This window comes from Tellurirhabdus rosea, assembly GCF_026278345.1.
GTDB lineage: Bacteria > Bacteroidota > Bacteroidia > Cytophagales > Spirosomataceae > Tellurirhabdus > Tellurirhabdus rosea.
In genome coordinates this window covers 3,783,994-3,841,664 of the sequence record NZ_CP111085.1, presented here as the reverse complement: position 1 = coordinate 3,841,664, position 57,671 = coordinate 3,783,994, and the positions used below count along the sequence as shown (strand labels likewise).

Genomic DNA, 57,671 nt, shown 5'->3' with positions numbered 1-57,671 from the left:
AGGTGCTAAGAGCTGGTGGTAAACCGAGCTTTTTTATGAAAAAATCTTTTTCCAAAGCAGTTTTCAATGTTCCGTCTTCCACTGCTGCTATAGGACTTCCACTGAAATTGAACTCACTAACGGTAAAAACATCAGCTTCCACAACTAAATCTGCATCCAGATACAAAACTCTACCCGTTTTTATAATATCTGGCAAAAGTAATCTTCCATACGGAGTCCAGTCACCATGCAGAGATCGATAACGACCGAACGTTTTAAACGAATCAAAATCAACAAAGGTATATTTTCCTTTAAAGCTTTTTGCATTCAGAAGCCATTGAATATGCGCCTTATCCTTTGCTTTTAAATCAGAGCACAAAAACCACAAATGCAGCTTATTTGAATCAGAGCAATTATCAAGCAGCGAAGATACTGTAACGCCTAACCCAAGGAGAGCAAGACGATTGATACATAAGGCTATATTCATGTCGAGAGTATTGATCTTAAATGCGTTTGATTATTACTTTTTTAAAGCAGCCAACACCAGACCACCAGCGAGCACACTAAAGCCTAATGAAGTCGGTTGAGCCCATTGACCCTGTGGTATATTTAATACACAAAAGCTGACGAGCATCCACGGAAGTAACCGGCCCGATTTCATCCGTCGAAAACTGTCCGTCAAAAGATTAAGGGTAAATAGCAATCGGGTTAGAATAACGAGAATACCTATCAGGAATCCCATTTCGCCGGTAATGCGTGTCCACTCGTCTTCGCCAAACTGAAGTCCGGCTGTGCCCAAAACCAGCATGGCCCCTACGCTGGTCCCTGCCCCTAATCCAAACCCGAAAAAAGGAATATTATAACTGCCTGAAATGGCATAAATCATGGCACCAAAATAACGGTCGCCCACCACCCCTTCTAAACCGCCTTCCGCTTTATTAGCCCCTTCGAATCGATGCGTAAATACGTTTAGGGCCGTATCAATCGCGCTGATCTGGGAAAGCATAAAAAAGACCGCCAGTACCAGTACAAAGGCCAGCATTAGTTTCCCGGCATTTTGGGGCCGGGTAACGGCCGTAAACACGGAAAAAAGCGCGGTAATAGTAACACTGAAAAACAAGGTGCGGCTGATCGACAGCGGGATGGCGGCGAGAAGGGCAATCGTGGCAAGAATTAAAATCAGTCTGTTTATTTCTTTTGCATTCAGCCAGAAATAAAAAACGAACGGCGCCACCAGACTGAAAAACAACGTATTTCCATTCGTGAACGAGAACGTTCCGGGCGGGCGAAAATACCCCAGTGCGCCAGAAAAACCGCCCCCTTCCATATTTCCGCCGATGCCCCGGTTCACCCACGCCGACTGCGGACTATAAAATTGCAGGGCGATCAGAATAGCCATAGGAATAGCGATTTTAAGAATCGTGCGGCCGATTTGCACGACATCCTCATAGTTCAAAATCGTACCGATGACAAACATCACCGGAAAATGAAGGATGTAGAGCCGGGCTCCGTAGAGGGCGACGTAAAGGTTGCCGTGGCCGATCAGAACCGCCGTTACAATTCCAATCAGGCTAAGGACAATCATGGCGGCCGAGTAGCCGTTCCACCTGAAAAAGCCGAACTTCCAGGCGGCCAGCAGGAGCCACAGCGCCACCGGGTCCCGCACAATCAGGAGCGGAGTAGCCAGAAAAGGCAATACCCACTTCCGCAGCGCCCCTTCAAAAATGAGCAACAGAAGATACACCCAGATGCCTCGCTTAAGAAGCAGTTGATTTCTGAGCAGTGAATAGTCTCCGTTTATGGGTAAACTCCCGACCATAACTAAACTCGTTAAAATCAAACGGCGGCCAGCTGAATGTTGGCGGCAACCGATTGATAGCTATATTTTTCAATAAGTTCGCGACTGATTTCCCGGTGAAAAGAGCGTTGATTAAGCAGCACCTGTTCCAGCTTATCTTTTAGATCATTTACATCACCGGTCCGGAAGATATATCCATTTTGTCCGTTCTGAACGAGATCAGACGAACACCCTGTCAGGTCCGAAACGATAACGGGAAGGCCAAAACTCATGGCTTCGTTTACGGACAAACCCCAGGTTTCGCCGGCTTCCGAAGACATGACGAAGACATCACTGATCGAATAATATTCCGAAATAGCAGACTGGTTGATAAAGCCAGTCAGAACGACGTTTTTAAGCCCATTCTCTTTAATCATTCGCTCCATTTCCGGTCGTAATTCGCCCTCTCCTACCATAATCAGCCAGGTACTCGGCAGCGACAAACGGCTGAAGGCTTCGATGACATCCAGCGGACGTTTTTTGCTTACATATTTCCCCGAATACAGGATAATTTTTCCGTCGGCCGGAACACCTATTTTCGATTTAATTAAAGTTTTGTCTCCCTTTAATTTTTCAAATTCATTCCGGAATCGCCGGTTATCGACTGAATAAGGGCAGAAAATTAACTGGCCCGGAGCAATGCCATAACTTTCGTAAAACATACGGTTCTGGGTGCCGATGTAAAGGAAAAAATCGACTCTCGGAAAGAGAATATATTTGAGACCAGCCTGCTTTATTCGCTGTTTGAGCCCCTTTTTCAGCAATTCCTGACTGAATGGCATTTCACAGCGGAGACAGACGGTATGGCCTCTCAGTTTGCCGAGCAGCAGGACGAAAAAATGCGTGAAGTAATTCCAGCCATGAACGACAATAACCGAACGGGGTGCCGTAAACAGATTCCAGAGTATTCCCAGATTGATCAGCCCCCAGAAGCTGCCCAGTTCTGACTTTTTCGGGGAGTAATTCCTGAAAAAACGGTACTCATATCCTTCCAGAAGCGGGATGTCCCACTTAACCTTCACGCCAAACTCCCGGTCCTGAACGCCCCGGATCGAGAAATCGGAGCAGTACCAGACTTTGGTACGGATTCCTTCTTCGTTCAGATACTTGTACATCGGAGCGAAGTACTGAATCGGGTGCGAGTTGATGAAAATGATGTCTTTGGAAGTCTGCATGGTTTGGTCTTCAACAACGTTTCGTTTCCGCGGCCCACATAGTCTGGATGGCCGCCGCCAGTTCCTGCCCGTATCTTTCCCACGGCCGGGCCGCCGCCGTCAGGATGGCCTCCCGTCCGGCCTCCGCCATGCTTTCCGGTTTGATCAGAAGCTCTTCAATGGCTTCAATCAGGGCTTCGGTGGCTCCGGCCTGGATCAGCCAGCCGTTTTCTCCGTGCCGGATCACATCCGGACCAATGGTGCGGTCGGTGGTGATGACCGGTGTTCCCTGCGACATTGCTTCGGTTATCACAAGCCCAAATCCTTCGAAAAGGGAGGGGAACACCAGCACGTCGCTTTGTCGCATCAGGGTCAGAATGTCGGCATGGGGCATGGAGGGAAACCAGCGGTGCCGCTCCAGGGCCGCTTCCAGCGCGGGACAGTCCGACGTGGTTTTCTGGCCCACCAGCGTCAGTTCGACATGCCGCGGCCCGATCTTTTCCACGGCCTCAAAAAGATTGGCGATTCCTTTGCGCTGCGACAAACTACCCACAAAGAGGAGTTGTAACGGACGTCCGGTGCCTGGCCGGTGCCCTTCCGGTTTGGCCGTATTTACCGGCGGAAAACCGTAGGGAATCACCTCCACCGGCGCGAGTGTACCGGGAAAAGCTTCCAGCGTTCGGGCCGTGAAACTGCTGGCCACAAAAATCTGATCGGCCATCCTGAGCTCTTCGTCCTTGCGGGCGAGTTTTTCGGCGGGGTCAGCAAGGCCAGTCAAGGTTGGAGCCCATGCCGGCCACCGTTCTTTTTCAGCTTCGAAAACCTGATGGGCCGCCCGCCAGTAACCGATAGGCAGGTCATACAGACAGGTCATCCCCAGCCGTTTGGCTTCCCGAAACGAGAAGCCGATGGTATCCTCGTAACCGTAGACGGCGTTGATTCCTTTGCTGGCTTCGGCGCTCAGGCGGGCAGCCACGTGGCGGTCGAAATTCTGAACGACCCGGTCGATGTCGAACGGGTTCTGGGTTCGCTGGTAAAGTCCGGATTTGAGCGCCAGAATACGGCCGAGTTCGAACCACGGCCAGGTGCGCACGAACGGTTTGAAGGCCGGGTGAAAACTGCGGCGCCGCAATTCGGCCAGCGGTTTAAGCTCCGCCAGCCGACCGGAAAGACTATCCGGAAACGTAGCCATCGACACGTAAAACCCACCCAGCATATCGGCCCGAAGCAGGCCGGAAGCGGCGGCTTTCACATTGGCGTTTCCGGTAAGATGGGATATCAGTATCTTCATCAGTCAGGGCTTATCCGAGCAGCCAGGCCCGGTTTGCGGCTAAAAATTCACAGGGATTATAGCTAAATTCCTCACAACGCGACTTCGGAACGGGCCGGGCCGGATTGCCGACCACGATCGCGCCCGGCGGCACCGATTTGCTCACCACGGCCCGCGCGCCCACCACGGCCCCCCGGCCGATGCGCACCCCCGGCAGCAGCATGGCCCCGGTGCCAATCCAGGCGTAATCCTCAATCGTAATCTCTGCCACCACGTGCTTCCATTCCGGGTCCGTTACGTCGTGCGAAGCCGTCAGAATTTCGACACCGTCGTTGACACAAACGTGTTCCCCAATCTGTACTTTCCCGTGCAGGGCGATTGTGACCCGACCCAGAAACGAATTGGCACCGATGCTCAGCAGATCGAACCGGCCCTGAATGTCCGCCTGGCCGATCTCGGCCGTCTCGGCAATGGATGCCCCTTTTCGGGCCAGAGCCGACCGCTGTCGATTCCGGCTCACCAGTTCCGGCAGCGAAAACACCCGTTTCCCCCAGGCCCGGTAAAAGCGAGCCGAACTGATCGGAAAGCGGGCCCGGTGCGCCCACAAATAACGAAGGCTCGCCATAGTTACACCACCCTTAAAAGTCTGTTACTCAATTGAGCAGAAACAACATCACTCTGATTATCAGCGCCCTGCTGCACCAGCCCCGAATCGAGGCAGGCCGTCAGACTGCCTTTGCGGTACTCAATGACGCCGGACGGAGCCTGCACCTGCAAGCCCCCCCGGGGGTGCCAGCGACGGGCGACACAGAGCACCGTCAGGCCGTGCGCGCGCATGGCGGACACCGCCCCGCTTTTTTCGATCAGCGCCATCGGCGTGGTGGCAATCCCCAGCGAAGCCCGCCTCAGGATGGCCGAGATCTGTTCCGCGGATTGCTCACCGGCAATTTCGACGGGCAGTTTGTGCGCTCTCCAGACAGCGGCCCAGCGTTCCTGTTCCGTCCCACAGCGTCCGACGATCATCAGCTTTACCCGGATCGCCTGGCTGCGGGAGTAGTGGGCCGCCTCTGCCGCCAGGTCCTCCACCGGCGCACCAGGATGGATTCCGCCAAACAGCACGAGTGTGTCCGTCGGTGTACCGTCTGCCCGCTCGCCGGTTTCCGGCAGGGGCGTCGAAAGCAGCGGGATATTCGAGAACAGCGGGAGGTGTTCGGCCTGCACGCCCAGTTCTGCCAGGTACGCCAGATACAGGTGGCTCTGCGTGTGCACGACCGAGGGTTTTAGCCGGCTCAGCAACGATTTGATGATAAACCGCTGGGCGCCACCCCACCAGATATGTTTCAGGGGCGCATCCGTATCCATGCCGACCCACAGTTCATGCAGCATCACGTGCCACTTGCACCCCTTGCCGAGGCTTGCCAGCCGGTACGGAAGGCCCAGGGGCAAGCCTTTGGGGTGAAACGAAAAAGGCACAAACTGCAGGCTGATCCAATCCGGAGTAAAGCGGGCGATCCAATGGCGGGCGTGCTCAAACCGCGCCGACTCCGACAGGCCGGTAGGCAGTCGCAGCGTAGGAACCAGTACGCCTTCACTGTATTGCCTGCCGTCAAACTCGGACGTCACAAACAGGTCGTTCAGCGCCACGCAGGCCACGGCATGACCTTGCCGGGCCAGTTCTCCGGCCAGCCTGCGTGTATAATCGCCGACGCCATCGCGCCCGGGCTCCATTGATCCACAGAGAAAAACAATCCTCATCGCCTACGCTTTTTACTTTAAATCGAATTCTGAATCTAACTCTTCACATAAAAACGGTTCAGGAAAAGAGAAGCAATCAAGCTCATATTTTTCACCTTAATTGTAACCGGACTATGTGTGCTGATTGGCCGCCCGGTATATTGCCAGAAGTTGCGGTCCGCTACCGAAAGTTTAAAACCTTTCAATGCATTCAGTATAAAGTTTTTTTCCCAGGGCTTCGGCGACCCGATCGCGTGGGCCATCATGATCGCGCCATGGCAAAATCCCATGCCTTCTTTGCCGACAAAACTTACTTGTCCTTCCCAGGCTTCGATCGCCGCATTAAGCGCATCCTGATCGGTTTTTGGAAAAGGAGCAAAATAGCTGGTTGCTTCTTCCGGCAACGCGGGTCCGGTGAGGGAAGAGCGGCTTAATCCACCGATGGCGGGACCCATCTTTTCCTGAATTTGTTTCCATAATTCTAAAAAGGCTTTGTTGTCCCTGCTAACTCCTACAAAACCGCCGTTGGCATAGGTAGCTTCCTTAAATGTTAACCGAATATTCTCTCTAGAAAAGTAACTTCTCCAGGCCACTCGCCGGGGATGATAAGCCGCCATCGGCGAATTGATGTCCTCGCACAAAGCGATGCCGCATTCGGTCCAGTGTTCAAACAGATTCCACTTCTCGCAAACGGTTATATCGGGGTCAAAATAATACATAGAGGCGGCTTCCCGGGCCGGGCCGTCCCAGACTTCCAGCAGAAAATCCGGCTTGTAATTGGTCAGGTGATAATCCGTCGTTAAGGGTATAAAATGAATCTCAATATCCTGCGTCACGGACAGCGTTACAGCTCCTTTCCAGCCAAGAGACAGGTTGCTTTTTGCCGAAGAAGCCCAGAATGGAAGGTTGCCCCGATACCCTGCATAGACAGGTCCTGAATAGCCCTGCTGGCAAAGGGAATTGACCAAAACCGCCAGTCCATAATGGTAATGACTCTCAAAAAGAGTACAGATCGCCGAACGCATATAGGTGGTTTATCCTTTGTTTTATGTCGTTTAATTTAACTTTTAAGAACTTTAATCATTCCATAAGACCCGTTGATTATGGCCTGCACTACTGAGATAAAGATATTAAAATATAATACCCCTGCCAGGGTCGAAAGGTCTATTGCATAAACGCCAATCAGAATGGATAGGAAATTTATTGGAATTGACAAAACCGGCGCAATCGCCCAGCCCCGACTGGTGTAAATCCGGAAAGATATCCCGGCAATCAGGCCGATACAACTGCCGATTGTATTTAAGACCAGTTCGTGGCCCAAGCCCATGTATTCGCTACCCAAAAGCCATAATATCTGCGTCTGGAATAACCACACAAAGCCCACAATAACGAGGCAGATCGCCACCAGCGCAACGTGAATTTTGATGTATGCCCCCACCAGAAGGCCTTTCTGATTATCCAGCCGGGCAAAACGGGGAGCAATGAGCGTCCCGAAGACGGTGTTGATCAACGTCAGCACAACGGCCAGACGCCCCAACGCCCCGATCTGCGCCACCGCCGTGGTCGTGCCCAGCAGCGAAATGAGCCAGATAGTGATCTGACCCGACAAACAGTAGTAAATCGATCCGGGCAGGATGCGCTGGACAAACTTCAGGATTTGTTTTCTGAGCTCGGGGTCTGAAGCCTGCCGCCAGTCGGCATAGCCTTCGGAGATTTTCTTTATATGGGTGTTTCCAAAAACCTGCGGAATCCCGGCCGCCAGAATGGCGACCGAAGCAAACGGAAAGACCAGTAAGCCCGGCAGCAGCAACGCCAGACGGCCCAGATTGACGGCTACGTTGTTTTTCTGCAAAACGGGAATGTCCTGGCGCAGGCTGGGCGCTACCTTGAGCAGTTCGCCGGTCAGGCCGGCGAGGAAAGCGGGAATCAGGGCGGCCACGATCAGTCCGGCCGTCAGCCAGTCGGCTCCGTGCTGGTGGAGCAGATAAAACAGGACTGGGACCGATACCACCAGACTGACGGCCCCGAACGTCCGGCGCAATTGCAGGCCGGTTGCCATCACCGCGCCCAGTTTTTGCCGGTCCTGCCAGACCTTTCCTCCCTGGGCCATCACCCCGGAGGAGATGCCACCGTCGGCGAGTACGGTCATTGTTCCCAGCATGGTATTGGCCAGCGTATACAGCGCATACTCGCCGGTAGACAGCAGCCGGATGACCAGAATGCCGCTTATCAGCCCTATGGCCTGAACAGCAATCTGGGCCGAGCCGGTAAGGGTAATCAATCTGCCCCACTCCAGCCATTGGGCGTGGGCTGTCCGGGTATGGATGTATTGTGCCAGTGCTTTCATTGCGTTCGCTTACCTATGCCTACGAGATTTAACGGAACCATACCCCTGATTACCAGGCGTCTTTGTCTCCGGTCAGCATATTGCGTACAGTCCACCAGCAGATTTTAAGGTCCAGCCCCAGCGTGACTTTTTCGATGTACCAATGGTCCAGGCGGACGCGGTGGCGCATCTGCTGGAGCCGGGTGGTTTCTCCCCGACACCCGCGCACCTGCGCCAGCCCGGTAATCCCCGGCTTGACCAGATACCGGTCGCGGTAGCCGGGCAGCGTGTTCCAGTACTGGGCGTCGTGCTGAATGGCGTGCGGACGGGGCCCCACGATGCTCATTTCGCCCATGAGGACGTTCAGCACCTGGGGAAGTTCGTCCAGATTCGATCTCCGGAGAAAGCGGCCCACTTTAGTGACGCGGGGGTCGTTGAGGGTAGTCTGCTGAAACCCGTCACTGCAGCCATGGACCATCGTCCGGAGTTTCAGGCACCGGAAATGCTGGCCGTTGCGGCCTGTCCGCAGTTGCACAAAGAAGACCGGCCCCCGGGACGTAAGCCGAATCAGCGCACCGAGGAGCGGAATAAGCCAGGTAAGCACGAGCACGATGACGAGAATCGCAATCAATAAATCGAAGGCACGCTTCCCCACGAGCTGATAGGCGGAAGATTCCGCAGGTGCCTTAACATGCCGGCCTCTTCTGTTGAACCCAACCGCCTGGTATCCAGAGAAGTCTAACATAGAAATGATTCATAAGGTGTGAATTGTGTGACAGAGTGGACCGTTCCCTGCCCCGCACGGGCAAGGCTTTCGTCCGGCACTATGTATTGCTATTTCAGACGTTTGTACGAATACCCTTTTCGGTACGTGTAGCTGTAGTAATTGTTGTCGTCTTCCCCGATGCCGTTCAGCACAATGTTCAGGTTCTGGAATTTCTGCCCATTGTAGTGCGAATTCAACACCCGGAGATGGTCTTTCGGGGTCACGTTGTGCCGGATCAGGTACAAGGTTGTGTCGGCAAAAGGAGCCACGAGTTGGGCGTCGGTGACCAGACCGCTGGGCGGCGTATCAATCAGGACGTAAGCAAACCGTTGTCGCAGTTCCTCAATCAGTTCCGCCAGACGCGGGCTGCTGAGCGAAACCGTCGGATTAGCCACCAGACTGCCGCTGGGAATGAGGTAGTAGTTGTGCAGACCGGCGATGGGCTGAAGAACGTCGTCGAGCGACGCCACGCCATTGAGGTAGTCGTTGATGCCCGGTCCGTTCTCCATGCCGAGCATTTTCCGGAGCGTGGGCCGCCGCAGGTCCATTTCCAGAATGACCGTCGGCTGGTTAATCATGGACAGGCTGGCCCCCAGATTCAGGGTCAGAAATGATTTTCCCTCGCCGCTGATGCTGGAAGTAATCAGCAGCACCTGACTGGCGGCTCCCGAGCGGTTCCGGGCCAGCTGCAGGTTGGTACGGAGCATCTGAATCTGCTCGGCCGCGACCGACATATCGGGGACGATGATGGAGCCCGGCTGCCGCTTCCGGACAATCTCGCCCATGATGGGGATGGGCGTCGTCGCTTCCACATCCTGCCGGCTGCTGATCCGGTTGTTAAACAGTTCTTTCCCGGCAATGGCCAGCACGGGCAGCAGGAGGCCGATCATGCCGAAGAGGACGAAGATGGTCGATTTCACGGGCTTCACCGGCGTTCCGCTGCTGCGGGCCAGGTCGAGCGTCCGGGCATCGGAATTGACCGCCCCGTAAGTAATGGCGGTCTCCTCGCGCTTTTGCAGGAGGTAGGTATACAGATTGTTCTTGATCAGTTGCTGCCGGGTGATGTTCAACAGTCGCCGCTCCTTGACCGGAATCGTCCGGATAACTTCCTCCATCCGCTTGTTCTTGTCCTTATACTGCGAATGAGCCCCCAGCAGCATCTCCTTCATGGTTTCGATGTTGTCGATGATGTTCGCCCGGGTGGCCAGAATCTGGCTGTCGATGGTCTGGAGCATCGGGTTTTTCGGCGAGGTGGTCCGGGCAATCTGGTCGCGCTCCATTTCCAGCTGGGTCATCTTCTGGATGAGAGAAACCAGCAACGGGTCCGACAGCCCCAGCGTGGCGGGCGTTCCACTGCGATTGGCGGGCTGGCTGTTGACGAAATTGACCAGATTGTCGAGCGACGCGAGTTGAATGTCGATCTGGCTCAGGTGAGAGTCGTTATCTTTTACACTCGACAGGAAAGATTCTGCCTGGCTGCCCAGATCCGTGATTCCGTTCTCTGACTTGTAATTTTCAATGCTCTTTTCCACCGCCGAAAGTTCGCCCGAAATCAGCGCCAGACGGCTATTGATAAACTCCAGCGTCTGGGCCGTTCCTTTCTTTTTATCCTCAACGGATGCTTTGTTGTATTCGGCGATAAGGTCGTTCAGAACAGCCTTTCCCCGCTCCGGAAACGCGTCGGTCAATGTCAGTTTAAGCACGGAAGATGACTCGCTGGTCGGTTTGACACTCAGCCGTCCGATGAAATCGCCCGCGGCGGAAGACAAGCTCATCACCTGAACCTGAAGCGCCTTTACCGAAGGGTCAAACGTGTTTTTTGTAAGAATGCGAAGCGAGCCGTATGGTGTTTCGATAAGCTTGTTTAACAGGTATGATTTATCGTCAATCAACACCGTTTCCGCATTGGGAAATTGTAATACCAACGGCTTATTATATAAAACAGGATAAGCGTTGACAACTTCAACTTTAACCGGAGACGTTTCGTACAGCTCCAGCATTCCAAAAGTAGCGGGCTTAAAATAGCGAATATCCAGATTCAGCTTCTGGATAACCTTTTCCATTAAGGTATACGTATATAATACTTCTATTTCATTTTCAATTTCCTTATCCTTAAATGCTCCCCCTTCAAAGTCTTTCAGCATAACGGCTCCGCGACTTCCTGAACCATCGTGCTGAATGAGAAGCCGGGCTTCCATTCTGTACTGGGGCTGCTGATAAGCCAAGTAAACATAAGCGCCTGCCATTGCCAGAGCTAATGACACAATAAACCAGGGCCAATGCCGGAGATACCTTGTAATAGCCGCTCTAAAATCCACAGGTTTCACAACCTGGAAAGAAGCATCCAGATACGTATTGGTAGTGGCCATAGCTTATGATTTAAATGACTGAATAATTAATTAAAAAACACTAATGACAATGACTTCATTTATCAAATAAGCTTTGCGAAACTGAAATCAGTATAAGCTGATCATCTATTCGCGGCTTTATATGCCTGGAGAAAAAATATTGTCCGTTAAAAAGATATTTGTTGTTTTATAAAATAAATACAAAAACGACATTTCATTTGTGGACCTCAATTTTTGCATAATTTTCTTCTTTTACAAGTTTGAGTAAACAAAATGTAACCTTTTGGTACAGTGAAAACTAAATTTTAATGTGGCTACTTTATACAATCGACCAATAATTATTCGTTTAACAGACAATTTTTAAATCGTTGAGAATAATCCTATTTTTAAATGTATTGGTATTCATTTTTTTATCTGTAAAATATTTAAATGTTATTATTCTCTATTAGGTCATAAAAAGCTTTTACAGAGTATCAGTTGTTCATTTGAAATTTCAATGAAAATAGTAAAGCAAAAAAACAAGCATCACTCTGTTAATTATCAGACATTTTCATAAAGTACTCTCTTCTCAATTTTACTAAGCGATTTATTTTTTTATCCCTCTATTGCCAATCATAAATACATTGATACATGAGTTTTGCTTTATCTGCTTTGCTCAAATAGAAACCGAAGGCATTACTTTCCCTGAAATCTGGGCGGTCATTTGTTCAACCTTTTTCTCAAAATCGCTCAGAATTACTTCTTTACTCAAGTATTTCTCCGCATAGACTCTGGCGCTTGTCCTGTAAACGTCAAGATCAGCGGCCAGAGCGTTGCTGATACCGTCGAAAAGGGCCTCGGTGGATTCCGGCTCGACCAGAATGCCGAACTGGTGTTCCCTGACGACCCTGTACAGCGAAGTACCCGGCGAAGCGGTGACCAGCGGGCAGCCCCCGGCAGCCAGGATTGAGGTGAGTTTGGAGGGCATTACCAGATCCGATGCTGATTTTTTCTGCAATACCAGGTGCAGATCAGCCGTTGCCAGCAGAGCCGATAGTTTGGCATAAGGCTGCAACGGAAAGAACTGAATGTTGGTCAGGTGGTACGACTCGGCCAGACGCTGCAACCGCTTTTTAGCGCCGCCGGAGCCGGTAATCAGAAAAACCACATCGCTTCGGTGCTGAAAAAGCCGGGCCACTTCGATGACCTGTTCAAGCCCCTGCTTCTCTCCCAGATTGCCGGAGTACAGAATCACTTTATCCGTGGCTTTCAGGCCAAACTCTTCCCGCAGCGAGGCATCTTTGGGCAACGGGCGGATGTGGTTTTCGTCTACCCAGTTGGGGAAAAGAATGCATTTGTGCTCGTCAATGCCCTTTGCTCTGATTTTATCCAGCATTCCATCACTGATAGAAGAAACCATCGTACAGCGATCCAGGATGAATTTTTCGGCTTTGAAGAGCAGTTTCAGCAAGCGCTCGCTGGAGATCATGCCCAGGTCGCGGGCGGCATCCACCTGCAAATCCTGAATGTGGTACACGAACGGCACCCCTTTCAGTCTGGAGTAAAACAGCGCCGGAAAACCAAGATGGAAAGCGGGCGAAACGCAGATGACGAGGTCGTACCGCCTGCCGAAAAGAGCCTTCAGCCAATACGGAATGCTGCCGGCGGTGAAAGAAAACTCATGCAGAATCCGCTTCAGAGCGGTGACCTCTCTGGGCACGTACAAGGGCGTCCGGTACACCGTCACTCCGTTCAGGTTTTCTGAGAACCAGAGCTTCCCTTTGTACGCCGAGTGACGTTCCCACTCGGGATAATACGGATACGCCGTGATTACGTCAACACTGTGATTATTACGCGCCAGCCAGGCCCCCAGTTCACCCGAATACTTACCGATGCCTGTTAACTCAGGTGCGTAGTTAATGCCATATATAAGTACTCTCATCTCCGTAAAAATTACTCACATCAATCAAAGAAAATTATTACCTATTATAATTTGACGTTGTTTAACTCAGATGGCCTTTTCGTTTTAGCATTAGAAAAAGCGCCCGGAATGCGGCACAAGGTTATATAAAGTGACTTTTTCGCAAAAAAGAATGAAACAAGGCCTCGTTCTATTAACAGACAATATCCGCCAGACCGAGGTAGTTCATTGGAAAAGACTTCGAGCCAATGCCCATCATCTCGCCATTTCAACTTTTTAAATCGTGCAAATTTGAAACGGGGATAGCCTTTAGTTGCTAAAAAATGAACCTATTTTTATCTATATGTTAAAGCATTTTCGCCTTCTTTTAGCTTCCGATTTCATGAATAAGATTTAATATTTTATTTTATCTAACCTTTCGTCTGTTTCTTATTATCTCATTTTGTACAATTACCCAATCTTATTCACTACTGATTATTGAAAAAGTTCAAAAGGCACAAAGTTTACTTCTTTGTTTTGTCACCAAGCCAGAATTAGTATTACTCTTTTGCGTTTGTCAGCGCAGCAGAAAGAATACGGTGATACTGGCTACACTTAAGATTAGAGGAAGCACTTGAAAAGCCCGGTCGACGGTAGTTCCCTTAGCCTTGGACGGCTCGACATAGACAACGTCGTTGGGACGGAGGTAATAAAAAGAAGAGGCAAAGAGATCCCGGTTCCCGAGATTGATCCGGTTGAAGGTTCGTTTTCCGTTTACTTCCCGAATCAGCATCACGTTATCGCGGCGGCCAAATACGGTTATATCACCGGCCAGACTTAACGCCTGCGTCAGGGTTATCTGCTCGTTATAAATAGAAAGCATGGTCGGTTTGGTAACCTCACCCAGTACGGAAATACGAAAGTTCATATTGCGCACATTGACGGTAGGTTCTTTCAGGTATTCCGACAGTTCTTTTTTGATTTTTTCACCTGCCTGGTAGGTAGTCAGCCCAAGCACATTAATTTTTCCGACAAGCGGCAGTTCGATCGTTCCTTCCGGACTGACGAGGTAGCCTAAATCTTTTGGAACCGTCACGGAGGAGCCTCCGCTTACGGAATTATCCATTGAACTGGCGATGGACGAGTGAGGATTGAAATAAGCCGTTGCCTGCTGGTTCAGGCTGGTTACCTGGACGGACAACACATCTCCTTTTTGAATAGAAGGAATATAAGGATCAAGAAGCGGAAGAGAATCTATTCGATTGGTTCCTTCCTGAAAATAGACCAGTTTTCTGGTGGAACCGCAGGATGTAAGAATAAACAGGAAAGCAGAAAAGAAAAGAAAAGAAATTACAGACTTAGGCAAGTATTTCAGTTTTATCATAAAAGGAAAATCTACCGGGTTAAGAGGAACAGATTATACGAATCTATTCATCCAGCGCCATGAAGACAAATGCACATTTATGACTTGTTATATATTTGCATGTCAACATTAAATTTTTCTTATTTTCAAGAATAGCATTTTTTATAAGGAGATCTTTTATATTAAACTATTTCAATATTTTTTTTTATGCGATTCTAGCTTAGAATGACCTTTTTTTATCCGAAGGAACAAGCCGGTTAAATGAAAACATTTTCATTACAAGAAGGGAGTTTTTACCCATCCCAGCAGATTTATTTTCACAAAACCCATTAACCGTTTAATAACAATATGATATTTTATATATTTAATGAATAAAATTCAACAAAAATCTTAATCGAATTATAAGCCGCCGGGCCGGCGACTTACGGTCTTTCGTTCGTAGTTTTGAACCGGATTTCCGCTAGGTCTGCTGAACTCCACACATCTTCCTGCCGAAAAGGAAAGGTGGCCGAATCTTTGCTGTTTTTAGTACCGACGCCGTACCGTAACTGTACTCACACTGATCGAAGAGATGAATCCTGCACACGAGGAGATTGCTCTGTGCCTGACGGACTGGATCGCCCAGGGCACCCGGTTCCCTTTGTCCGGCACCTTTACCCCACCCCGCCACGTTGTTCACCACCTTGCGCTGGTCGCCGGAAAATTCTTTGATAAACATCCGGAATTGCTCACGGATGACGTGCTGGAATCACTCGCCGCCGAGGCGGCCTGTCCCGAGCTGCAACCGCACGAATCAGACCCCGAACTTACCGCGCTTCGCCAGGTACTCCAGCGTTTTGCCCTGAGTCTTGCCATGCCTGCCTGATTGTTATCTATTTCTGGCAAAAAATTCCTTTTTATAGTATTATATACTTAAAATCTTTCTCTTTAGGGTAAGAACTACAATACTTTCTCCCCTAAATCCATGATTAACCATGAAAGATTTTAAGAAGCTGTTTGGCTCGCTGCCTGACCGACCTGAAATGGCCTCCAGCACCCCTCAGGAGGACTCTTCTGCCGCTACCGGACAGAACCGCCGCAACTTCCTGCGCAATTCGACGCTTGGGGGGCTTTCGCTTGGATTACTGTTTGACGGGCAGACCGAACGGGAAATGGAATTCGTGACGCAGCGCGTAAAGCGGGATTCCAAGCCGTCCGACCTGCGGATTACGGATATGCGGATAGCCGTTCTCCAGGGTGTGCCCTTCACCAGCCCGATCATCCGGATTGATACCAACCAGGGCCTGGTGGGCTGGGGTGAGGTGCGTGACGGGGCCAGCGCCAATTACGCGCTGATGCTGAAAAGCCGGATTCTGGGTAAAAACCCCTGCAACGTCGAGCAGCTGTTCAAAATCATCAAACCGTTTGGTAACCACGGACGCGCCGCCGGTGGCGTCTGCGGCGTCGAAATGGCGCTCTGGGACCTCGCCGGAAAGGCGTACAACGTACCGGCCTACCAGCTGCTGGGCGGCAAATACCGGGATTACGTCCGTCTGTACGCCGACACGCCGGAAGGCAAGAACTACGACGAATTTGCGGTGAATATGAAGAAGCGCAAGGACGCCGGGTACGCCTTCCTGAAAATGGACTTCGGTATCGGGATGCTGGCCGGACAGCCGGGTATGCTCGTCGGAGCCGACGCCTGGAGCATCAAACAGGCGTACAACGACCAGCTGGCGGGTAAACTTGGCAATTACGCCATGACGCGCCACCCGTTCACCCGGATTCAGATTACAAAAAAAGGGCTGGATAAGCTGTCGGAACACGTCGGACGCGTCCGCGACATTGTGGGCTACGATACTCCGCTGGCGGCCGACCACTTCGGCCACTTCGACGTCAACACGGCCATTCAGGTCGGAAAGGCGATGGAACAGTACCGTCTGGCGTGGCTGGAAGACCTCATCCCCTGGTTCTACACCGACCAGTGGAAGCAGATTTCCGACGCCATCGAAACCCCGACGCTGACGGGCGAGGACATTTTTGCAAAAGAAGAATTCATCAAGCTCATCGATGCGCGGGCGGTGGACATGATTCACCCGGACCTGGCATCGTCGGGCGGCCTGCTGGAGACGAAGAAAATCGGGGATTATGCCGAAGAACACGGTATCCCGATGGCCATGCACTTTGCCGGCTCGCCGATCTGCATGATGGCGAACGTACACTGCGCGGCCGCGACCGAAAACTTTGTGGCGCTGGAACACCACGGCGTCGACGTGGCCGGCTGGGAAGACATCGTCAACGGCATCAAGCCCATCGTCGAAAAAGGCTTCGTGAAAGTTCCTGACCGCCCGGGCCTCGGCGTCGACCTGAACGAAGACGTAGCCAAGCGCTTCCTCAAGAAAGACGCCACCTGGTTTGCTCCCACCGACATGTGGAACAACCGCGACTCGTGGGACCGGGAGTGGAGTTAAGGGTTGAATGATTGAATTTTGAATGATTGATTGGCTCCGCCATTTCAGCGCTGCGGAGCCTAATCAACCATTCAATCATTCAAAATTCAATCATTAATTTTCAGCACCACCTGCATCCGGTCGAATTTGACCAGTTTTTGCCGAAAGGCCATGTACTCCGGGTAGGCTTCGGGCGGGAAGGTGCCGCCTTCTGCCTGGAGTCGCCGGATGTAAATCAGTTTCTCGCCTTCCTGGCGGACAGTGGCCGAGTAATTCCCAAACTTCGAGGTGTACTCCACCGGGCTAAACAGGCTTTCGACGGTCGTGTGCGGCGGCAGTTGACAAACGACCGTATCAACATCGACATAGCCATCCGGTAGCTGAAAAGCGGTTTTTCGCGACGCCCCGTCTGTCGGAACGGTTCGGATGGCCGACAGCAGGTTGGGATTCAGAAACAGGCGCGTGCCGCTGCGACTGGCCCCGTTAGGAATTAGGAGCGACAGCTTTTCGGTGACTTTCGGCAGCACGTCGCGCTTCGCCTCGAACGAAAAAGCCCGAATGTCGTAGCTCGGAAGGCGAATCTGCCGGTAAAGCCATTTTTTCTGCTCATCCGGTGCCAGCAGGTGCATTACCTGCTCGTGGTCCTCCGCCTGCAAACCGGCATACTCGGTCACGACTTCGGCATTCGCATCGCCGCTCTCCCCTATTTTCAGGTCAATCCGGCGTGTCAGGCGGCTGTCGGTGGGTTTATACGTCGGCGTGCGGACCAGTTTTCCGCCCTCCGGCGTCAGCAGCAGCGCGTGGCGATTGCCGGTAAAGCTGCCCATGTACCCGGCGGCGTTCAGCGGACTGGTGCATTCCAGCCAGACGGTATCTTTTGCCAGCGGCACGCACAAAATCATGTGGTTGAAACGGGCCGCCGGAAAGTCGGTCAGCACATCCGGCTCGTCGTCGCCGGCCATGACCAGCGCGAGGTGAGAGCGGATACCAGCCGCTTTCAGCAAGGCCGCCGTGTAATTCGACAAAGCTTTGCAGTCGCCATATCCTTTTTCGGCCACCGTCGCGGCCGGAAAGGTCTGCCAGCCGCCCAGGCCCAGCTTGATCAGCACATATCGGGTATGTTTCTGCATGAAGCCGTACACCTTCTCTACCTTTTTTCGGGGGTCCGTTTCTCCCTTCAGCAGGTCCGCCAGCGCTGTTTTCGTCGTTTCCGGCAATTCGTCGCGGTTGGAATTGATGTCGTACACCAGTTTTCCAAATTCCTTCCAGGTGCGCACCACACCTTTGAACGACTCCAGTTCGAGTTCGGAGGGGGCGGTCAGCACCCCGGGACCCAGCCGGTCGTAGCCGAGGTTGTAGGGCTCCCGTTCGCGGACTTTCCGGTCGGCAAGCTGCCACGTATAGCTCCGTCCGGTCCCTTCGTCGGCCGCGGCCGGTTCGGGCAGGCCGTTCATCGTCCGGTACCGCAGCGACTGCCCCGCCGGGAGCGTCACCTTCAGGCTGGCCGACTGAACCGCCATATCCGGGTCCGACAGCGGAAACCATTCTGGGTAAAAAAGCAGATTGCGGGTGGTCCGTTCGTAGCGAAATTCCACCGTAAAGGGGTAGCCCGCGTAACTGAACCCGGCCGTTTTCTGGCGATAATCGGCGTAAAAAGCTTCGTCGCCGATGGCGCTCAAGTCCTGAATGTCGGCCCGTTTGAGCCGCTTGATGACCTTGCCGCTGGCGTCGTAAAGCGTGCCTTCGATATCGGACACCTTCGAAAACTTGTCGTAGACCACCGTCAGGGAGGTGCGGTCTGACCCTTTTTCGTTCAGAATCGTCACGACGGAATGCACCGTTTCCACCGCCTCACCGGGCGATTTTACGGTAAACGTTTCTTCATACTTTCGCAGCACGGCTCCGGCCCCCTCGCCCAGCCCCGCCGGAATGGCCGACGCCCGGTACGACTCCTGCGCCAGCGCGGCCATCCCGTTGAGCAGCAGCGCGGTCAGTAATACAATCTGTTTCATTCGTTTTTGAGAGAAATCTGCGCCTTCGCCGCCCCCTTGACCAGAATCAGCTGCTCGGCGTGTTTGGCAATTAGTTTGTCGTAGAAAAGCCGCAGGCTTTCGTATTCCTGAGGCATGAAGATGGCTTTGTTCAGAACAAGGCGGCTGGCAACCTGCACCTGTCGGCCCGAAACCTGCAACTGAAACGAGAAACGGCCGCCATTGTCGGGCAGCGCAAGGGCCATTCCCTTAGGTGCCTCTTCGACGGAGTACCCTTCCGGCAGGGTGTAGGTAGCCGTGTAAACCTCCTCCAGCGGGACACCCATGTCCACCGGATAACGCCGTTCGGTCAGTTTGAAAGGGTTATTCTGGAGGCTGGTTACGGGCAGCGGATGGAGGTAAATGCGGTCACTTCCGGTCGCTGTGCCCTCGCCGTAGCTCATGCTGCCTTTGGTCACCAGCGCTTCGTCGGGCTTATCGACGCCCGTCACGTCCAGCGTTGACCAGTTCCAGCCCGGATTCTGGCTGCGGAAACGCTGCTTGTACTTTTCGGACCCATCGGTCAGGACGCGGCGGCGGGCTTCGGCACCCGCGTACCCCAAATGGGCAATGGAAACCGTGCCCGTCATCGTCCCATCGGACTGAATGGCCAATTGGAACTGGCCGGAAGTCCGGTTGCGGTCGGGCGTGTTGAGCGTCAGCCAGCGGGCCCGGCGCAGCGCGACCAGACGGCCATCGCCGTTCAGACAGCGCACCGGCAGCGAGCCTGCCTTCAGCAGCGGATCGGTGGCGTCGAGCAGCAGGTCTTTGCCGCCCACCGTTACGGCCCCAATCGTGTAGTTGAATTTGCTAATCAGCGGGTGCTCCCGGCTGACGAGGCCGTTCTGTTTGGTACTCAGAATGACGGGTTTGGCCTCGACACCCATTTCGTTGAGCAGCCCGACCAGAATCAGGTTGAGGTCGGTGGCGCTGCCGGTTTTGGCTTCGTACGCCTGTTTCAGGCCCTGCCGCGACGCCCAGACGCTCTGGGTTTTGTTCCAGGTCATGGCCTGCGTGACGTGCCGGTGGGCAGCCTGTACCCATTGCAGGGTGTCGGCCGACGCCACCGAAGCCCGCACAACCGCCGCCACGGGTTTCAGGAACGCCGTTTTTCGCAGGGCTCCGCCAAACTGTTCGTCGGCCATCAGCGTCCGGTCGAGGTCTTCCCACGTGGAGGAATACGAACGGGCCGGAATGCCCGGCAGCGTCGTCCGGCTAAGTTCGAACCAGACTTTGGCCCGGTAATTTTCCGGACTGACCATGTTGGGTTCTTCGCGGATGGCGGGCAGGTCTTTCATCGCCCAGTGGTATTCGACGCCATCCATCACCGGCTGGGACTTATCCACCACCAGCGGCTCAAAACCCTGAAAGAGAATCCGGTACATAAATCCCGGCGTGAGGCTCAGTTTGTATTCGCTCCACCGCACCGGAATTTCCTGCTGGAAGTTCCATTCCCGGAGCTCGAAGACAAAATCAGAGGAAATCTCGTACTGGAATTCGATCACGGACCCTTGCCGGACATTCGGCAGGGTGAAGCGTTTGACGTAGAGGTTTTCCGAACGGCGCTCCTCAAACAGGGCTTCTTTCGTCAGCGGGTCGCTTTGGACGGAGCCGTCGGCCCGCAGGTTGTGCGTAACGCCCTGGAGGTGTTCCACCCGATCCTCTTTATCGACGCCCTGGCGGTAAAACGGAATCAGGACCGTTGCCTGACTGACCCCGCTTTTCTTCAGAATCTTGATTTTCAGATGCCGCTTGTAAAGAGCGATGTAGCCCCGGTGTTCGTCTTTGGTAATGACGGCGCTGCCAACGTTCGACAAAACCACCGCGTCGGCCGACGAATCGGCGGGGTAAACGGTCATTTTCAGATCGTCAACCGCGGGGCGGCCAAAAGGCTCCGTCTGGGCAAGGGCGGAGAAAAAATGGGTACAGAGCAGTACCGGCAAAAACCAGTTCCGGAGCGTTTTCACAGGAAGTTACGGTATTGATACATGACAATACTGTAATGTATTAAATTCCGTGCCAGCTCCCGCCCCCTATTTAGCGAGCGGTAACATATATTTTTTCGCCCGCCCGGATGGGGCTACGGAGGTGATTTTCCTGCGGCGGAATCGGGCAGGCATAGCCCTCCTGGTAGGCGCAATAGGGGTTGTAGGCCCGGTTGAAATCCAGGGTCAGGCGGCCGTCCCGGATTTGGCCGACGCGAAAGTCAAGGTAGCGTCCGCCGCCGTAGCTTTCCTGCCCATTGGTGGGGTCTTTGAAGGGCACAAAAAGGTAATCGCGGTACTGCGGCATCTGGGCCAGCCGCAGGCTTCGGTACACGGTCAGTTGCTGGGGCTGGCCGTTGAGCGTAAAATGCAGCCGGGCGTAGCGCACGTAGGGTTGTTTCTGCCCGTTGTAGGTCAGCATCTCAAACGGTTCGGCGCCGGTGATGCGTTCCACCCGCGCCTCCACCCGCAGGGTCGAATCCGGCTCGAAAAAGCGCAGTCCGGCCAGCGCCCCGGGCGTTTTGAGCGGGCTGTTGGGCGTTTTCAGGAACTCCTCCCGGTAGGTTTCCCGGTGGCGGGCAATCGTATCGGCAAAGGGCGTCTGCGCCACCGCCATCCGGGCGGACAACATCAGCAGCAGGCCCAGGCCCATCGGGACACTTTTCATACAGCAGGCTTTTTTTGGAAAACAAAGTACGGGTATCCTAAACAAAAATCCCGCCCCGGGCTTTATATAGTGGACCAAAAGAACAGAGAGAACGGAGACAGGATTACCTTCCGGATTGAGGCTCTTTCAGTCGTTTCTCTATTCTCTTTTTTCTGTTTTCTGAGTATCAAATACCGTCTGCCGGAGCCGACAGGGCCGTCGGGCGGGAATGTTTCACTGTAAAGCGTGTTTAAAATGAACAATAACGGAACCCTGGACAATGTGCGGTTGGATATTGAAACCGTTAATTTTGACATCACCGACAATCAGCGTGACATCGTTATGGAAGCCCTCGCCAAGCTGCGCCGGTATTACAGCGGCGACGTGATTACGGCGGAGGTATACATGCGCGTCGAGAGTCATGGCGGGCCAAACGACAAATCACTGCGCATCAAGTACGGTGTGCCGGGCAACGACGTGTTTGCCGAAGACAATGGCGAAAACTGGGGCACGATGGCGCATAACGTCACGGCGAAGCTCAAAAAGCAACTGGAAAAACGCTTCGGCAATTCCATGAACCGCAACCGGGGCACCATCGACGAAATAGACCCGGCGGATCTGGCCGTTTAAACGATGCGGGTGGCACGGCCGCCGGGGAACCCCGTCAACGTCGTGCCACCCGGATTGATTCAGGCCCGCGTAAGGGGCAGAACCAGGTGGAAAGTGGCTCCTTTCCCTTCTTCGGATTCGGCCCAGAGTTCGCCCTGGTGGTTGACCACAATCCGCTGGCAGAGCGCCAGCCCGATACCCGTTCCCTGGTACTGCTGCTGCGGGTGAAGCCGCTGGAACAGCCCGAAAATTTTGTCGGCAAATGCCGGATTGAAGCCGATGCCGTTGTCCGACACGGTGATTTCGCAATGCCGCAGCCGCGGATTGAGCTTCTCGTATCGCCGGACCTCGGCCTCCGTCAGTTCGCGGGAACGGATGACGATCTCGGGCCGCACCTCTTCCCGGGCAAACTTCAGGGCGTTGCCGATCAGGTTATAAAACAATTGCCGCATCTGCACGGGGACCGCCTCCAGCCGGCACAGCCGCTCCACCTCCACCCGCGCATTTTTCTGGCTCAGAGCCATTTCCAGGTCTTTCTGCACCGATTCCACCACTTCGTTGAGGTCAACCTCTTCCAGCAGCTGCATCTGGTGGCTGGTGCGCGAGAAGTCCAGAATGTTCTTGATCAGAACCGACATCCGGTTGGCCGATTCCTCCACTTTGTTGAGGTAATAGAGTCCTTCTTCACTGACGTCCTTGCGGAAACGTTCGGCCAGCAGGCCGGAGTAAATCTGGATTTTCCGCAGCGGCTCCTGCAGATCGTGCGAAGCCACATAGGCGTACCGTTCCAGTTCCTGATTCGACTGCTGGAGCTGCTGGTTCGACTTTTTGAGTTCTTCGGTCCGCACCTGCACCTGTTTTTCCAGTTCCTGCTCCGTCATGCGCTGGGCGGTAATCTCCTGCGATGTACCCCGAATCAGGTACGGGCTGCCGTTTTCGTCGAACAGGACGCGGGCCTGGGTGTGCAGAATGTGTTCCTGCCCCGTTCGCTGGTTAATGACCGTATATTCGAGGTCCATATGGCCGCCGGAAGCCGGGTCCAGGGCCGCCTGGGTTATCCGCTCGAATTCGGGCCGGTCCTTTTCGTGCACGCACCCGACAATCAGTTCCGGCGGCAGGGGGCCGTCCACGCCCAGCCAGTCGCGCACGCGGTCCGAAGAGGTCATCTCCGCCGTCGCCGGATTGATCGTCCAGGTCGCCAGTTCTGCCAGATCGACGGCTTCGCGCAGGCTTTCTTCCGTCTCCCGGAGCTGCTGTTTGGCGTTGACCTGATAGGTGATGTCGAGCGCCATGTTCAGAATGGCGTACACCTTGCCGTCGGCGTCCCGCAGCGGTTTATACGTGAAGTTGAAGTAAAATGTCTGGAGCTTTCCGTCCACGACCAGATCGGCGCGGTCCTCTTTCGCCTGATAAGCGACGCCGCTGGTATACACGTCGGTGAGCAGCTGGTGAAAAGGCTGCCCTTCGAGTTCCGGCAGGGCGTCGTGCAGTTTTTTTCCGATGACCGAAGCGTCTTTGCCCCAGAGCTTCAACATGGCTTCGTTGGCGAGCTGGATCACCATGTCGGGACCGGCGTACACGGCCGTTGCCATCGGCGCACCCAGAACCAGGTTGCGGAAGCGCTTTTCACTTTCCTCCAGTTCTTTTTTGGCTTTGACCTGTGGGGTTACCTCCGTGGCGACCACGATAATGCCGCTGATGGTCCCGTCGCTTTCCCGGATGGGGGCGTAGACAAAGTTGAAATAACAGTCTTCCAGCCCCTTGCTCCGTTCGAGCTGGGCGAGCACTTCGTAGCCGTAGTAGGCTTCGCCGGAAGCATAGACGCCCTCCAGCAGTTCGATAAATCCCTGGCCCTTAATTTCGGGGAGTGCTGCCAGCAGCGGTTTGCCGATGATTTCGACGCCTTTTCCCCATAATTCGAGGATATATCTGTTCGCTTCTACGATAACCAGGTCCTCGCCGCGGAGCATGCCGATGGCGACCGGCGCCTGTACAATCATGTTCCGGAAACGCGCCTCGCTTTCGAGCAGCGCCCGCTGGTTTGCCATTTCCGGGCGCATGTCCCGCATGACGGCCCCTATCGCTATGGGCTGGCCGGTGGCCGGGTCGTCGATGCGGATGGTGTTGTTGTAGAGGGGAAAATGCTCGCCGGTTTTCAGGTGACGCACCCGCATAACGCCCGACCAGCGGCCGGTATTCATCACCGACGGCAATACCTGTTCCCGTACCAGCGAAAAGTCCTCCGGGCTATGCAGGCTGGTAATGGGCGTGGCGAGCACTTCCTCATCACTGTCGAAGCCGAGCATCTGCCGACCGGCCTTATTGATGTACGAGTTGCGTCCGTCCAGTTCCAGGACCGACATCAGTTCCACGCTGTTCTCGACCAGGGCCAGTAGTTTTTGCTGGGCTTCCTGCGCGCTCAGTTCCGGACGCAGATCGCGCATGGTAAAGCCCCGCCCGATGGCTTTGCCGGTCGTCGGGTCGTTGATCCGGATGCCGCTGGCGTGGCAGGGAATGGGCTCGCCGGTTTTGAAATGCCGCAGCATCACCCGCCCGGCCCACGACCCCTGGCTCAGCAGCGTCGGTATGGCTACGTCGCGAATAAAGGCAAACTGTTCGGGCGAGTAAAAGTCGGCGACCATCTTTCCGGCCAGCGGCTCGTCTTCTTCCATGCCGACCAGTTCGCGACCGGCTTTGTTGATGTAGGCCACCCGTCCGTCGAGGTCGGCGATGGCCATGAACGTGAGGCTGCTCTCGACCATGGAGAGCATTTTCTGCTGGCTTTCGCGCAGCGCCATATCCTGGGTAATATCCTGAATGATCGAGAAAATCGTCTCCGGTCGCCCGTATTCGTCCTGGTTGACCGTGCTGTTGATGCTGAGCCAGACGGTGCGGCCGTCTTTGTGCAGGCAGCGTTTCTGGTCCACCAGAGAGCCGGATTTCCCTTTCAGCAGACCGTCCAGTTTTTTCTGGTAGCGTGGCAGGTCGTCGGGGTGCACGAGTTGTTCGTAGGTCTGCCGATACAGTTCGTCGGGGCTGTACCCGGTCATCTGGCAGAACGCCCGGTTGACCTGAAGGAATCCGCCGTCGGGGTCGGAAATAACGATGCCTACCGAGGCGTTGTCAAACGCGTTCTGAAAGCGTCTTTCGACATTGCGGAGGGCCTGTTGCAGCCGGAACTGCTCCGAGATATCCATCAGCGAGCCGACCATGCGGACGGTTCTGCCATTATGCCGGACGGCAAAGGCCCGGTCGAAGACCTGCGCGTAGGTGCCGTTGGGTCGCCGGAGCCGGTATTCTTCGGCCAGTTCGGTGCCCTGATCGATCACCTCCTGCACCCGGCGGCTGACGCGCTCCCGGTCGTCGGGATGGATGAGGGAAGCCCAGCTTTCGGGTCCGGTTGGCGCCTCAGCATTCCCGAATAGCTTATCAAACCGTTCGTTCCGCCAGATTTCGTTGGTTTCCAGATTCCAGTCCCAGAAAATATCGTTGGTGCTTTTGGCAATGAGCTGGAATCGCTCATTGGCCGATGCCGTATCGTCCCCAACAGGTATGTGATCCCCGGTCATGATTGTCTTCAGTAGGCGTACTGTATAAAAGACGAATCTAACCTTTTGGCGCGGGATACCTCATCCTATGCGTAACTTTTCAGCGGGAAAGCGGCACATTTCTCGGCGGGCGTTTCGCTGCCGAATTCATACAGGCCATTTTGAGATCTCTGGCTGATTCCTAAAGGCTTATGCCTCAGGCAGTCTTATCAGGACCTTATACGAAAAAGCCCGCGCTTGCGGGGCGCGGGCGGGTACGGGTAAGCTCCGGTTCAGCCGGTTGTTTGGCCGGTTCTGCTTTCGGAATGAGGCATCCGTCTGCTTCAGCGTATTCGTTTAGCCTTGATCTGCCCGGCCAATGCTTCGCCGGGCTTAGACTTGTACCAGTTCCGTGTGTCGGCTTAAGGGGCGTTCGTATGCATCATCGTCGAACCCTAATTGAGCATGAATTTTCAAATCTTCAACAGATTCATACACCCGAACGCGGTCGATCTGTAAACGCTGGTCTAACGGCAGTTTTTCGTGAAGCAAATCAATGATAAGGTCCGTTTTCTCAAAAGACAGCTTATCGATCAGCGAGGGAGCACTCACCGCGAGCACAAACGAATTCTGAATAAAGCCTTCATAAGCAGGCGCTAGCACAAAGGCATCCACGACCAACCCCTCATTACGAGCCCTCTCAAAAATTGCTTTGAGCGACTCTACCAGTGACTTTGTATCCATTGTAAAAATATTTTTGTAGCATCCAGAAAGCGTCTGACCGTTTGAGGCCTGTATGGACCAGCTTCATATCGTCGGTCCTCTTTCCAACCTGACACGATGGACCATGCCTGATCGAGACCAATATTTACTGCCTTATCCGTCTGCAATCTCCTGCTTAACCCCGAATAAATCAATAGGGTTTCCAGCGAATGAATCTTCAACGGTTCTGATATTCTTTTATTTACCTGAGATTCATCAAACATCTCAATGTCCAGGCGAGAGCATATGGCTGCTTTGAAGGCAAACTCTGCTGCATAACCTGCCAAATAATAAGCATCGTTGTAAAACTTTTCATTGTAAAGACATTCGGCTCCTGCAAGTTTATCCTGAGCCATTCTTTGAAACTCCGCTTTTTGGGGCATAACAATATTCTAGCTATCCAGTCTCAATGAGCCTGTAGAATGATGCTTTTCCAAAATTTTGTGATTGATAAAAAGTGAAGAAAAAGAGCGCCTTGCTGAACCAGGCAAGGCGCTTAAAATCAGGTCTTACTTACGACCCACACATTTCACACCCTTCCGGGTCGTCCAGCGAGCACTGCATCGCGGAGTAATTGATTTCGGCGTCGCTCACCTGCGGCAGGGCGGCCACCTGCGGAGCGTGGTCCTGGGCGTATTTGACGTAGTTCAGCGGCTGCTCCTGCACGGCGGTCACGGCGGGCTCCAGCTGCGGCTCGGCCATCTTCTCGACCGTAAACTTGACGGCGTCGGCGGCGGCTTTCGTGCGGAGGTAGTACATGCCCGTCTTCAGACCCCGCTTCCAGGCGTAGAAGTGCATCGAGGTCAGCTTGCCGAAGTTGGCGTCCACCATGTGGATGTTCAGCGACTGCGACTGGCAGATGAACGCGCCCCGGTCGGCGGCCATGTCGATGATGTGCTTCTGCTTGATCTCCCAGACCGTCTTGTAGAGGTCTTTCAGATTCTGCGGGATGTACGGAATATCCTGTACCGAGCCGTTGGCGGCGATCAGCATGTTTTTCATGTTGTCGTTCCACAGGCCGAGCTTCACGAGGTCTTTCAGCAGGTACTTGTTTACGACCACAAACTCGCCCGACAGCACGCGCCGCAGGTAGATGTTCGACGTAAACGGCTCAAAACACTCGTTGTTGCCCAGAATCTGCGAGGTCGAGGCGGTCGGCATCGGCGCCAGCAGCAGGGAGTTGCGCACGCCATGTTTCTTCACGTCTTCGCGCAGCGCCTCCCAGTCCCAGCGGCCCGAATCGGGTTTGACGGGCTGTCCGTCCTCTTCCCACATGTCGAACTGGAAGATACCCTGCGAGATCGGCGAACCGGCCCAGGTTTCGTACGGTCCATCGACTTTGGCCTGCTCCATCGACGCCACCATTGCGCCGTAGTAGATCGTCTCGAAAACGTCCTTGTTCAGTTGCCGCGCTTCGTCCGATTCGAACGGCATCCGGAGCATGATGAAGGCATCAGCCAGCCCCTGTACGCCGATGCCGATCGGGCGGTGGCGCATGTTCGAGCGGCGGGCTTCCTCCACCGGGTAGTAGTTCAGGTCGATGATCTTGTTCAGGTTGCGCGTCACCACCTTCGTGATTTCAAACAGCTTCTCGTGGTCGAAGCGCGCCACGCCGTCCGGGCCGGTCTTGATGAACTTTGGCAGGGCAATCGAGGCGAGGTTACACACGGCCACCTCGTCGGGCGAGGTGTATTCCATGATCTCCGTGCAGAGGTTCGACGACTTGATGGTGCCGAGGTTCTTCTGGTTGGACTTGCGGTTGGCGTGGTCCTTGAAAAGCATGTAGGGCGTGCCGGTTTCGGTCTGTGATTCCAGAATTTCGAACCACAGGTCCTGCGCCTTGATGGTCTTGCGGGCTTTGCCTTCGCGCTCGTAGCTTTCGTACAGCTTCTCAAACTCGTCGCCGTAGGTATCGGCCAGACCGGGGCACTCGTGCGGGCAGAACAAGGACCAGGTGTCGTTGGCTTCCACGCGCTTCATGAACAGGTCGGGTACCCACATGGCGTAGAACAGGTCGCGGGCGCGGAGTTCTTCCTTGCCGTGGTTCTTTTTCATCTGCAGAAAATCGAACACATCGGCATGCCAGGGTTCGAGGTAGATCGCAAAAGAGCCTTTGCGCTTACCGCCGCCCTGGTCCACGTAGCGGGCCGTGTCGTTGAAGACGCGCAGCATCGGCACAATGCCGTTGGAAGTGCCGTTCGTGCCTTTGATGTAGGTGCCGGTCGCGCGGACGTTGTGAATGCTCAGGCCGATGCCGCCCGCCGACTGCGAGATTTTGGCCGTCTGTTTGAGCGTGTCGTAAATGCCCTCGATGCTGTCGTCCTTCATCGTCAGCAGGAAGCAGCTCGACATCTGCGGCTTCGGCGTTCCGGCGTTGAAGAGCGTCGGGGTGGCGTGCGTAAACCACTTTTCCGACAGCAGGTGGTAGGTTTCGATGGCCGCGTCGATGTCTTCCATGTGGATTCCGACGGCGACCCGCATCAGCATGTGCTGCGGACGTTCGGCGATGCGGCCGTCCATTTTCAGCAGGTAAGATTTTTCGAGCGTTTTGAAGCCGAAATAATCGTAGCCGAAATCCCGGTCGTAGATGATGGTGGAATCGAGCAGGGCGGCGTGTTTGCGGACCACGTCGTAGACTTCCTTCGAGATCAGCGCGGCATTTTCGCCCGTTTTGGGGTCGATGTAATTATAGAGCCGTTTAATATTGCCGGAGAACGATTTATTCGTTTCCTTGTGCAGGTTGGAGATGGCGATCCGGGCGGCCAGGATGGCGTAGTCCGGGTGTTTGGTGGTCATCGAGGCCGCGGTTTCGGCCGCCAGATTGTCGAGTTCGGTCGTTTTCACACCGTCGTAAAGGCCGCTGACGACTTTCATCGCCACTTCAACGGGCTGTACATAGGCCGGTTCGAGCCCGTAGCAGAGCTTTTCGATGCGGGCTGTAATTTTGTCGAACTTCACGGATTCTCGGCGTCCGTCTCGCTTTATGACATACATTGGCACGTGTGGTTAACTGGTTTGCGGTTGAAAATTCAGTTCCGTTGAGATTATGATAAATGGGAAAATACGCGTCAGGAAGTCGGTGAGGAATTGGTTCTAAAGGTACTATCAAGCCCGCGACAAAATCAACCCGCAAAGAAAACCGTACATTAAATTTGAAAAAAAGTGCACTTTTCCTCCAGACGTTTTTGCATTAAATCACTGACAAACAGACATTTGCATATAATCAAGTTTTTAAAAATTTAAAATCCCCTTTCCATTTTTTTATTTTTTTCGTAAAAAATTCCGCCAGTTCTGATAAAAGCCCATCAACCGCCTGACTACGATAAGCCTGCGGCCGGCGTCTGTTCCGGCTACGAAACAAATCCCGGGAAGTAGTTGGAAGCCAGTCTTAAAGTGAGTACCTTTGCACTCCTTTAGGGATTGTCTCTTGGAAACAGACAAAAACAGGTAAAACATCATGAAGAAAAACATTCACCCGGAGTATCGCGAAGTGGTGTTCTGGGATATGTCCAGCGACTACAAATTCATTTCCCGGTCAACGGTTCAAACCCGCGAAACGATTGAGCACGAAGGCCAGACGTACCCGGTCGTAAAACTCGAAGTTAGCTCGCAGTCTCACCCGTTCTACACGGGCAAGAACGTGCTGCTCGACACCACCGGCCGCGTGGACAAGTTCCTCAAGCGCTACGGCAAGAAATAGGTCCATTCGACCTTGGCATAAAAAAGCCCACCGTTTCGACGGTGGGCTTTTTTATGCTCCGTAACCCGGAATAGCATTCCGGGAAATATATGACTTAACCCGGAATGATATTCCGGGTTACGCGGTGGCGCGGCGCAGGCGGACTTTCACAAACTGCACCAGCATCGGCATTACCGACAGGCCGATGATTCCGAAGACCACCAGTTCGAAGTTTTTCTTCACAATATCAAAGTTGCCGAAGAAATACCCCAGCAGCGTGATGCTCACCACCCACAGGATCGCGCCCAGAATACAGTAGCGGATGTAAGTACCGTAATTCATGCTCCCCGCACCGGCCACAAACGGGGCGATGGTGCGGACAATGGGAATGAAGCGGGCCATGATGACGGTCTTTCCGCCATGCTTTTCGTAAAACTTCTCGGTCTCGAAAATGTATTCCCGTTTGAAGAAGAGAATCCGTTCCCGCATCTTGATCTGGTTCCCCAGATTTTTTCCGACAAAATAATTGACGTTGTCGCCCATCAGGGCGGCCACGATCAGGAGCGGCATGATGACCCACACGCTCAGGTCGTTGGTTTCCCGGGCGGCCAGCGCTCCGGCGGCAAACAGCAGCGAATCGCCCGGCAGCAGCGGCATCACGATGAGGCCGGTTTCGGTAAAGACAATCAGAAAGAGAATCGCGTACAACAGGACACCGTAGTCGTTGGCCCAGGTGTCGAGATAGCGGTCGAGGTGAAGTAAAAAGTCTAATAACGATTTGAGCAATTCCATTTCTGATGCGGTTTTTGTTGGTTGTTTTAAAGTTTATAGTTTAGAATTTATGGTTTGGAATTGCGGCGTACACGTCAGCTTTAAACCAATAACCGTAAACCATAAACCGGTTATAATCTTTCGCGGTAATCCGGCATATTGTCATTCAGGAAGTGGCTGAACGTATCGCCACGCAGCCCCAGACGGATGGTTTCCAGAGAAATCACTTCGTTCGGCGCGATATTCCCCATGTTCACATTGGCACCCAGCAGTTTCACGAACCACACCTGCTGCGCCTTCTGGGGGGCTTCCCAGATGATGCTTTCGAAGGGCACCTGCGTCAGAATCTCTTCCACCAGTCCCTGACGAACCTCCCCGCTCGACCGGAACAGCCCGACGTTGCCGCCTTCCCGCGCTTCGCCGATGACCTTCCAGGCCCCGGCGTCCAGTTCCGCCTTCATGAGCTGAATCCACTTGTAGGGCGGAATGATTTTCGCCTCGTCCTTGGAGCCTACCTCCGACAGTACGGTCACCTGCGTGGCCAACTGGCGGATGTAGTTCAGCTTGTCGTCCTGCTTCATATCGATGGAGCCGTCCGACACTTCGGCAAATTCCATTCCATATTTATCCAACAGCCGACGATAGTCATCGAACTGATTACGAATGACAAAGGCTTCAAATAACGTGCCACCGAAGTAGACCGGAATCCCGGCATCCCGGTAGATGCGCAGCTTGGTGTCGAGATTCGGCGTCACAAAGGACGTTGCCCACCCCAGCTTCACAATGTCCGCGTACGGACCGGATGAATCCAGAAAATCTTCAACCTGACGGCAACTGAGCCCTTTGTCCATTACCATTGTCAGACCATACTGACGCGGCTTTATCGTCCGATCCGGAATACGGGTGAGTGTATAATTCATTAGAGGTTAGTACAGCGGATGATGCCAAAAAAACGCCCAAAAGTAACATAAGTCTGACTACCTCCCAACAAAATACATGAAATATCGAGCGTCAGGGTTCTTTGCCTTAGTTAAATGCTATTTTTACGCAAAACCAACTCCATGCATCAACCGGAAACGAACCCCCGTCTGGAATTTTTCCGCTCCCAGATCGGGAAAGACATGAGCCAGAGCATCTCCCCGCTCGGCCGCTGGCTCAACGGCACGCTCCGCCGGGTCGAACCGGGCGAAATCACGGTCGAGTACCTGGTCCGGGAAGATCTCTGCAATCCCATGCGGGTGCTGCACGGCGGGGCGGCGGCGGCCATTCTGGACGACCTCATCGGCGTCACGGTCTTTTCCCTCGGCCGCGACCACGCCTATACTTCCGTCAATCTGAATGTGGATTTCCTGAATCCGGCGCGCGAAGGAGAACTCATCACGGCCACCGCGCGGATCGTTCGGGCGGGCAGAAATATCGTCCACACCGAATGCCTCATCCTCGGCGCAGACGGCAAAATCATCGCCAAAGCCGCCTCGAACCTGGTGCAGACGGGGGTGAAGATTTAGAATGATTGAATTTTGAATGATTGAATTTTGATTGAATGATAGTTTAAATGATTGAATTTTGAATGATTGATGGGCAGTCCGCCGCAGTTACCAAAGAAAGGCGAAGCAATCAATCTATCAATCATTCAAAATTCAATCATTCAGTCGCTCAGTCATTCAATTAAAAAGTCCTTCAAACAAATCTTCCGGGAGGTCTTTTTTGACCTCGGCGCGGCTTTTGAGCATGGTTTTGAGGGCTGAGAAAGCAGCCTGCTCGCTTTCTGCTTTCAGCCGGGCGGCTTTCAAAAACTCCAGTACGTCGGGCAGGACGCTGGAAGGTACTCGGTCGAGCAGACGCTGTACTTCAGCTTTCAGTTCTTCCTGGGTCATAAAGTCTACGGATGGTTTCAGGTTTAAACTACTTTCGGTTTAAGTTGTTGACCAGTAACACCCTTTATATACGGTTCATCCTTAAAATCGGATGCTTCATCCAAAAAAATTCACGATTTTTATTACCACTGCTTGCTTACTAAACAGTGTTCAGTACATTTGCATCGTTAGCTAATCAATATGGGAATCGCAGAACGCAAGGAACGGGAAAAAGAGGAGATGAAGCGCCGGATTCTGGATGCAGCACAACAACTGTTTCTGGAAAATGGCTACGAGAAGGTGAGCATCCGCAACATTGCCGACGCGATTGAGTACAGTCCCGCCACCATTTATCTATATTTCAAAGATAAGAACGAACTCCTTTTTGCCCTGCACCAGGAGGCGTTTCATACCCTGACCCTGAAATTTCAGGAAGTCTTTCAGGAAAAGGACCCGTACCAGCGGCTGGTCAGTATGGGCCGGACGTATGTTCAGTTTGCGGTCGAGAATCCGGAAATGTTTGACCTGATGTTCATCATGACAGCCCCCATCGACGCGCTGGAATGCCGGGAAGACATCTGGACAGAGGGACGGGTTGCGTTTGGCCTGCTCGTTCAGGTCGTGCAGTCCTGCATCGATGCGGGAGTTTTCAAGACGCAGGATGCCGAAGCGGCAGCCCTGATGATCTGGAGCGGCATTCACGGTTATACGGCCCTGTTCCTGCGAAAACGCCTGTCGATGTTTACCGACGAACGCCGTATCGAACTCATGGACAAGGCCTTTACCCTTTTCGTTGAAACGATTTACAAAGGACTATAAAAAATTTTGCCCTATTACTGAACACTGTTTACTAAATGAGGTATGATAAGCAAACTACTCATGTACACTTTGCTGGGTCTGCTTCCTATGAAGCTGCTGGCCCAGCCCGGCCCTGAACCTTCGCCTATTCTGGAAGGCTACGTTCGGGAAGGTCTGCAAAGTAACCTGGCCCTGAAACAGGAAACGCTCGAAGTGCGCCGCGTGGCCGAATCGATCAATCAGGCCAAGGCGCTCTTTTATCCGCGGGTCACGTTCAACCCGACGTACTCGCTGGCGGCGGGCGGGCGGCGGCTTCAGTTCCCGGTAGGCGACATGCTGAACCCGGTCTACAAAACGCTCAATCAGCTGACCGGCGCCGAGCGCTTCCCGACGAACATCGAGAACGTCAATGAACTGCTGGCCCCCAACAATTTCCACGACACCCGACTGAATGTTCAGTACGCGATTTACAACACCGACATTCAGTACAACTACCTCATTCAGAAGGAACTGCTATCGGCGCAGGAAGCCCGGCGAAAGGTGATTGAGAACGAACTGCGTTACAACATCGCTACGGCCTATTTCCAGTACCTGCAAACGCTCGACGCCGTACGGATTTACGACCATGCCCGCACCGTCCTGAGCGAACTGGCCCGCCTGAACGAAAAACTCGTCGCCAACAACGTCGCCACGAAAGACGTCCTGACCTCCGCCCGCTACGAACTCAGCAAGCTCGCCCAGCAGCGTGTAACGGCCGAGAAAAATCGGGAATCGGCGAAAGCCTACTTCAATTTCCTGCTCAACCGCGACCTGACGGCCGACATTCTGGTCGACAGCACCCTGGCCCGCACCACGATTACCGACGCAGCCCCGCTGGCCGACCTGCAACAGGCCGCCCTGCGCAACCGGCAGGAGATTTCGCAGCTGAACGGCTCACTCCGGGCCGCGCAGACGGCCGTCAAGCTCAACGAAGCCAATGCCAAACTTCCGAATGTGTACATCGGCGGCTATACCGGATTTCAGGGATTCGGGTACACCTTCCGCAACCAGGCGTACGGCATCGCGCAGCTGGGCCTGTCGTGGGACCTGTTCAAGGGGTACGAAAAACGCTCGAAAATCCAGCAGTCGAAGATTCAGACCGAGCTTCTGCAAACGAAGCTGACCGAGGTGCAGAAACAGATTCAATTGCAGGTCGTGCAGGCGTATTACGACCTCGACGCCGCGCAGGAAAGTCTCACTGCCACCCGCGACGGCCTGGCCAATGCCGACCAAACCTTCCGATTAGTCGACAGCAAATACCGCAATGGCCAGGCGCTGCTGGTAGAATACCTGAAAGCCCAGAACGACCGCCTGACCGCCCAGCTTCAGCAATCGCTGACCCACTTTGACGTGCTGACGAAGCAGGCCAGCCTGAACAGAATTACCGCCCTCTAACGTACCCCCCGGCTTCAGCCGGTGAAAAAACAAACTTAAACCCGGGCTGAAGCCCGGTGGCACAAACTACCATGAAAACAGCATCTATCCTCCCCGCCCTGGTCCTTGCCGTCGCCCTCTGGTCGTGCGGCACGAAGGCCGATAAGCCCGCCCAGCAGGCCGCCCCGGAAGAAGCCGTGGTGCCCGTTAAACTAACCCGGGTCGAAACCGTCGTCCGCGCCGAATCCGTCGTTGCGTCGGGGCTTGTTTCCTCGGCAGAAGAAGCCCGTCTGTCGTTCAAAATCGGCGGTATTCTCAACAAGACATTCGTGGAAGAAGGCCAGACCGTCCGCAAAGGGCAGTTGCTGGCCACGCTCGACCTAACCGAAATAGCCGCGCAGGTGCAGCAGGCCCAGCTCGCCGCCGAGAAATCGGACCGGGACCTGGCCCGCGTGAAAGCCCTCTACGCCGACACCGCCGCCACGCTCGAACAGGTGCAGAACGTCACCACGGGCCGCAACGTCGCCCAGCAGGCGCTGACCATCGCCCGCTTCAACCAGAGCTACGCGCAGGTTCGGGCGACGGTAGACGGCACCGTTACGCGCAAGCTGGTGAACGAAGGCGAACTGGTGAATCCCGGCTCGCCGGTCTACATCGTGTCGGGCAACCGCCAGAACGACTGGATTGTGCGCGTGGGCGTATCGGACAAGGACTGGGCGCGGCTGAAGCTCGGCAACCGGGCGGTGGTGACGCTGGATGCCTACCCCGGCCAGACCTTCACGGGCACGGTCAGCGAACTGGCGCAGGCCGCCGACCCGCTGAACAAGCTCTACGAGGTGGAAGTCCGCCTGAATCCGAATGGTGCAAAACTGGCTCCGGGCCTTTTTGCGAAGGTAACGCTGCAGCCCGCCCAGGCCCGCTCCTACGCGGTGGTGCCGGTAGAGGCCATCGTGGAAGGCAACGGCAAGGAAGGCTTTGTCTACACGCTGACCGACGACCGGAAACACGTCCGGAAAGTGCCCGTGCAAATCGGCTTCCTCGACGGCAGTAAAGTCCTGCTCTCCAACGGGCTGACGGGCACGGCAGAAGTCGTGTCCGCAGGTTCGGCCTACCTCACCGAACAGTCAATCGTGGTTCTCAAATAAAATCTTTTGATGGCCTTTAATCTCCTTTGCTCTGCGAAATAATTATTTCTCGAAGTAGCTCAAAGAAAAGTCAAAGGTCATCAAAGACAACCTCTGCCTCGACATGAATCTTTCCGAATTTTCCGTCAAAAACTGGCAGTTCATGCTGGTGCTCTTCGTCGCCGTGGTGGCGCTGGGCGTCAACTCGCTGCTGACCATGCCCCGGGGCGAAGACCCCGAATTTGTGGCCCCCAGCTTCGCCGTGGCGGTCATTTATCCCGGCACCGACGCCGTCGATATGGAAAAGCTCGTCGCCGACCCCGGCGAGGCCCGCTTCAACGCCCTGGACGACATCAACCACGTCATCACGAACGTCGACGACGGGCTGGCCGTGTTCCGGATTGAGTACGACTACGCCGTTGACCCGGACGAAAAGTACCAGGAGATCGTCCGGGAAGTGAACGCGCTCAAAGGCGAACTGCCGGGCGATATTTTCCGGATCGACATCAAGAAATTCTCCCCGACCGACGTCAACATCGTGCAGGTCGCGCTGCTGTCGGAGGTCGCTTCGGCCAAAGAGCTGGGTGAATACGCCGACGAGCTGAAAAAGCGGTTCGAGAAAGTGAAAAGCCTGAAAAACGCCGAGGACTGGGGCTATCCCGCGTCCGTGGTGCGGGTGTCGCTCAACATCGAAAAAATGGCGCAGAACGGCGTGGCGGTTAACCGCGTGCTGGCCGCCCTGCAGGCCGAAAACCTCAACGTTCCGGGCGGCAGCATTCAGGCCGGATCGCGAAAATTTAACATTAAGACGTCGGGAGATTATCAGTCGCTGGACGAAATCCGCAACACCATCGTTTCGACCAACGGCCAGAAAATCATCTACCTCCGCGACCTCGCCGACGTGGACTTCAACTACGAGGAAGAAACCCACATCACCCGCCTCAACGGCCACCGCGCCGTGCTCGTGACGGCCGGACAGAAAATGGGCGAAAACATCGCCAAGGTCGGCGAGCAGGTGACGCCCGTGATCGATCAGTTTGCCAAAACGCTGCCGCCGCACATCACACTCGTCAAGAACTTCGACCAGGCCGAGAGCGTGAACAAGCGCCTGAGCCGGTTTGCCAAGGACTTCGCCATCGCCATTTTTCTGGTGTCGCTGACGCTGCTGCCGCTGGGCTTCCGGGCCGCCGTGGTCGTGATGATTTCCATTCCGCTCTCGCTGGCGATTGGGCTGGCCGGGCTGGATTTCCTCGGGTTCAGCATCAACCAGCTGAGCATCGTGGGCCTCATCGTGGCGCTGGGCATTCTGGTGGACGATTCCATTGTGGTCGTCGAAAACATCGAACGCTACCTGCGCGAAGGATTCTCCAGACGCGAAGCCGCCATCAAGGCGACGAAGCAGATTACGCTGGCGGTCATTGGCTGTACCACCACCCTGATTCTGGCTTTCCTGCCGCTGATGTTCCTGCCCGAAGCTTCCGGCGACTTCATCCGTTCGCTGCCCACGGCCGTGGTGACAACGATTCTGGCCTCCCTGCTGGTGTCGCTGACGATTGTGCCGTTCCTGTCGAGCCGGATTCTGAAAGAAGAGCACAACCCGGACGGCAACATCTTCATGCGGGCCTTGAAACGGGCCATCAGCGGGTCGTACAGCAAGCTACTGCACTGGAACCTGCGCCACCCGGTCGTGACGATGGTTGTGGCGGGGGCGCTGTTCATCGGGGCGCTGTCCCTGTTCAAGGTGGTCGGGTTTGCCCTGTTCCCGGCTTCCGAAAAGCCGCAGTTCCTCATCAACATCGAAACGCCGGACGGCACCAGCCTCTCGGCTACCGACGGGGTGGCGCGTTACGTGGAAGGCGAATTGAAGAAACTGCCGGACATGAAGTACTTCACCACGAACGTGGGCCGGGGCCAGCCGCGGATTTATTACAACGTCATTCAGCGGAACGAGGCTCCCAACTACGCCCAGTTCTTCGTGCAGTTGCAGGATATGGAGCCCGCCGGAAAACGCGAAATCATCGACCAGCTGCGCGACCGTTTCAAGCTGTATCCCAACGCCAAAATCGAGGTGAAGGACTTCGAGCAGGGGCCGGATCAGGAAGCGCCGGTGGCCATCCGGGTATTCGGGGAAAACCTGGATTCGCTGAAGGTGGCGGCCGCCCGCGTGGAGACCGTTTTCAAGCAGACACCGGGACTGATTTACGTCAACAACCCGCTGGCGAACCAGAAAACCGACCTGCGCGTGCGCATCAACAAGGAAAAAGCCGGTCTGCTGGGCATTTCCATTGCCGATGTCAACCGCACCATTCGTCTGGCTGTAGCCGGGCTGAATGTCGGGATGTTCAAGGAGCCGAACGGCGATGAGTACACCATCAACGTGACCATGCCGAAAGGCCGCATCACCGACCAGAGCGTCCTCAACAACCTGTATGTCAACACCCTGACCGGCTCGGCTGTACCCCTGCGGCAGATCGCCGACCTGGAATTTGAAAGCGGCACGAACCAGATTCGCCACTACGACAAGGACCGCTACGTGACTGTTACCGGCTTTGTCAAAACGGGCTATCTGGTGGATGATGTTTTCAACGGGGTGTTGAAAAACCTCGAATCGGTGAAATTTCCGGCGGGCTTCAGCTACAAAGCCGCCGGGGAGCTGGAAAGCCGCGAGAAGTCGTTTGGCGGACTGGGCACCATCATCCTGATTACGGTTTTCGGGTTTATCGCCGTGCTGATTCTGGAGTTCGGGACGTTCAAAAGCACGCTGATTGTGTTGTCGGTGATTCCGCTGGGCATCATCGGGGCCGTGCTGGCGCTTTATTTCACGGGCAATCCGTTCTCGTTCGTCGCCGTGATCGGCCTGATTGCGCTGATCGGAATTGAGGTGAAGAACTCGATTCTGCTGGTGGACTTCACCAACCAGCTCCGGGCCGAGGGCATGCCGCTGCTGGAGGCCATCGAACAGGCGGGCGAAATTCGGTTTGTACCCATCGTACTGACCTCACTGACGGCCATCGGCGGTCTGATTCCGCTGGCGATCGAAGGCAACCCGCTTTACTCGCCCCTCGCGTGGGTGCTCATCGGCGGTCTGATCTCGTCAACGCTGCTCTCGCGGATTGTCACGCCGGTGCTTTATAAGCTGCTGCCCCCGAAAGTGGAGGGACAGCCGGTGTCAGCCGTGCCGGATGCTGAACTGGAACTGGCGTAAAAAACCTGCCAGGCTTGCGCGGAAGCGGCTTCTGACGACGGAGGCCGCTTCTGCTTTTGAGAACAATAACCGGCTAGTAGCAAAGCATTTACGACCCAAAAACAATAAAGGCTCCTGCCGAATCAGCAGGAGCCTTTATAATATAGCTATAAGCTTAAGACACCCAAACCTTCCCGGTTGGCCGACCGGCAGAGGGCTTGGTTGACACAAAAATAACATTATATTCATACATCAAAATCTTTCTCATTTTTTTTTGGAACAAAATTTATACCACAGGAAAAACAAAAGTGTAAGATACTGAAAATAAAATACTTAGCCTTGTTACTATTTTTAGACTTTTTAAAATTTTTATCGGCAAACATCATCTTCTTATCCTTGTAGCGGATAAAACGATTCTGGCAAGAATTATTCCGGAAGCGCCGGGCGGGTCAGCCGGGTCCGTAAAGTTCATTTATTGAACGGTTTGGTCTCCCGATGGCAATGAGCAGGTTAACCGTTCCGTTACTATTTTGCGACAAAACCGGAAATGGCATATGTTCACTGCTCTGTTTAGCCTCCTTTCTCTCTTCTGGACCGCAGAAGCCACGCTTACCATCGACGTAGCCAACACTACCACCCGGGGCGGCACCATTCGGGTGGCCGTCTTTCGGGACAACCAGCGGTTTCTGGAAGACAAACCTTATCTGGTTCGGGTCATCAAAGACGATGTCCGAAGCGTCAGTCTGCCGCTCGAACCGGGCTGGTACGCCATTGCCATTTTCCACGACCAGAACAACAACGGACAGCTGGACAAAAAACTTTTCGGAATCCCGAAAGAGCCCTACGGCTTCAGCAACAATTTCCGCCCCGTGATGTCGGCGCCCAAATTCAGCGACTGCCGGTTACAGGTCGAGCGGGGCGAAAAACGGATAAGTATAAAATTAATCTGACCCCGGATTGCCCGGATTTGCTGATTAACTGTGAATTATCAGGCTACAATCCTAGAAAATCCTTAAATCAGTTTAATCCGGGTTCAGAATTTTTCCGTACCTTTGACCGGCAAATAACATATCCTGTTAATTTGCCATGAGCCTAGATTCCTCCAAGTTTCTCTACGAGGCACTCACGTACGACGACGTTCTTCTTCTTCCGGCCTATTCGGAAATCCTCCCCCGCGATACCCAGACTACCACGCAGTTAACCCGCAACATCCGGTTAAACATTCCGCTGCTTTCGGCCGCGATGGATACCGTGACGGAGTACGAACTGGCCATTGCCATGGCGCAGGAAGGTGGAATTGGCATTATCCATAAAAACATGAGCGTGGAAGCCCAGGCCGAGCAGGTCCGGAAAGTGAAGCGCTCGGAAAGCGGCATGATTCTGGACCCCATCACGCTGACGGAAGGTTCGACGCTGGCGGATGCGCACAAAATCATGCGGGATTTCAAAATTGGCGGTATTCCGGTGGTCGATGCCCAGGGCACGCTCATCGGTATCCTGACCAACCGCGACCTGCGTTTTCAGCGGGAAATGAGCAAGCCGGTCACTGAAGTTATGACCCGCAGCAACCTCATCACGGCCCGCGAAGGCATCACTTTCGAGGAAGCCGAAGACATTCTGCAGCAGTACAAAATCGAAAAGCTGCCCATCGTGGACGAAGCGGGCAAGCTCGTCGGACTGATTACCTACAAGGACATTCTGAAGAAAAAGAGCTATCCCAACGCCTGCAAGGACGAATTCGGCCGGCTGCGCGTGGGAGCCGCCGTGGGCGTGACGCCCGACCTGACCCGCCGCATCGAAGCGCTGGTGAAGGCCGGGGTCGATGTCATCAGCGTCGATACGGCCCACGGGCACTCGAAAGGCGTTCTGGACGCCGTTCGCGGCATCAAGGAGCAGTTTCCGAAGCTGGACGTCATTGCCGGGAACGTCGCCACGGGCGAAGGCGCCAAAGCACTCGCCGATGCCGGAGCCGATGCGGTGAAAGTCGGCGTCGGGCCGGGTAGCATCTGCACCACGCGGATCATCGCCGGGATCGGGATGCCGCAGCTTACGGCCGTCTACGAAGCCGCCAAAGCCCTGCAGGGAACGGGCGTGCCGGTGATTGCCGACGGTGGTATCCGCTTCTCGGGCGACATTACCAAAGCCATTGCGGGCGGTGCCAGCACGGTCATGATCGGGTCGCTGCTCGCCGGGACGGAAGAAGCACCGGGCGAAGTGGTGCTGTACGAAGGCCGACGCTTCAAGACGTACCGCGGCATGGGCTCGGTGGAAGCGATGGAAGAAGGGTCGAAAGACCGCTACTTCCAGGATGCCGAAGACGACGTGAAGAAGCTGGTTCCGGAGGGCATTGTCGGCCGCGTGCCGTACAAAGGCCGGGTTTCGGAGATCATTTACCAGATGGTCGGTGGTCTGAAAGCCGGGATGGGCTACTGCGGGGCCAAGGACATTCCGACGCTGCAACAGGCGAAATTTGTGAAAATCACGGCCGCCGGGGTGAAGGAAAGCCACCCGCACGACATCCAGATTCAGAAAGAAGCACCGAACTATTCGGCTCGATAATACACTGATGTGCTGGTCATTGGCCTGCTGATATGCTGGTTGGGATGTGAGTCCTGGCAGTATATTAGCAGGCCAATCATCAGCAAGTTCCTTTTATGACTCCATTGCGCGACTACTTCCACTCGTTCGGCTTCCCGGCAGAAGATGTCGGGAAGGTTTGTGCGGCGTTTCAGCAGAAAACGGTCGCCAAAGGCGAGTATCTGGTGCGCGCCGGTACAGTCAACCAGAGTCTGGGGTTCATCGAACGGGGTGCTTTTCAGTACTTCTACGACCACGACGGGGACGAACTCACGACCTACCTCGTCGGACAGCACGGCTTTGTGGCGGCCCTGAGCAGTTTTCTGCTGCAAATTCCGGCGAAGGAAAACATCCGGGCGCTGACCGACGCGGAGGTCTGGCTCCTGCCGAGGTCCCGGTTCAACGAACTGCTTCAGGACCTGCCCCGCTTCAAGGACTTTTATATTCAGGTGCTCGAACACCAGCTGGTGTGCATCGAAAACAGCCGGTTCGATTTCATCACCATGACCGCCGAACAGCGCTACCAGAAGCTGATTACCGAAGAAGCCGAACTCCTGCAGCAGATTCCGCTCCAGTATCTGGCCTCCGTGCTGGGTGTCACGCCCCGTCACCTGAGCCGCATCCGCCGAAAAATTGTCTGACCGCATTTCTGGACATTTGTCCAGGAGATGAGCCGGTCCCCTCCCCGACCTTTGTGACAGTTCCAAACACACACTGTCATGAAAGTCACCTTCTTTTTCATTCTGTTCGGGTTATCAAGCCTTTCCCTGCTCGCCCAAAGCCGTTTTTCCCGCCAAGAACTGGCGGTCAATGCGTTTCGGAATCCGTCCGTGGGACTCGAATACCGGCATCGGCAGGTTTCCGTACACGGGGGCTACTACCCCACCATCATCTCGCAGGAAGCCGGTCGCAACGTCACCACTTCGTTTGTCCGGGCGGGCGTGAGCGTCTGGTATCTGCCGGTGGGGCAACGCCAGAATCCGTCTTCGTTCTACAGTTCGGTATCCTACCTCCGGGGCCTCGACCGCGATTATGACGGAACGAACGCCGTGCTGCTCGATACCGGCTTCCGCTGGATGATCTGGCAGGGCCTCAACCTGCGGGTCGGCGTGGCGGCCCTGAAAGCGTCCGGCCGCGACTGGAAAATCAACCCGACGCCGGGAATCAGCTACTCCTTTTTCTTCCGGTAAACAATCCTCCGTCATGAACCTGCAAAAAAACATCGGCTGGCTGCTGATCAGCGGCGCGTTAGGAGTCCTGATTCCGTACACGGCCCTAACCCTGACCTTTGATTATCCGGACATTCTCCGGGAAGATACGGCCCTGATTATGACCCGTTTCCACGAAGGCGGACCGGCTCTCATCGCGACCTGGTTTGCCTTTGCCGTTCTAGGATTGCCGCTGCTGGCTGCCTACGTCCTGATGGGACAATGGCTGGAGAAAAAGCATCCGGCCGTCCGGCTAGCCACCACGCTGGGCGTCGTCTCGCTCATTGTGCAGATGATCGGGCTGCTGCGCTGGACGTTTGTGGTGCCGGTACTGGCCAGCGCGTACAGCCAGGCGAAGAACCCCGCCACGCGGGAAGCCGTCAGCGTGGCGTTTCAGGTGGTTCATCAGTACGGCGGGGTCGTGCTGGGCGAGCATCTGGGCCAGTTGTTCACCATTGCGTGGACGGTGCTGGTGGCCCGGGCGCTGGGAGACCTGCGCCTGATCGCCCGTCCGACGGTCTGGCTCGGCTACCTCGCCTCGGCCATTTACCTGCTCGCCCAGGCCGAACTTTTCGCGACCGTGATGCCCGGCTTTCCGGTCTGGGAACCGGCGGGACTGGTCGGCAGCACGCTCTGGCTGGTCTGGCTGGTCATCGTGGGCGTCCGGTTCACTCGTCGGTCCCCAGCAGCAGCGCGAGCGGACGCCAGTTTTCCAGCTTATCGGCAATGATCCGAAGAATACCGATCATCGGGGGCAGCAGCACCAGCCCGGCACCGCCCCAGAGCAGTCCGCCGACGATGATGGCAATCAGCATGGCAAAGGTGTTGATTTTCAGACGCTGTCCAACGGCCCGGGGAAAAATCAGGTTGGCTTCGAGGTATTGCACCAGCCCGAAAACGGCGATTACGGCCAGCGCCTTCGCCGGGCTGTCGGCCCAGGCAATCGCGACGGGTACGCTTCCGCCGATGAAAATGCCGACGTACGGAATGAACGTCAGCAGCGAAGCCAGAATGCCGAAAAACAGCGGATTGGGAATGCCCAGCACCAGCAATCCGACGCTGTTGAGCGCGCCCACGATGGCGTAGACAATCGCCATGCCTTTGACAAATTCGTAGTACGTCGTGACGCTTTCGTGCAGCACCTGCCGGGCCACGGGCCGACGGTCGGCGGGAAGGGCCGCCATGAGGGCCGCGGTCAGCAGCTCGCGGTTGGCGAGAATGAGGGCGACAAAAACGGGAATGATGAACAGAATGGCGGCCGAGGTAGCCGAAAACGACAGCAGGGATTGCAGCATGCCGCCCGCCGTGGAAAGAACATTGCTGCCCGCCTGCCGCAGGTAGCGGCTTTGCTGTTCGGGTGTCAGGTCGAACCGGGCGTCGAGGTAGCTGGTGAGCTGGCTGAAAGCCTCGGTCAGCTGGCGGAAAATGACCGGCCATTCCTGGCTGATTTCGGCAACTCCCGCCACCAGAATCGCCCCGAACGCCGCCACAAACAGCACCAGACCCAGCAGGCAGACGGCAATCGCCAGTGATCGGGGCCAGCGCCGGGCCTCCAGCCAGCGACAGACGGGGTAACTGACAAAGCTGATCAGCAGCGCAAAACTGAGCGGAACAAACAGCGCCCGCCCGAAATACAGCAGCGCCAGGAGAAGAACAAAAATCTGAAGATATTGAAGAATCTGCGTACGCGTCATAGCCGGTGGTGTAAACATCCGCCGATAAGTTACACCGCCGCCCGGTTACCTTCCAAATAATGCACCGTACTCGTCTGCTGCTCTCCGCTGAAGTTCAGTTCGCGGATGCCGATGCGGTAATGGTCAATCTCGACCTCAACCGGATCGTGTTTCATCTGAAAGAAGAGTGAAGGCGTAATCAGCACGGTCACGTTGCGGCTCCGGACGACTTTTTCAACATGATAATGTCCGCAAACGACCGTCACCTGCCCCGGAACGGAATGCAGCAGCGCCATCATTTCTCTCCGCTGCTGAAAAGCGTAATTGGCATCCATATGACCAACGCCCGCCAGCAGCGGCGGATGGTGCATGAACACCAGCAGGTCGCCTTTTACCAGACTGACCTGTTCCTTGAGCCAGGTCCACTGCGCTTCGGAACAGTACCCTTTGGACGTATCCAGAAATAGAGCGGGCAGGGCTTCCAGCGGCCGGGCGAAGAAGAGTTCGTTCCCGTGTAAATCCTCCCGGAAACCCAACTCTTCGGCGAGAAGCACCGAATCGTCGTGGTTGCCGCTGATGGCGTAAACCGGCACCGACACTTCGGCCAGTTGCGGTTGCACCCAGCGGTAGATCGCCCGGTCGCCGGTCTGGTAACAGATATCGCCGCCGATAACCAGACAGTCCGGTTGCAGGTCAGTGACAAAACGAAGCGCATCTGCCAGATTTTTCCGGACCTCGACGCCCAGGGGCTTCTGGGTTTCCGTGCCGACGTGCAAATCCGTGAGAAAGGCAATCCGCACGGGCTCAGCGTTTGGAGGTTTCCTTGCGCATGAGTTTGTAGAGGGACGTGCCGTTCAGCGAAATCACCTCCTTGCTTTCAATGGCGCTTTCCAGATCGACCGCCTTCATGTTCAGGTTCATGTCCCCCTTCGGCCGCACCAGAACGATGAGGCGGCGGTTGGCTCCCGTTCCGACCTCGTAAAACTCCTTGATCGTCGTGTTGACGTACTGATAACCGCCGTCGATCTGGCTGGCTTCCTGCCCGAGCCGGTTTATGGAAGTAAAAACGTGCCGAAACGAACGTCCCGAGCCTGTTCCTTCGCCCAGTCTGAGAATATCGCCCTCCTTCAACTCAATGCCCCGCCGGGAAGTGACCGGGCCCGTAACCTTCTGCCGGTTCGACTGCGCCATGCCGGTCAGCGTCAGCAAAAGACAGGCAACAAAAAGCAGGTTTTTCATAGCAACGTAACGCTTTAGAGGTTAGAATCTAGGGGTCGAAGTGTAGAGGTTAAGGTTTATAGTTTATAGTTGGGGAGAGTTTATAGCGGCTATGCCACACCTGAGCCTTGCGGAGCAACTATAAACCCTAAACCCTAAACTCCTCCTCTTCACTTCCTGTCCATCTGGCTCACCAGCACGGCAATGCCTTCTTCAAAACTATGCGGTTCGTAGCCCAGCACCGCCCGCGGTTTGTCGAGGATGAACCCCGTACGCGGCGGACGACGGGCCGGCTGCGAGAACGTCGAGGAGTCGGCCTGCGTGATGAGCGACTTGTCGAGGCTGAAAAAATCGGCCGTTTTGATGGCCATTTCGTAGGGCGTCAGGAGGTCTTTTCCGGAAATATTAAAAATTCCTTCGGCCTCCTGTTCCGCAATCAGAAAACAGCCTTTCGCCAGATCTTCGGCCAGCGTCGGGGTGCGCCACTGGTCGGTGACGACCTTGATATTCTTGCCGTCTTCCAGCGATTTTTTCACCCAGAGAATGATGTTGCTCCGACTCATGTCATGCGCGATGCCGTACACCAGCACCGTCCGGGCGATGGCCCAGCGGATACCTGAGTGAATAACGGCCTTTTCGGCGGCGTATTTGCTCCAGCCGTAAAAACTAATCGGATTCGCCGCCGCTTCTTCGTCGTACGGCCCGGCCGCTCCGTCGAAGATAAAGTCTGTGGACAGGTGCAGCAGAAACGCGCCCGAGGCTTTGCAGGCTTCCACGAGGTATTCCACGGCCAGCACGTTCTGCGCCCAGCAGGCGTCTTTCTCGGCTTCGCACTGGTCCACGTTGGTCATGGCCGCCGTGTGAATGACCACGTCCGGCTGCACCTCGGCGATGGTCGCCAGGACTTCCTCCCGGTCTGTAATGTCCATCGACCGGAAGGTGTAGCCGTCGCTGTACGGCAGGCGGTTCTGGCCCCGGGCCGTGGCGATGAGGTCCGTTTCCGGGTGTTGTTGCGTAATTAAATCGACCAGTTTCTGGCCCAGCAGACCGTTGGAACCGGTAATGAGGATGCGTTTTTTCACGGGTTAGTACGTATATCCAAACTGTTTCGTAATCTTCTTTTTCTTCATCCATTCGCCCGAAACGGTCATGCGAACGTCTTTCACGGGCCGGTCGCGGGCGTCGCGGGGTTGGGCGGCGATGCTGTCGATGACCGAAAGACCATCAATAACCTGACCAAAGACCGTATAATTGCCGTCCAGATGCGGGCTGCCCCCGACGGTGCGGTACGTCTGTTTCTGGGCCTCGGTGAACGTCCGTCCGCTGCGGGCCATCTGTTTTTCCAGACCTGCCTCGTCCCAGACGCGGCCCTGCACGATGTAGAACTGACAACCGCTCGACGATTTTTCCGGATTGTTGTCGCGGGCCGCCGCCAGCGCTCCTTTTTTGTGGAAAAGCGTCGGGACAAACTCTGCCGGAACGCGGTAGCCCACGTCGCCGTTGCCCAATGCCTTCCCGGCTTCCGCCCCTTTCGAATCCGGGTCGCCGCCCTGGATCATAAAATTCTGAATAACGCGGTGAAAGAGCAGGCCGTCGTGGAATTTTTTATCGACGAGTTTGATGAAGTTATCGCGGTGCTTCGGCGTTTCGGGATGCAGAATGAGGTGCATCGTGCCGTAATCCGTCGTCAGCGTCACGAGGTAGTCCTTTTTCTTCGGCGGTTTAGCCGTTGCCGTCAGGGCGATCAGCAGAAGGCAGCAAATGGAACCTAAGCGCATAGTTGCTTTCGGGTGGGTTAAGGTCTACTATGAAAAAATGGAAAAAGGTTTCTCGCCGATGCTCGCGGATTTTAAAACGCAGATGTTCGCAGAGAAAATCTGTTTAATCTGCGCTTTAAAATCCGCGAGCATCGGCGAGAAACCCCTTCAAAGCCGCTCCCGCACGCTTTGCAGCACTTCCGCGCCGCCCTGCGCCAGGATGCTTTCGGCCAGTTCGTGGCCCAGCCGTTCGGCATCTTCTTTCGGCCCGGTAAACGTTTCGCGGAGCATCTGCTCCCCGTCAAGGCTGACAATGCCGCCCGTCAGGCTGACGTGGCCTTCGTCGGTCAGCGTAGCCAGCCCAAAGACCGGGATGCTGCAACCGCCTTCGAGCCGCCGCAGAAAAGCCCGTTCGGCGCGCAGGCAGGCTTCGGTTTCGGGGTGGTTGGTCAGGCGGCGGACGGCCTGTCGCTTTTCTTCCGACAACGTATCGGCGACTTCGATGGCGATGCTGCCCTGCCCCACGGCGGGCGTGAAGTCGGCGGTCGGCAGGTATTCGGCAATCAGGTCGTCGTACTCCATGCGATGAACTCCGGCAAAGGCCAGCAACAGGGCGTCGCACTGGCCTTCTTCGAGCTTGCGCAGACGGGTTTGCAGGTTGCCGCGCATATCCACGGTCCGGATGTGCGGGCAGAAGTGTTTCAGCATCGCCACCCGCCGCGTGGACGAAGTGCCGACCACGAACTCCTTGCCGCTGGTCAGCGACAGGCTTTTGTCATGGCTGACGAGCACGTCGTTGACCCGCTCGCGTTCGGTGAAGGCAATGATTTCGAGGTCTTCGGGCAGCGAGGACTGCATATCCTTGGCGCTATGGACGGCGATATCGATGGTGCCGTCGCGGAGCTGGTCTTCAAGTTCCTGCGTGAAGACGCCCTTGCTGCCGATTTTGGACAGCGAGCGGTCGAGGACCTTGTCGCCTTTGGTTTCGATGAGGACCAGTTCGGTCGCGATGCCGTCGGCCTGTAACAGATTCTGTATGTGGTACGCCTGCCAAAGGGCAAGTCTGCTGCTACGGGTTCCTATCTTAATATTCATAATTCGGTCAAAAAGTCGATCAGTCGGTAAGTCGTGAGTCGGTGATTCGTAAGCGGTCCGCCGCGGCGGACCGCTTACGAATCACCGACTCACGACTTTATTCTACACCCCGACGGTATCGTTCTCATCCGCCGGGATTTTTTCTTCGATAAACTGCACAATTTCGCCCGCTACGTCGATGCGGGTCGTTTTTTCGATGCCTTCGAGGCCCGGCGAGGAGTTGACCTCCAGCACCAGCGGGCCGCGATGCGACTGGAGCATATCGACGCCCGCTACCCGCAGGCCCAGCGCCCGGGCCGCGTTGATGGCCGTTTCCTCCTCTTCCACCGACAGGCAGACCGACTTGCCGTTGCCGCCCCGGTGCAGGTTTGAGCGGAAATCGCCTTCCTTGCCCTGGCGTTTCATGGCCCCGATCACGCGCCCGCCGACCACAAACGCCCGGATGTCCGCCCCCTTCGCTTCGGCGATGAACTCCTGAATGAGTACGTTGGCTTTCAGGCCGTAAAGCGCCTCAATGGTCGATTTGGCGGTTTTTGCCGTTTCGGCCAGCACCACGCCGATGCCCTGCGTGCCTTCCAGCAGTTTGATGACCACCGGCGGACCGCCCACCAGCCCCATGAGCTGGTCCAGGTCCCTGGGTTGCTTGGCAAAGACCGTCTTGGGCAGACCGACGCCCGCCCGCGAAAGCACCTGCAAACTTCGTAATTTATTTCGTGAACGCGTAATGGCCTGTGATTTAGCCGTCGTGAAAACGCCCATCATTTCGAATTGGCGGACCACCGCACAGCCGTAGTCGGTAACGGATGCCCCGATACGCGGCACAATGGCATCGATGGCCTCCAGCGGTTCGCCCCGGTAGAACACCGACGGCTTGCCCCCTTCGATCATGACCTGGCATTTCAGGTGGTCGATCACCGAAGCCCGGTGGCCGCGCGTTTCTATGGATTCCACCAGTCGGCGTGTGGAGTAGAGTTCCGGGTTGGTGGACAATACTGCAATATGCATAAAAGTAAGGTGTAAAGTCGGGTAGAGGCCCTGTCGGCGGTCGCAGACCCCGACAGCGGCTGTGCAGTTTTGAAAAATCGTTCTGATAATTTTCGGGATGGAGCCTGTGGAACCGCCGTCAGGGCCGCTGGCCGCCGACGGGGTTTAGGCCCCATTTTTCTGCTTGTAGGAAACGTTTTTGAGCGATACGTCAACAACAAATTTATTCCGCAATAGTTTGCGGCCGAGCAGCACCGGAAAGCGCATCCGGCCCCGGTCGGCCAGCGAAAATTCGGCCCGGATCGTCCGCCCGAGAATCTGCACGCGGGTCTGGATGACAAACCGTTTTTCCGACTGACCAAACGAATTCTTTATCGTTTTGTATTTAAATGCATCCGTGAGAATCTGCTTCCGTTTGCCCGTCTGTCCGCTGGCCAGCGTAAACCGAAGCTGGTGGCGGTCACCCGCCTCAACCAGCCGCACATCGGTGCAGTGCAGGGCCGAGGTGTAGGCGCCCGTGTCGATTTTGGCTTCCACATCCGAAAGCTCGAAATCCGGAAAGTCGATCCGGTCCGAACAGCCGATGGTCTGCGGGGGTTTTCTCTTTTTTTTAGCGGCTGTCTTCATTTTCCCTGCCGCATCAGGCGGCTGAAAGTGAGCGAAAGGTCGAGCATGACCATCCGGGCGCGCACGTTCCGTTCGATGTGGAAAGCCGCCTCGTTGAGGTCACTGACCATGTGTTCCAGAAAATCGGGTTCCAGAATTTTGCCGAAATTCTCAACAAACGTCCGTTCCTCTTCCGGCAGCCGCAGCAGGTCGCGGGCGCCGTGTTTCCACAGAAACAGGTCGCGGCAGAGGTTCAGGCTGTAATCGAGCAATCCGCGCTGCTTTTCCTTGCCCAGCTTGTCGAACTCCTCCGACTGCGTCACCAGAGCAATCAGGTCCTGCCGGTAGCACATCCGCATCCAGTCGGCAAACCAGGCGTGGCGGTCTTCGGTCCGGTCGGCCTCCTCGCCGGACAGCCGGATGGCTTCCGACAGGTTGCCGTCGGCCAGGTAGGCCACCTGCCGGGCCCGCTTTTCGTCCACGTTCAGGTGCTGCCGCAGGTGCATGGACACCTCCTCGTCCGTAAACGCCCGGACGGCCACCCGCTGCGTCCGCGAGAGGATAGTGATTAACAGCTTTTCGGGCTGGTTGGTTACGAGCAGAAACAGCGTTTTAGCGGGCGGTTCTTCCAGCACTTTCAGCAGGGCGTTGCCCGATTCGAGATTCAGAAATTCCGGAAACCAGATCAGAAAGATCTTGTATTCGCCCTCGTACGGCTTCAGGTACAGTTTCGGAATCAGGTCTTCGCGCACTTCTTTCACCGGGAAGTTGCCCTGTTTGATGCCGACCGCCTGAAACCACTCCTCGTAAGTCCGGTACGGGTGTTCGGTAATCAGTTTGCGCCAGTTGGGCAGGTAGGTTTCACTCGTGGCCCCACCGGCGACGGGCAGCATCACCTTCAGGTCAGGATGCGCCAGCTTGCTCATTTTCACGCAGGACGCACAGCGGCCGCAGGCATCCTCCGGCCCCTTGTTTTCGCAGTTGACATACGTGGCAAAGGCCAGCGCCAGGGCCAGCGTAGCCCCGCCCGGCGGACCGTCGAAGAGTTGCGCGTGGGCCACGTGGTTGTGCCGCACCGCCCGGATGAGGGTCTGGCGGGTATCGTCGTGGCCGATGATTTCGTTGAAAAGCATTCTCCAAAATTAGCCAATAAACGGAGCCGCAGGACTCGTCAATAGATTTTTGCGCATTAAGATATTGTAACCATTCGGCTTCCGCCTGTAACCGTTTACATTGGGGCATAAACTTACCTCGTTCACCGCGAGTCGTTTTTATTCTTGTCCACACCCCATGAAACACATTTCCCCGCGTCTGCTGGTGCTCGGCTGGACGGTCTTTGCCCTGTTCTGGGCAGCCCATCCGGCTCATGATGACAATTCTTCCCCCAAACCTACCGAATCCCGACCCAACATTCTGTTTATCGTCACGGACGACCACCGCCCGGACGGGGCCCGGGCCCTGGGCAATCCGGACCTGATGACACCCAACCTCGACCGCCTCATCCGCCGCGGGGCTTCGTTTACGGGGGTTTACAATGCGGGCAGCGACGAGCCGACGGTCGATAATTCGAGCCGGGCGATGCTTCTCACCGGCCAGACATGCGCGCACCTGCCCAAAAGTTTTTACACCGCCCCGACCGGCAAAACCAGCGGTGAGGCGGAGAATTCGGCCGTCACTTTTCCGCAGTATTTCCGGAAATACGGCTACCAGACGTATGCCGTGGGCAAATGGCCGAACAGCAAGACCAGCTTTCAGGCTTCTTTTGCGGGCGGCGACAATCTGTTTTTTGAGGAAATGCACGCGGCGAAGGAAGGCGGGCATCTGAGGCCCATGCTGCATCATTTCGACGCCAAAGGAGCTTACCGGCCCGAAAGCCGGTTCAAAGCGCTGGGCCATTCCAGTGCCGTGTTTGCCAGCGCCGCCATCTCGTTTCTGGACAAACAGTCGCCGAACAAGAACAACAAGCCGTTTCTGCTGTACGTGTCGTTTACGGCCCCGCACGACCCGCTTCAGCCGCCCGCGTCCTGGGCCGAGCGCTACGTGCCGGCCAGCCTCCGGCTCCCGGAAAACTTCCGGCCCCAGCCGCTTTTCGACACCGGCGAGATGACCGTCCGGGATGAACAGCGCCTCGTCCGGCCGCTGCAACCCAGCGCCGTTCAGGCCGAAATGGCCAAATATTACGCCTCCATCTCGGACATCGACGAACAGATCGGCCGCATTCTGCAAACGCTGGAAATCAACGGACTGACCGAGAATACGCTGGTCGTCTGGTGCAGCGACAACGGCCTGATGCTCGGGCAGCAGGGGCTGATGGGCAAACAGAATCTGTACGAACCGTCTGTCCGGGTGCCGCTGGTGATGGCCGGGCCGGGCGTCCGGCGCAACCTCCGGCCCGACGCTCTTTGCTACCTCCACGACGTCTTTCCGACGCTCTGTCAACTGGCAAAACTGCCCCTGCCGACTCGCCTCGACGGCCAAAGTTTCGCCTCGCTGCTCGACGGCAAGGAGAAGCAGCACCGCAAACAGGTCCTGCTCGCCTACCGCCCGCCCCTGCAACAGGCCGTCCGGACGGCCGACGGCTGGAAACTCGTCCAGTACCGGGTGAAAAATCAGACGACCGAACAGCTTTTCGACCTCCGCCAGGACCCGTCCGAACTCCGCGACCTCAGCGAACAGTCCGGCTACCAGTCGCAAAAACAAAAACTCCTGAATCTGCTGGATAAGAAAGTAAGTCAATAAGTCGTAAGCGGTCCGCTTACGACTGTGTTGACTTACGACTGATTTTATACACCTCCCGCATAATGGCTTCGTCGGCTTCCGAGAACTCGATGCCGCGGCGGGCGACGGTTTCGCGGGCGACGTACAGGGCTTTTTCGAGGCGGTAATCGGTGAAACCGGTGTCGGCACCGCCCCAGGAGAAGGACGGAATGTGTTTCGGCTGAAAACCGGCCCCGTACACGTTGACGTTCACGCCGACCACCGTGCCCGTGTTGAACATGGTGCTGATGCCCGCTTTTGTGTGGTCGCCCATCATCAGGCCGCAGAACAGCCGCCCGCTGCTTTCGAGCTGGCCGGTGGCGTAGCTGTACAGCTTGACGTCGGTGTAGTCGTTTTTCAGGTTGGAATTATTGCAGTTGGCGCCCAGATTGCACCACTCCCCGATGACCGAATTGCCCAGAAATCCGTCATGGGCCTTGTTGCTGTAGCCAAACAGAATCGAATTGCCCAGTTCGCCGCCGACTTTGCAGAATGGCCCGACGGTGGTGTTGTTCCGCATTTTGCCGCCCCAGTTCACCGTTGCGTCGTGGCAGAGCGCAAACGGGCCGATCATGAGGGTTCCTTCGCTGATGACGGCGTTTCTGCCGATGTAAATCGGGCCGCCTTCGGCATTCAGAACGGCCGCGCGGATGACGGCACCTTCTTCCACAAAGATATTTTCGGGCGCGTAAACGCGGGTATGCGGGTCGGTGATGGGCTGCGACCGGCGGCCTTTGGTCAGAAAAGCGAAATCCGCCCGAATCTGGTCGCCGTTGTTGAGGAACAGGTCCGGCAGGGCGCGAACGATGGTCAGCGGCCCGTCGAACGTCCGCTGCGGCCCGTCGGCGGCCGTGGGTGCTTTCTCCAGCGCCTGTTCCGTCCGCCGGGCAATCAGCAGGCCGTCCGGCGTGCTCAGCCCTTCGCCGGGTGCGAGGTGGCGGATGGCTTCCACCAGTGCTTCGGTCGGGCAGACGGCGCCGTTGACGTACAGGTTATCGGACGAAAAACGGACCGGGAACTTAGCCTGCAGATACGGTTCGGTCAGAAAGGAAGGCGCCGTTTCGAGCCGCGACGCCCATTTTTCGTCAATGGTCTGAATGCCAATCCGGACTCCCGAAACGGGCCGGGTAAAGGTAAAAGGCAGAAGATTGACCCGGATCGCCGGATCGTCAAATAAAATCAGGTTGCTCATAACTGCTAACGCGTTGCGGATGCAAATATCTGGAAAAGTTTAAGGTTGAAGGGTGAAGGGTGAAGGTTTAACGTTGAAGGCCATCCGCCCTGCACAGGAGGGCAGCACGAGGCAGCGCCACGTTCAACGTTAACCCTTCAACCTTCTTTCAACCTTCAACTTTCAACCTTCAACCGTTATCTTTGCCCTCATGAACCGCTACGGACTGATCGGATACCCGCTTACCCACTCGTTTTCCAAAAAATACTTCACCGAAAAATTTGCCGCGGAAGGCATTCCCGACAGCCAGTATGACCTGTTTGAGCTGCCCGTCATCGAAGATTTCCCCGAGATTCTTCGTCAGACGCCCGGTCTGCGCGGGCTGAACGTCACGATTCCCCATAAGCAGGCGGTGATTCCGTTTCTGGATGCCCTCGACGAACAGTCGGCGGGGCGCATCGGGGCGGTGAATACCATCAAAATCTTATCCGACGGACGGAAAATCGGCTATAACACGGACTACTACGGCTTTCGGCAATCGCTGGAAAGCTGGCTGGAAGCGCAGGGCGTGGCGACCCAAAGCCTCAAAGCGCTCGTGCTCGGCAACGGCGGCGCGGCCAAAGCGGTGACGACGGCCCTTACGGACCTGGCGATTCAGTACCGGCTGGTTTCGCGCCGCGCCACCGAAAACGACTTTTCCTACGAACAGCTCGACGCGACGGTGCTGTCGGCTTACAAACTGATTATCAACACTTCGCCCGTCGGCACCTACCCAAAGGTGGACGAAGCCCCGGCTCTGCCCTACGACGCCCTGACGCCGCAGCACCTGCTGTACGATCTGGTGTACAACCCCGCCGAAACGCTGTTTTTGCAGAAAGGAAAAGCCGCCGGAGCCGCCACGCACAACGGCCTGCCGATGCTTCAGCTGCAGGCCGAAAAAGCGTGGGAAATATGGCAGAGCTGATTCTGACCAACGCGACCGTTTTTACCGGCACGGAAGTCCTGCCCGATACAACGGTCCGGGTTTCGGAGGGCCGGATTGAATCGGTGGAACCCACCGACCGGAACGGGTCCGGTGACGCCGCGCACACGATCTACGACCTACGAGGCCGCTGGCTCGTGCCCGGTCTGGTCGATTTGCAGCTTTACGGCGGGTCAGAACAGTTTCTGAACGGGCATCCGACGGCCGGGACGGTCCGGCACATCCTCGACACCCACCGCCGAAACGGCACGACGACCGTGCTGCCGACCCTGTACTCGACCTCCTACGACGTGATCGACAAGGCCATCCGGGCGGTGCGGGAGGTCCGGGCCGAGCATCCGCTGGGCGTGCCGGGCCTGCACGTCGAAGGGCCGTACGTGAATCCCGAAAAACGCGGGGCGCACAGCCTGTCGTACGTGCGTCCGCCCGACGCCAGAGAACTGAACGACCTGCTCACCGCGGGCCGCGACGTGATTAAAATCCTGACGATTGCGCCGGAGGTATTTACGCCGGAGCAGCTGCAATGGCTTCAGAGAACGCCTTTTATCCTGTCAGCGGGTCATACCAACGCCACCTACCGGCAGGCCACGGAAGCCTTCGACAACGGCATTCCGCTGGCGACGCACCTCTACAACGCCATGCGGGGCTTCGAAAGCCGGGAACCGGGGACGGCTGGGGCGATTCTGGACCACCCGACCGTCCGGGCAAGCATCGTTGTCGATGGGTTTCACTGCGATTTTGCGGCCGTCCGGCTGGCCCATCGGCTGCTGGGTGACCGGCTTTTCCTTATTTCCGACGCGATCTTTGCCAATCCGCCCCGCCCGGCGCTGGACTTCGAGGACTTCGTCATTCGTTACCACGAAGGGCGCTACACGAATCAGGAAGGCAAACTGGCGGGCTCGTCCATCACCCTGCTCGACGCGGTGCGCAACGGCATCCGCCACGTAGGTCTGAAGCCGGAAGAGGCGCTGCGGATGGCGTCTACGGTGCCGGCGGAGATTATCGGGCTGGGCGACCAACTGGGAAAGATTGCGCCGGGCTACGTGGCGAATCTGGTCGTGCTGGACGAGGAATGGCGGTGTCGGGAGGTGTTTGCAACGTAGCCCACGGTTTAAACCGTGGGCTACGAACGATCCACCGCGGCATTCTACGAACCGTTTTAACTCACAATGAAAACCGTTTGGACCCACGATGAAAACCGTTCGGACCCACGGTTAAAACCGTGGGCTGTGGTACGACATTAACCAATCCTCTCCTATTTTTTCGCTGCTTTTCAACGTTCCCCGGACCATCGGGGCGGCTACACCTGCGCCCAGCGTTTTCGGACTTTTGAACACCTGCGCCTCGTCCCACAAGCCCTCTTTGAGGAAACTTTCGAGCAAGGCCGCGCCGCCTTCTACGATCACGGATTGTAGTTTGTTATGGTATAAATCGGCCAGCAACTGCGGCAGAAACGGCTCGTCGGCGGAAAGCGGCACGTACGTCACGCCTTCTTGCGCTACCGGCGAACCGGTTTCGTAGTAGACCCGCGTCGGCTGCGAACCGTCGAACAGGTGCAGGTCGGGCGGCAGTTGCAGCGTTCGGTCGATGACCAGCCGGGTGGGGTTACGTCCCTGCCAGAGCCGGGCGTTGAGGCGGGGATTGTCGTGCCGGGCGGTGGCCGTGCCGACCAGAACGGCGTCCTCTTCCGTGCGCCATTTGTGAACAAGCTGGTGCGACAGAGCGCCGCTGATGGCGACCGGACGGCGGTCGGGCGGGGCCATGAACCCGTCGGCGGTCTCGGCCCATTTCAGGAAGATATAGGGCCGTTTTTTCTCCACCCAGGTAAAAAAGCGCTGGTTCAGTTCGCGACCCTCCTCGGCCAGCAGGCCGGTTTGTACCTCAATTCCCGCCGCTAGCAGTTTTTGGATACCGCGCCCATCGACCAGCGGAAAGGGGTCTTCGTTGCAGATAACGACCCGCTTTATCTTTTTCTGAATCAATAAATCCGCGCAGGGCGGAGTTTTGCCAAAATGGGCGCAGGGTTCGAGCGTAACGTAGGCCGTAGCCTCCGGAAACAGGGCCGGGTCGGCGACGGCCCGCACGGCATTCACCTCGGCATGGGCCTCGCCGTAGCGCTGGTGCCAGCCTTCGCCGATGACCCGGTCGCCGTGCACAATCACGCAGCCCACCAG

At 55.7% G+C, this 57,671-nt stretch carries 50 protein-coding genes (2 of these 50 only partly in view); 17 read left to right on the top strand and 33 right to left on the bottom strand.

The window, feature by feature from the left end; all coding sequences use genetic code 11:
* The 12 genes from ORG26_RS16255 to ORG26_RS16200 all read right to left on the bottom strand — a co-directional run.
* Positions 1-466 carry the 5' portion of a glycosyltransferase family 8 protein gene (locus ORG26_RS16255; RefSeq protein WP_266363587.1) on the bottom strand. Its footprint begins 428 nt before the window's first position, so the window shows 466 of its 894 coding nt (coding positions 1-466); the start codon lies at positions 464-466; its stop codon lies off the left edge, out of view.
* 33 nt (positions 467-499) lie between these two features.
* Entirely contained in the window at positions 500-1,798 is a 1,299-nt protein-coding gene (locus ORG26_RS16250; RefSeq protein ID WP_266363586.1) for a hypothetical protein, read from the bottom strand.
* Positions 1,799-1,815: 17 nt separating this feature from the next.
* Positions 1,816-2,838, bottom strand: a complete 1,023-nt coding sequence (locus ORG26_RS16245) for a glycosyltransferase family 4 protein (protein ID WP_266363584.1) — start codon at positions 2,836-2,838, stop codon at positions 1,816-1,818.
* A gap of 163 nt (positions 2,839-3,001) precedes the next feature.
* Positions 3,002-4,261: a glycosyltransferase family 4 protein gene (locus ORG26_RS16240; protein ID WP_266363582.1), complete on the bottom strand. Its 1,260-nt coding sequence runs from the start codon at positions 4,259-4,261 to the stop codon at positions 3,002-3,004.
* A gap of 10 nt (positions 4,262-4,271) precedes the next feature.
* A complete protein-coding gene (locus ORG26_RS23545) occupies positions 4,272-4,865 on the bottom strand; it encodes an acyltransferase (protein ID WP_323134274.1) in 594 nt (197 codons plus the stop codon).
* Between the two features lie 2 nt (positions 4,866-4,867).
* Positions 4,868-5,968 carry a glycosyltransferase gene (locus tag ORG26_RS16230; RefSeq protein ID WP_266363581.1) on the bottom strand — a complete coding sequence of 367 codons (1,101 nt, stop codon included), beginning with the start codon at positions 5,966-5,968 and terminating at the stop codon, positions 4,868-4,870.
* 62 nt (positions 5,969-6,030) lie between these two features.
* Positions 6,031-6,999, bottom strand: a complete 969-nt coding sequence (locus tag ORG26_RS16225) for a hypothetical protein (RefSeq protein WP_266363579.1) — start codon at positions 6,997-6,999, stop codon at positions 6,031-6,033.
* A 35-nt stretch (positions 7,000-7,034) separates the two neighbouring features.
* Positions 7,035-8,321 carry an MATE family efflux transporter gene (locus ORG26_RS16220; protein WP_266363577.1) on the bottom strand — a complete coding sequence of 429 codons (1,287 nt, stop codon included), beginning with the start codon at positions 8,319-8,321 and terminating at the stop codon, positions 7,035-7,037.
* A 49-nt stretch (positions 8,322-8,370) separates the two neighbouring features.
* Entirely contained in the window at positions 8,371-8,955 is a 585-nt protein-coding gene (locus ORG26_RS16215; protein WP_266363576.1) for a sugar transferase, read from the bottom strand.
* A gap of 179 nt (positions 8,956-9,134) precedes the next feature.
* Positions 9,135-11,129: a GumC family protein gene (locus ORG26_RS16210; protein WP_266363574.1), complete on the bottom strand. Its 1,995-nt coding sequence runs from the start codon at positions 11,127-11,129 to the stop codon at positions 9,135-9,137.
* A gap of 940 nt (positions 11,130-12,069) precedes the next feature.
* The gene (locus ORG26_RS16205; RefSeq protein WP_266363572.1) at positions 12,070-13,335 is read right to left on the bottom strand and encodes a WcaI family glycosyltransferase; all 1,266 of its coding nucleotides are present in this window, start codon (positions 13,333-13,335) and stop codon (positions 12,070-12,072) included.
* Positions 13,336-13,870: 535 nt separating this feature from the next.
* Positions 13,871-14,677, bottom strand: a complete 807-nt coding sequence (locus ORG26_RS16200; RefSeq protein ID WP_266363570.1) for a polysaccharide biosynthesis/export family protein — start codon at positions 14,675-14,677, stop codon at positions 13,871-13,873.
* 550 nt (positions 14,678-15,227) lie between these two features.
* On the opposite strand from ORG26_RS16200, the gene ORG26_RS16195 reads away from it, so the two are divergent.
* Entirely contained in the window at positions 15,228-15,521 is a 294-nt protein-coding gene (locus ORG26_RS16195) for a hypothetical protein (RefSeq protein WP_266363568.1), read from the top strand.
* Positions 15,522-15,678: 157 nt separating this feature from the next.
* Complete coding sequence (locus tag ORG26_RS16190) at positions 15,679-17,106, top strand: mandelate racemase/muconate lactonizing enzyme family protein (RefSeq protein ID WP_266369423.1); 1,428 nt, start codon at positions 15,679-15,681, stop codon at positions 17,104-17,106.
* A gap of 86 nt (positions 17,107-17,192) precedes the next feature.
* Here the strand turns inward: ORG26_RS16190 and ORG26_RS16185 are convergent, their stop codons facing one another.
* From ORG26_RS16185 to ORG26_RS16175, 3 genes are all read right to left on the bottom strand, one after another.
* A complete protein-coding gene (locus tag ORG26_RS16185; protein ID WP_266363566.1) occupies positions 17,193-19,097 on the bottom strand; it encodes a DUF3857 and transglutaminase domain-containing protein in 1,905 nt (634 codons plus the stop codon).
* On the bottom strand, positions 19,094-21,082 hold the full coding sequence (locus ORG26_RS16180) for a DUF3857 domain-containing protein (RefSeq protein WP_266363565.1): 1,989 nt from the start codon (positions 21,080-21,082) through the stop codon (positions 19,094-19,096). The genes ORG26_RS16185 and ORG26_RS16180 overlap by 4 nt, the downstream gene beginning before the upstream one ends.
* Before the next feature lie 70 nt (positions 21,083-21,152).
* Positions 21,153-21,767 (bottom strand): DUF1684 domain-containing protein, encoded by a 615-nt coding sequence (locus tag ORG26_RS16175; protein ID WP_266363564.1) that lies wholly within the window; start codon positions 21,765-21,767, stop codon positions 21,153-21,155.
* A gap of 234 nt (positions 21,768-22,001) precedes the next feature.
* Here ORG26_RS16175 and ORG26_RS16170 point away from each other — a divergent pair, with 234 nt between their 5' ends.
* Positions 22,002-22,376, top strand: coding sequence for an HPF/RaiA family ribosome-associated protein (locus tag ORG26_RS16170; RefSeq protein WP_266363562.1), 375 nt, complete (start codon positions 22,002-22,004; stop codon positions 22,374-22,376).
* Positions 22,377-22,435: 59 nt separating this feature from the next.
* On the opposite strand, the gene ORG26_RS16165 is transcribed toward ORG26_RS16170, so the two are convergent.
* From ORG26_RS16165 to ORG26_RS16150, 4 genes are all read right to left on the bottom strand, one after another.
* The gene (locus ORG26_RS16165; protein ID WP_266363560.1) at positions 22,436-25,924 is read right to left on the bottom strand and encodes a PAS domain S-box protein; all 3,489 of its coding nucleotides are present in this window, start codon (positions 25,922-25,924) and stop codon (positions 22,436-22,438) included.
* Between the two features lie 351 nt (positions 25,925-26,275).
* Positions 26,276-26,626, bottom strand: coding sequence for a hypothetical protein (locus ORG26_RS16160; RefSeq protein WP_266363558.1), 351 nt, complete (start codon positions 26,624-26,626; stop codon positions 26,276-26,278).
* The gene (locus ORG26_RS16155; RefSeq protein WP_266363556.1) at positions 26,605-27,027 is read right to left on the bottom strand and encodes a HEPN domain-containing protein; all 423 of its coding nucleotides are present in this window, start codon (positions 27,025-27,027) and stop codon (positions 26,605-26,607) included. Before ORG26_RS16155 ends, ORG26_RS16160 begins: the two co-directional genes overlap by 22 nt.
* 130 nt (positions 27,028-27,157) lie before the next feature.
* Entirely contained in the window at positions 27,158-29,638 is a 2,481-nt protein-coding gene (locus ORG26_RS16150; protein WP_266363554.1) for a ribonucleoside-diphosphate reductase subunit alpha, read from the bottom strand.
* A 463-nt stretch (positions 29,639-30,101) separates the two neighbouring features.
* On the opposite strand from ORG26_RS16150, the gene ORG26_RS16145 reads away from it, so the two are divergent.
* Positions 30,102-30,344 (top strand): type B 50S ribosomal protein L31, encoded by a 243-nt coding sequence (locus ORG26_RS16145; RefSeq protein ID WP_266363552.1) that lies wholly within the window; start codon positions 30,102-30,104, stop codon positions 30,342-30,344.
* Between the two features lie 117 nt (positions 30,345-30,461).
* Here the strand turns inward: ORG26_RS16145 and ORG26_RS16140 are convergent, their stop codons facing one another.
* Positions 30,462-31,115, bottom strand: coding sequence for a DedA family protein (locus ORG26_RS16140; protein ID WP_266363550.1), 654 nt, complete (start codon positions 31,113-31,115; stop codon positions 30,462-30,464).
* A 110-nt stretch (positions 31,116-31,225) separates the two neighbouring features.
* Entirely contained in the window at positions 31,226-32,014 is a 789-nt protein-coding gene (locus ORG26_RS16135; RefSeq protein ID WP_266363548.1) for a phosphosulfolactate synthase, read from the bottom strand.
* A 141-nt stretch (positions 32,015-32,155) separates the two neighbouring features.
* Here ORG26_RS16135 and ORG26_RS16130 point away from each other — a divergent pair, with 141 nt between their 5' ends.
* Complete coding sequence (locus ORG26_RS16130) at positions 32,156-32,602, top strand: PaaI family thioesterase (RefSeq protein ID WP_266363546.1); 447 nt, start codon at positions 32,156-32,158, stop codon at positions 32,600-32,602.
* Between the two features lie 156 nt (positions 32,603-32,758).
* Here ORG26_RS16130 and ORG26_RS16125 read toward each other — a convergent pair whose 3' ends face one another.
* On the bottom strand, positions 32,759-32,971 hold the full coding sequence (locus ORG26_RS16125) for a hypothetical protein (RefSeq protein ID WP_266363544.1): 213 nt from the start codon (positions 32,969-32,971) through the stop codon (positions 32,759-32,761).
* A gap of 180 nt (positions 32,972-33,151) precedes the next feature.
* On the opposite strand from ORG26_RS16125, the gene ORG26_RS16120 reads away from it, so the two are divergent.
* The 9 genes from ORG26_RS16120 to ORG26_RS16080 all read left to right on the top strand — a co-directional run bounded on the left by ORG26_RS16120 (position 33,152) and on the right by ORG26_RS16080 (position 43,984).
* Positions 33,152-33,769 carry a TetR/AcrR family transcriptional regulator gene (locus tag ORG26_RS16120; RefSeq protein ID WP_266363542.1) on the top strand — a complete coding sequence of 206 codons (618 nt, stop codon included), beginning with the start codon at positions 33,152-33,154 and terminating at the stop codon, positions 33,767-33,769.
* Between the two features lie 42 nt (positions 33,770-33,811).
* Positions 33,812-35,182, top strand: coding sequence for a TolC family protein (locus ORG26_RS16115; RefSeq protein ID WP_266363540.1), 1,371 nt, complete (start codon positions 33,812-33,814; stop codon positions 35,180-35,182).
* A 71-nt stretch (positions 35,183-35,253) separates the two neighbouring features.
* Positions 35,254-36,306 carry an efflux RND transporter periplasmic adaptor subunit gene (locus ORG26_RS16110; RefSeq protein ID WP_266363538.1) on the top strand — a complete coding sequence of 351 codons (1,053 nt, stop codon included), beginning with the start codon at positions 35,254-35,256 and terminating at the stop codon, positions 36,304-36,306.
* Between the two features lie 103 nt (positions 36,307-36,409).
* The gene (locus ORG26_RS16105) at positions 36,410-39,490 is read left to right on the top strand and encodes an efflux RND transporter permease subunit (protein ID WP_266363536.1); all 3,081 of its coding nucleotides are present in this window, start codon (positions 36,410-36,412) and stop codon (positions 39,488-39,490) included.
* Positions 39,491-40,023: 533 nt separating this feature from the next.
* Positions 40,024-40,419, top strand: coding sequence for a DUF2141 domain-containing protein (locus ORG26_RS16100; RefSeq protein ID WP_266363534.1), 396 nt, complete (start codon positions 40,024-40,026; stop codon positions 40,417-40,419).
* A 136-nt stretch (positions 40,420-40,555) separates the two neighbouring features.
* The gene (guaB, locus tag ORG26_RS16095; RefSeq protein WP_266363532.1) at positions 40,556-42,028 is read left to right on the top strand and encodes an IMP dehydrogenase; all 1,473 of its coding nucleotides are present in this window, start codon (positions 40,556-40,558) and stop codon (positions 42,026-42,028) included.
* 95 nt (positions 42,029-42,123) lie between these two features.
* Entirely contained in the window at positions 42,124-42,687 is a 564-nt protein-coding gene (locus ORG26_RS16090; RefSeq protein ID WP_266363530.1) for a Crp/Fnr family transcriptional regulator, read from the top strand.
* 78 nt (positions 42,688-42,765) lie between these two features.
* Positions 42,766-43,236, top strand: coding sequence for a hypothetical protein (locus ORG26_RS16085; RefSeq protein WP_266363528.1), 471 nt, complete (start codon positions 42,766-42,768; stop codon positions 43,234-43,236).
* Positions 43,237-43,249: 13 nt separating this feature from the next.
* Entirely contained in the window at positions 43,250-43,984 is a 735-nt protein-coding gene (locus tag ORG26_RS16080; protein WP_266363526.1) for a DUF4386 domain-containing protein, read from the top strand.
* Here ORG26_RS16080 and ORG26_RS16075 read toward each other — a convergent pair.
* The 9 genes from ORG26_RS16075 to ORG26_RS16035 all read right to left on the bottom strand — a co-directional run bounded on the left by ORG26_RS16075 (position 43,923) and on the right by ORG26_RS16035 (position 51,720).
* Complete coding sequence (locus ORG26_RS16075; RefSeq protein ID WP_266363524.1) at positions 43,923-44,948, bottom strand: AI-2E family transporter; 1,026 nt, start codon at positions 44,946-44,948, stop codon at positions 43,923-43,925. The two genes, ORG26_RS16080 and ORG26_RS16075, sit on opposite strands and share 62 nt — an antisense overlap.
* A gap of 29 nt (positions 44,949-44,977) precedes the next feature.
* Entirely contained in the window at positions 44,978-45,727 is a 750-nt protein-coding gene (locus ORG26_RS16070; protein WP_266363522.1) for a metallophosphoesterase family protein, read from the bottom strand.
* A gap of 4 nt (positions 45,728-45,731) precedes the next feature.
* Positions 45,732-46,166: a hypothetical protein gene (locus ORG26_RS16065; protein ID WP_266363520.1), complete on the bottom strand. Its 435-nt coding sequence runs from the start codon at positions 46,164-46,166 to the stop codon at positions 45,732-45,734.
* Between the two features lie 149 nt (positions 46,167-46,315).
* The gene (locus ORG26_RS16060; RefSeq protein ID WP_266363518.1) at positions 46,316-47,227 is read right to left on the bottom strand and encodes an SDR family oxidoreductase; all 912 of its coding nucleotides are present in this window, start codon (positions 47,225-47,227) and stop codon (positions 46,316-46,318) included.
* 3 nt (positions 47,228-47,230) lie between these two features.
* Positions 47,231-47,923 (bottom strand): peptidylprolyl isomerase, encoded by a 693-nt coding sequence (locus ORG26_RS16055; protein WP_266363516.1) that lies wholly within the window; start codon positions 47,921-47,923, stop codon positions 47,231-47,233.
* Between the two features lie 147 nt (positions 47,924-48,070).
* Entirely contained in the window at positions 48,071-48,997 is a 927-nt protein-coding gene (gene hemC, locus ORG26_RS16050) for a hydroxymethylbilane synthase (protein WP_266363514.1), read from the bottom strand.
* Positions 48,998-49,099: 102 nt separating this feature from the next.
* A complete protein-coding gene (rimK, locus tag ORG26_RS16045) occupies positions 49,100-50,002 on the bottom strand; it encodes a 30S ribosomal protein S6--L-glutamate ligase (protein ID WP_266363513.1) in 903 nt (300 codons plus the stop codon).
* 144 nt (positions 50,003-50,146) lie between these two features.
* The gene (locus tag ORG26_RS16040; RefSeq protein ID WP_266363511.1) at positions 50,147-50,608 is read right to left on the bottom strand and encodes an ATP-dependent zinc protease family protein; all 462 of its coding nucleotides are present in this window, start codon (positions 50,606-50,608) and stop codon (positions 50,147-50,149) included.
* Positions 50,605-51,720 carry a DNA polymerase III subunit gene (locus ORG26_RS16035; protein WP_266363509.1) on the bottom strand — a complete coding sequence of 372 codons (1,116 nt, stop codon included), beginning with the start codon at positions 51,718-51,720 and terminating at the stop codon, positions 50,605-50,607. The genes ORG26_RS16040 and ORG26_RS16035 overlap by 4 nt, the downstream gene beginning before the upstream one ends.
* A 157-nt stretch (positions 51,721-51,877) precedes the next feature.
* On the opposite strand from ORG26_RS16035, the gene ORG26_RS16030 reads away from it, so the two are divergent.
* A complete protein-coding gene (locus ORG26_RS16030; RefSeq protein ID WP_266363507.1) occupies positions 51,878-53,326 on the top strand; it encodes a sulfatase-like hydrolase/transferase in 1,449 nt (482 codons plus the stop codon).
* Positions 53,327-53,342: 16 nt separating this feature from the next.
* On the opposite strand, the gene ORG26_RS16025 is transcribed toward ORG26_RS16030, so the two are convergent.
* On the bottom strand, positions 53,343-54,536 hold the full coding sequence (locus ORG26_RS16025; protein WP_266363506.1) for a putative sugar nucleotidyl transferase: 1,194 nt from the start codon (positions 54,534-54,536) through the stop codon (positions 53,343-53,345).
* A 190-nt stretch (positions 54,537-54,726) separates the two neighbouring features.
* Between ORG26_RS16025 and ORG26_RS16020 the strand changes: the two genes are divergently transcribed.
* A complete protein-coding gene (locus ORG26_RS16020) occupies positions 54,727-55,479 on the top strand; it encodes a shikimate dehydrogenase family protein (protein WP_266363504.1) in 753 nt (250 codons plus the stop codon).
* Positions 55,467-56,600, top strand: coding sequence for an N-acetylglucosamine-6-phosphate deacetylase (gene nagA, locus ORG26_RS16015; RefSeq protein WP_266363502.1), 1,134 nt, complete (start codon positions 55,467-55,469; stop codon positions 56,598-56,600). Before ORG26_RS16020 ends, nagA begins: the two co-directional genes overlap by 13 nt.
* A gap of 111 nt (positions 56,601-56,711) precedes the next feature.
* Here the strand turns inward: nagA and ribD are convergent, their stop codons facing one another.
* Positions 56,712-57,671: the 3' portion of a bifunctional diaminohydroxyphosphoribosylaminopyrimidine deaminase/5-amino-6-(5-phosphoribosylamino)uracil reductase RibD gene (gene ribD / locus ORG26_RS16010; protein ID WP_266363500.1), read on the bottom strand. The gene runs 90 nt beyond the window's last position; 960 of the gene's 1,050 nt are visible here — the last part of the coding sequence; its start codon lies beyond the right edge, outside the window; its stop codon occupies positions 56,712-56,714.

Excerpts from the sequence above, each read along its gene's own strand:
- ORG26_RS16250 (WP_266363586.1), bottom strand. The coding sequence starts at position 1,798 with ATGGTCGGGAGTTTACCCATAAACGGAGACTATTCACTGCTCAGAAAT.
- ORG26_RS16240 (WP_266363582.1), bottom strand. The coding sequence starts at position 4,261 with ATGAAGATACTGATATCCCATCTTACCGGAAACGCCAATGTGAAAGCC.
- ORG26_RS23545 (WP_323134274.1), bottom strand. The coding sequence starts at position 4,865 with ATGGCGAGCCTTCGTTATTTGTGGGCGCACCGGGCCCGCTTTCCGATC.
- ORG26_RS16230 (WP_266363581.1), bottom strand. The coding sequence starts at position 5,968 with ATGGAGCCCGGGCGCGATGGCGTCGGCGATTATACACGCAGGCTGGCC.
- ORG26_RS16225 (WP_266363579.1), bottom strand. The coding sequence starts at position 6,999 with ATGCGTTCGGCGATCTGTACTCTTTTTGAGAGTCATTACCATTATGGA.
- ORG26_RS16220 (WP_266363577.1), bottom strand. The coding sequence starts at position 8,321 with ATGAAAGCACTGGCACAATACATCCATACCCGGACAGCCCACGCCCAA.
- ORG26_RS16210 (WP_266363574.1), bottom strand. The coding sequence starts at position 11,129 with ATGGAAAAGGTTATCCAGAAGCTGAATCTGGATATTCGCTATTTTAAG.
- ORG26_RS16205 (WP_266363572.1), bottom strand. The coding sequence starts at position 13,335 with ATGAGAGTACTTATATATGGCATTAACTACGCACCTGAGTTAACAGGC.
- ORG26_RS16200 (WP_266363570.1), bottom strand. The coding sequence starts at position 14,677 with ATGATAAAACTGAAATACTTGCCTAAGTCTGTAATTTCTTTTCTTTTC.
- ORG26_RS16195 (WP_266363568.1), top strand. The coding sequence starts at position 15,228 with ATGAATCCTGCACACGAGGAGATTGCTCTGTGCCTGACGGACTGGATC.
- ORG26_RS16190 (WP_266369423.1), top strand. The coding sequence starts at position 15,679 with ATGGCCTCCAGCACCCCTCAGGAGGACTCTTCTGCCGCTACCGGACAG.
- ORG26_RS16185 (WP_266363566.1), bottom strand. The coding sequence starts at position 19,097 with ATGAAACAGATTGTATTACTGACCGCGCTGCTGCTCAACGGGATGGCC.
- ORG26_RS16175 (WP_266363564.1), bottom strand. The coding sequence starts at position 21,767 with ATGAAAAGTGTCCCGATGGGCCTGGGCCTGCTGCTGATGTTGTCCGCC.
- ORG26_RS16170 (WP_266363562.1), top strand. The coding sequence starts at position 22,002 with ATGAACAATAACGGAACCCTGGACAATGTGCGGTTGGATATTGAAACC.
- ORG26_RS16165 (WP_266363560.1), bottom strand. The coding sequence starts at position 25,924 with ATGACCGGGGATCACATACCTGTTGGGGACGATACGGCATCGGCCAAT.
- ORG26_RS16160 (WP_266363558.1), bottom strand. The coding sequence starts at position 26,626 with ATGGATACAAAGTCACTGGTAGAGTCGCTCAAAGCAATTTTTGAGAGG.
- ORG26_RS16155 (WP_266363556.1), bottom strand. The coding sequence starts at position 27,027 with ATGCCCCAAAAAGCGGAGTTTCAAAGAATGGCTCAGGATAAACTTGCA.
- ORG26_RS16150 (WP_266363554.1), bottom strand. The coding sequence starts at position 29,638 with ATGTATGTCATAAAGCGAGACGGACGCCGAGAATCCGTGAAGTTCGAC.
- ORG26_RS16145 (WP_266363552.1), top strand. The coding sequence starts at position 30,102 with ATGAAGAAAAACATTCACCCGGAGTATCGCGAAGTGGTGTTCTGGGAT.
- ORG26_RS16140 (WP_266363550.1), bottom strand. The coding sequence starts at position 31,115 with ATGGAATTGCTCAAATCGTTATTAGACTTTTTACTTCACCTCGACCGC.
- ORG26_RS16135 (WP_266363548.1), bottom strand. The coding sequence starts at position 32,014 with ATGAATTATACACTCACCCGTATTCCGGATCGGACGATAAAGCCGCGT.
- ORG26_RS16130 (WP_266363546.1), top strand. The coding sequence starts at position 32,156 with ATGCATCAACCGGAAACGAACCCCCGTCTGGAATTTTTCCGCTCCCAG.
- ORG26_RS16125 (WP_266363544.1), bottom strand. The coding sequence starts at position 32,971 with ATGACCCAGGAAGAACTGAAAGCTGAAGTACAGCGTCTGCTCGACCGA.
- ORG26_RS16120 (WP_266363542.1), top strand. The coding sequence starts at position 33,152 with ATGGGAATCGCAGAACGCAAGGAACGGGAAAAAGAGGAGATGAAGCGC.
- ORG26_RS16115 (WP_266363540.1), top strand. The coding sequence starts at position 33,812 with ATGATAAGCAAACTACTCATGTACACTTTGCTGGGTCTGCTTCCTATG.
- ORG26_RS16110 (WP_266363538.1), top strand. The coding sequence starts at position 35,254 with ATGAAAACAGCATCTATCCTCCCCGCCCTGGTCCTTGCCGTCGCCCTC.
- ORG26_RS16105 (WP_266363536.1), top strand. The coding sequence starts at position 36,410 with ATGAATCTTTCCGAATTTTCCGTCAAAAACTGGCAGTTCATGCTGGTG.
- ORG26_RS16100 (WP_266363534.1), top strand. The coding sequence starts at position 40,024 with ATGTTCACTGCTCTGTTTAGCCTCCTTTCTCTCTTCTGGACCGCAGAA.
- guaB (WP_266363532.1), top strand. The coding sequence starts at position 40,556 with ATGAGCCTAGATTCCTCCAAGTTTCTCTACGAGGCACTCACGTACGAC.
- ORG26_RS16090 (WP_266363530.1), top strand. The coding sequence starts at position 42,124 with ATGACTCCATTGCGCGACTACTTCCACTCGTTCGGCTTCCCGGCAGAA.
- ORG26_RS16085 (WP_266363528.1), top strand. The coding sequence starts at position 42,766 with ATGAAAGTCACCTTCTTTTTCATTCTGTTCGGGTTATCAAGCCTTTCC.
- ORG26_RS16080 (WP_266363526.1), top strand. The coding sequence starts at position 43,250 with ATGAACCTGCAAAAAAACATCGGCTGGCTGCTGATCAGCGGCGCGTTA.
- ORG26_RS16075 (WP_266363524.1), bottom strand. The coding sequence starts at position 44,948 with ATGACGCGTACGCAGATTCTTCAATATCTTCAGATTTTTGTTCTTCTC.
- ORG26_RS16065 (WP_266363520.1), bottom strand. The coding sequence starts at position 46,166 with ATGAAAAACCTGCTTTTTGTTGCCTGTCTTTTGCTGACGCTGACCGGC.
- ORG26_RS16055 (WP_266363516.1), bottom strand. The coding sequence starts at position 47,923 with ATGCGCTTAGGTTCCATTTGCTGCCTTCTGCTGATCGCCCTGACGGCA.
- hemC (WP_266363514.1), bottom strand. The coding sequence starts at position 48,997 with ATGAATATTAAGATAGGAACCCGTAGCAGCAGACTTGCCCTTTGGCAG.
- rimK (WP_266363513.1), bottom strand. The coding sequence starts at position 50,002 with ATGCATATTGCAGTATTGTCCACCAACCCGGAACTCTACTCCACACGC.
- ORG26_RS16040 (WP_266363511.1), bottom strand. The coding sequence starts at position 50,608 with ATGAAGACAGCCGCTAAAAAAAAGAGAAAACCCCCGCAGACCATCGGC.
- ORG26_RS16035 (WP_266363509.1), bottom strand. The coding sequence starts at position 51,720 with ATGCTTTTCAACGAAATCATCGGCCACGACGATACCCGCCAGACCCTC.
- ORG26_RS16030 (WP_266363507.1), top strand. The coding sequence starts at position 51,878 with ATGAAACACATTTCCCCGCGTCTGCTGGTGCTCGGCTGGACGGTCTTT.
- ORG26_RS16025 (WP_266363506.1), bottom strand. The coding sequence starts at position 54,536 with ATGAGCAACCTGATTTTATTTGACGATCCGGCGATCCGGGTCAATCTT.
- ORG26_RS16020 (WP_266363504.1), top strand. The coding sequence starts at position 54,727 with ATGAACCGCTACGGACTGATCGGATACCCGCTTACCCACTCGTTTTCC.
- nagA (WP_266363502.1), top strand. The coding sequence starts at position 55,467 with ATGGCAGAGCTGATTCTGACCAACGCGACCGTTTTTACCGGCACGGAA.